The organism is Bacillus thermozeamaize (assembly GCA_002159075.1).
Lineage (GTDB): Bacteria > Bacillota > Bacilli > ZCTH02-B2 > ZCTH02-B2 > Bacillus_BB > Bacillus_BB thermozeamaize.
This window is the reverse complement of sequence record LZRT01000098.1, coordinates 1-57671: the sequence shown is the minus strand read 5'-3', so window position 1 is coordinate 57671 and position 57671 is coordinate 1. Positions and strand designations below refer to the sequence as shown.

69 protein-coding genes and 4 pseudogenes are annotated in these 57671 nt (G+C 52.0%); 70 read left to right on the top strand and 3 right to left on the bottom strand.

Annotated features, from left to right (window positions below; translation table 11 throughout):
* The first annotated feature begins 311 nt into the window (after positions 1-311).
* The gene (locus tag BAA01_09540) at positions 312-503 is read left to right on the top strand and encodes a hypothetical protein (protein OUM85701.1); all 192 of its coding nucleotides are present in this window, start codon (positions 312-314) and stop codon (positions 501-503) included.
* Between the two features lie 21 nt (positions 504-524).
* On the opposite strand, the gene BAA01_09535 is transcribed toward BAA01_09540, so the two are convergent.
* Positions 525-758, bottom strand: a complete 234-nt coding sequence (locus BAA01_09535; protein ID OUM85700.1) for a hypothetical protein — start codon at positions 756-758, stop codon at positions 525-527.
* A gap of 377 nt (positions 759-1135) precedes the next feature.
* Here BAA01_09535 and BAA01_09530 point away from each other — a divergent pair, with 377 nt between their 5' ends.
* Positions 1136-1519 (top strand): hypothetical protein, encoded by a 384-nt coding sequence (locus tag BAA01_09530; protein ID OUM85699.1) that lies wholly within the window; start codon positions 1136-1138, stop codon positions 1517-1519.
* 59 nt (positions 1520-1578) lie between these two features.
* On the opposite strand, the gene BAA01_09525 is transcribed toward BAA01_09530, so the two are convergent.
* Complete coding sequence (locus BAA01_09525) at positions 1579-1866, bottom strand: hypothetical protein (protein ID OUM85698.1); 288 nt, start codon at positions 1864-1866, stop codon at positions 1579-1581.
* Between the two features lie 92 nt (positions 1867-1958).
* Here BAA01_09525 and BAA01_09520 point away from each other — a divergent pair, with 92 nt between their 5' ends.
* From BAA01_09520 to BAA01_09410, 23 genes and pseudogenes are all read left to right on the top strand, one after another.
* Entirely contained in the window at positions 1959-2315 is a 357-nt protein-coding gene (locus tag BAA01_09520) for a hypothetical protein (protein ID OUM85697.1), read from the top strand.
* A complete protein-coding gene (locus BAA01_09515) occupies positions 2312-3961 on the top strand; it encodes a terminase (GenBank protein OUM85696.1) in 1650 nt (549 codons plus the stop codon). Before BAA01_09520 ends, BAA01_09515 begins: the two co-directional genes overlap by 4 nt.
* 37 nt (positions 3962-3998) lie before the next feature.
* Positions 3999-5225 (top strand): phage portal protein, encoded by a 1227-nt coding sequence (locus BAA01_09510; GenBank protein ID OUM85695.1) that lies wholly within the window; start codon positions 3999-4001, stop codon positions 5223-5225.
* A complete protein-coding gene (locus BAA01_09505; GenBank protein ID OUM85694.1) occupies positions 5161-5754 on the top strand; it encodes a primosome assembly protein PriA in 594 nt (197 codons plus the stop codon). Before BAA01_09510 ends, BAA01_09505 begins: the two co-directional genes overlap by 65 nt.
* A 13-nt stretch (positions 5755-5767) precedes the next feature.
* On the top strand, positions 5768-6991 hold the full coding sequence (locus tag BAA01_09500; GenBank protein ID OUM85693.1) for a hypothetical protein: 1224 nt from the start codon (positions 5768-5770) through the stop codon (positions 6989-6991).
* A gap of 13 nt (positions 6992-7004) precedes the next feature.
* The gene (locus BAA01_09495; protein OUM85692.1) at positions 7005-7310 is read left to right on the top strand and encodes a DNA-packaging protein; all 306 of its coding nucleotides are present in this window, start codon (positions 7005-7007) and stop codon (positions 7308-7310) included.
* Positions 7300-7602 (top strand): hypothetical protein, encoded by a 303-nt coding sequence (locus BAA01_09490; protein ID OUM85691.1) that lies wholly within the window; start codon positions 7300-7302, stop codon positions 7600-7602. The genes BAA01_09495 and BAA01_09490 overlap by 11 nt, the downstream gene beginning before the upstream one ends.
* A complete protein-coding gene (locus BAA01_09485; protein OUM85690.1) occupies positions 7595-7975 on the top strand; it encodes a hypothetical protein in 381 nt (126 codons plus the stop codon). Before BAA01_09490 ends, BAA01_09485 begins: the two co-directional genes overlap by 8 nt.
* A 2-nt stretch (positions 7976-7977) precedes the next feature.
* Positions 7978-8298 (top strand): hypothetical protein, encoded by a 321-nt coding sequence (locus BAA01_09480; GenBank protein ID OUM85689.1) that lies wholly within the window; start codon positions 7978-7980, stop codon positions 8296-8298.
* Complete coding sequence (locus tag BAA01_09475) at positions 8298-8894, top strand: phage tail protein (protein ID OUM85688.1); 597 nt, start codon at positions 8298-8300, stop codon at positions 8892-8894. Before BAA01_09480 ends, BAA01_09475 begins: the two co-directional genes overlap by 1 nt.
* Entirely contained in the window at positions 8891-9289 is a 399-nt protein-coding gene (locus BAA01_09470) for a hypothetical protein (GenBank protein ID OUM85687.1), read from the top strand. The genes BAA01_09475 and BAA01_09470 overlap by 4 nt, the downstream gene beginning before the upstream one ends.
* 520 nt (positions 9290-9809) lie before the next feature.
* On the top strand, positions 9810-10118 hold the full coding sequence (locus tag BAA01_09465) for a hypothetical protein (protein OUM85686.1): 309 nt from the start codon (positions 9810-9812) through the stop codon (positions 10116-10118).
* Between the two features lie 197 nt (positions 10119-10315).
* Entirely contained in the window at positions 10316-13261 is a 2946-nt protein-coding gene (locus tag BAA01_09460) for a phage tail tape measure protein (GenBank protein ID OUM85685.1), read from the top strand.
* The gene (locus BAA01_09455; protein ID OUM85684.1) at positions 13258-14115 is read left to right on the top strand and encodes a phage tail protein; all 858 of its coding nucleotides are present in this window, start codon (positions 13258-13260) and stop codon (positions 14113-14115) included. Before BAA01_09460 ends, BAA01_09455 begins: the two co-directional genes overlap by 4 nt.
* A gap of 2 nt (positions 14116-14117) precedes the next feature.
* Positions 14118-15092 (top strand): hypothetical protein, encoded by a 975-nt coding sequence (locus BAA01_09450; protein ID OUM85683.1) that lies wholly within the window; start codon positions 14118-14120, stop codon positions 15090-15092.
* 656 nt (positions 15093-15748) lie between these two features.
* A complete protein-coding gene (locus BAA01_09445; GenBank protein OUM85682.1) occupies positions 15749-15994 on the top strand; it encodes a hypothetical protein in 246 nt (81 codons plus the stop codon).
* Positions 15995-16042: 48 nt separating this feature from the next.
* Positions 16043-16438, top strand: coding sequence for a hypothetical protein (locus BAA01_09440; protein ID OUM85681.1), 396 nt, complete (start codon positions 16043-16045; stop codon positions 16436-16438).
* 100 nt (positions 16439-16538) lie between these two features.
* Positions 16539-17690, top strand: coding sequence for a hypothetical protein (locus BAA01_09435; protein OUM85680.1), 1152 nt, complete (start codon positions 16539-16541; stop codon positions 17688-17690).
* 35 nt (positions 17691-17725) lie between these two features.
* A complete protein-coding gene (locus BAA01_09430; GenBank protein ID OUM85679.1) occupies positions 17726-18022 on the top strand; it encodes a hypothetical protein in 297 nt (98 codons plus the stop codon).
* Positions 18022-18348 carry a hypothetical protein gene (locus BAA01_09425; GenBank protein OUM85678.1) on the top strand — a complete coding sequence of 109 codons (327 nt, stop codon included), beginning with the start codon at positions 18022-18024 and terminating at the stop codon, positions 18346-18348. Before BAA01_09430 ends, BAA01_09425 begins: the two co-directional genes overlap by 1 nt.
* A pseudogene (locus BAA01_09420) lies at positions 18335-18919 on the top strand (N-acetylmuramoyl-L-alanine amidase). Before BAA01_09425 ends, BAA01_09420 begins: the two are co-directional and overlap by 14 nt.
* 463 nt (positions 18920-19382) lie before the next feature.
* On the top strand, positions 19383-19583 hold the full coding sequence (locus tag BAA01_09415; GenBank protein OUM85677.1) for a hypothetical protein: 201 nt from the start codon (positions 19383-19385) through the stop codon (positions 19581-19583).
* A gap of 278 nt (positions 19584-19861) precedes the next feature.
* Positions 19862-20041, top strand: a complete 180-nt coding sequence (locus tag BAA01_09410; protein OUM85676.1) for a hypothetical protein — start codon at positions 19862-19864, stop codon at positions 20039-20041.
* Positions 20042-20088: 47 nt separating this feature from the next.
* Here the strand turns inward: BAA01_09410 and BAA01_09405 are convergent, their stop codons facing one another.
* Positions 20089-20868, bottom strand: coding sequence for a hypothetical protein (locus tag BAA01_09405; protein OUM85675.1), 780 nt, complete (start codon positions 20866-20868; stop codon positions 20089-20091).
* Positions 20869-21047: 179 nt separating this feature from the next.
* Here BAA01_09405 and BAA01_09400 point away from each other — a divergent pair, with 179 nt between their 5' ends.
* From BAA01_09400 to BAA01_09180, 45 genes and pseudogenes are all read left to right on the top strand, one after another.
* Positions 21048-21338, top strand: coding sequence for a hypothetical protein (locus BAA01_09400; GenBank protein ID OUM85674.1), 291 nt, complete (start codon positions 21048-21050; stop codon positions 21336-21338).
* Positions 21322-22161 carry a hypothetical protein gene (locus tag BAA01_09395; GenBank protein OUM85673.1) on the top strand — a complete coding sequence of 280 codons (840 nt, stop codon included), beginning with the start codon at positions 21322-21324 and terminating at the stop codon, positions 22159-22161. The genes BAA01_09400 and BAA01_09395 overlap by 17 nt, the downstream gene beginning before the upstream one ends.
* Before the next feature lie 118 nt (positions 22162-22279).
* Positions 22280-23803, top strand: a complete 1524-nt coding sequence (locus BAA01_09390; protein ID OUM85714.1) for an ATPase — start codon at positions 22280-22282, stop codon at positions 23801-23803.
* Positions 23781-24191 carry a hypothetical protein gene (locus tag BAA01_09385; GenBank protein OUM85672.1) on the top strand — a complete coding sequence of 137 codons (411 nt, stop codon included), beginning with the start codon at positions 23781-23783 and terminating at the stop codon, positions 24189-24191. The genes BAA01_09390 and BAA01_09385 overlap by 23 nt, the downstream gene beginning before the upstream one ends.
* Before the next feature lie 13 nt (positions 24192-24204).
* Complete coding sequence (locus BAA01_09380) at positions 24205-24402, top strand: hypothetical protein (protein OUM85671.1); 198 nt, start codon at positions 24205-24207, stop codon at positions 24400-24402.
* Entirely contained in the window at positions 24402-25313 is a 912-nt protein-coding gene (locus tag BAA01_09375; GenBank protein ID OUM85670.1) for a hypothetical protein, read from the top strand. The genes BAA01_09380 and BAA01_09375 overlap by 1 nt, the downstream gene beginning before the upstream one ends.
* A 6-nt stretch (positions 25314-25319) precedes the next feature.
* Positions 25320-26060 (top strand): MBL fold metallo-hydrolase, encoded by a 741-nt coding sequence (locus BAA01_09370; protein OUM85669.1) that lies wholly within the window; start codon positions 25320-25322, stop codon positions 26058-26060.
* Entirely contained in the window at positions 26061-26714 is a 654-nt protein-coding gene (locus BAA01_09365; protein OUM85668.1) for a hypothetical protein, read from the top strand.
* A gap of 461 nt (positions 26715-27175) precedes the next feature.
* The gene (locus BAA01_09360) at positions 27176-27541 is read left to right on the top strand and encodes a hypothetical protein (protein ID OUM85713.1); all 366 of its coding nucleotides are present in this window, start codon (positions 27176-27178) and stop codon (positions 27539-27541) included.
* Entirely contained in the window at positions 27519-28817 is a 1299-nt protein-coding gene (locus tag BAA01_09355; protein OUM85667.1) for a DNA helicase, read from the top strand. The genes BAA01_09360 and BAA01_09355 overlap by 23 nt, the downstream gene beginning before the upstream one ends.
* Positions 28814-29044, top strand: coding sequence for a hypothetical protein (locus BAA01_09350; protein ID OUM85666.1), 231 nt, complete (start codon positions 28814-28816; stop codon positions 29042-29044). Before BAA01_09355 ends, BAA01_09350 begins: the two co-directional genes overlap by 4 nt.
* A 455-nt stretch (positions 29045-29499) precedes the next feature.
* On the top strand, positions 29500-29724 hold the full coding sequence (locus BAA01_09345; protein OUM85712.1) for a hypothetical protein: 225 nt from the start codon (positions 29500-29502) through the stop codon (positions 29722-29724).
* A gap of 174 nt (positions 29725-29898) precedes the next feature.
* Positions 29899-30306 (top strand): hypothetical protein, encoded by a 408-nt coding sequence (locus BAA01_09340; GenBank protein ID OUM85665.1) that lies wholly within the window; start codon positions 29899-29901, stop codon positions 30304-30306.
* 80 nt (positions 30307-30386) lie between these two features.
* A complete protein-coding gene (locus BAA01_09335; protein OUM85664.1) occupies positions 30387-30935 on the top strand; it encodes a hypothetical protein in 549 nt (182 codons plus the stop codon).
* A 139-nt stretch (positions 30936-31074) separates the two neighbouring features.
* Complete coding sequence (locus BAA01_09330) at positions 31075-31617, top strand: hypothetical protein (GenBank protein ID OUM85663.1); 543 nt, start codon at positions 31075-31077, stop codon at positions 31615-31617.
* A 10-nt stretch (positions 31618-31627) separates the two neighbouring features.
* Positions 31628-31891 carry a hypothetical protein gene (locus tag BAA01_09325; GenBank protein ID OUM85662.1) on the top strand — a complete coding sequence of 88 codons (264 nt, stop codon included), beginning with the start codon at positions 31628-31630 and terminating at the stop codon, positions 31889-31891.
* Positions 31884-32174 carry a hypothetical protein gene (locus BAA01_09320; GenBank protein OUM85661.1) on the top strand — a complete coding sequence of 97 codons (291 nt, stop codon included), beginning with the start codon at positions 31884-31886 and terminating at the stop codon, positions 32172-32174. Before BAA01_09325 ends, BAA01_09320 begins: the two co-directional genes overlap by 8 nt.
* A gap of 38 nt (positions 32175-32212) precedes the next feature.
* The gene (locus BAA01_09315) at positions 32213-32539 is read left to right on the top strand and encodes a hypothetical protein (protein OUM85660.1); all 327 of its coding nucleotides are present in this window, start codon (positions 32213-32215) and stop codon (positions 32537-32539) included.
* Between the two features lie 63 nt (positions 32540-32602).
* The gene (locus BAA01_09310) at positions 32603-33076 is read left to right on the top strand and encodes a transcriptional regulator (protein ID OUM85659.1); all 474 of its coding nucleotides are present in this window, start codon (positions 32603-32605) and stop codon (positions 33074-33076) included.
* Entirely contained in the window at positions 33066-33302 is a 237-nt protein-coding gene (locus tag BAA01_09305) for a hypothetical protein (protein ID OUM85658.1), read from the top strand. The genes BAA01_09310 and BAA01_09305 overlap by 11 nt, the downstream gene beginning before the upstream one ends.
* Entirely contained in the window at positions 33286-34845 is a 1560-nt protein-coding gene (locus BAA01_09300) for a hypothetical protein (GenBank protein OUM85657.1), read from the top strand. Before BAA01_09305 ends, BAA01_09300 begins: the two co-directional genes overlap by 17 nt.
* Positions 34846-35064: 219 nt before the next feature.
* On the top strand, positions 35065-35517 hold the full coding sequence (locus BAA01_09295) for a MarR family transcriptional regulator (GenBank protein OUM85656.1): 453 nt from the start codon (positions 35065-35067) through the stop codon (positions 35515-35517).
* Positions 35518-35607: 90 nt separating this feature from the next.
* Complete coding sequence (locus BAA01_09290) at positions 35608-36414, top strand: glutamate racemase (protein ID OUM85655.1); 807 nt, start codon at positions 35608-35610, stop codon at positions 36412-36414.
* 94 nt (positions 36415-36508) lie between these two features.
* A complete protein-coding gene (locus tag BAA01_09285) occupies positions 36509-37603 on the top strand; it encodes a hypothetical protein (protein OUM85711.1) in 1095 nt (364 codons plus the stop codon).
* A 102-nt stretch (positions 37604-37705) separates the two neighbouring features.
* Positions 37706-38461 (top strand): ribonuclease PH, encoded by a 756-nt coding sequence (locus BAA01_09280; protein OUM85654.1) that lies wholly within the window; start codon positions 37706-37708, stop codon positions 38459-38461.
* Between the two features lie 30 nt (positions 38462-38491).
* Positions 38492-39118, top strand: coding sequence for a non-canonical purine NTP pyrophosphatase, RdgB/HAM1 family (locus BAA01_09275; GenBank protein OUM85653.1), 627 nt, complete (start codon positions 38492-38494; stop codon positions 39116-39118).
* Positions 39119-39204: 86 nt separating this feature from the next.
* Positions 39205-40503, top strand: a complete 1299-nt coding sequence (locus BAA01_09270; GenBank protein OUM85652.1) for a trigger factor — start codon at positions 39205-39207, stop codon at positions 40501-40503.
* A gap of 173 nt (positions 40504-40676) precedes the next feature.
* Complete coding sequence (locus tag BAA01_09265; protein ID OUM85651.1) at positions 40677-41273, top strand: ATP-dependent Clp endopeptidase, proteolytic subunit ClpP; 597 nt, start codon at positions 40677-40679, stop codon at positions 41271-41273.
* A gap of 6 nt (positions 41274-41279) precedes the next feature.
* Positions 41280-42548, top strand: a complete 1269-nt coding sequence (locus tag BAA01_09260; GenBank protein OUM85650.1) for an ATP-dependent protease ATP-binding subunit ClpX — start codon at positions 41280-41282, stop codon at positions 42546-42548.
* Between the two features lie 150 nt (positions 42549-42698).
* Entirely contained in the window at positions 42699-44390 is a 1692-nt protein-coding gene (locus BAA01_09255) for an ATP-dependent protease LonB (GenBank protein ID OUM85649.1), read from the top strand.
* Between the two features lie 73 nt (positions 44391-44463).
* Positions 44464-46785, top strand: a pseudogene (locus tag BAA01_09250) (endopeptidase La).
* Positions 46786-46883: 98 nt separating this feature from the next.
* Complete coding sequence (locus BAA01_09245) at positions 46884-47483, top strand: YihA family ribosome biogenesis GTP-binding protein (protein OUM85648.1); 600 nt, start codon at positions 46884-46886, stop codon at positions 47481-47483.
* 105 nt (positions 47484-47588) lie between these two features.
* On the top strand, positions 47589-48950 hold the full coding sequence (locus BAA01_09240; protein ID OUM85647.1) for a glutamyl-tRNA reductase: 1362 nt from the start codon (positions 47589-47591) through the stop codon (positions 48948-48950).
* 78 nt (positions 48951-49028) lie between these two features.
* On the top strand, positions 49029-49814 hold the full coding sequence (locus BAA01_09235) for a hypothetical protein (GenBank protein OUM85710.1): 786 nt from the start codon (positions 49029-49031) through the stop codon (positions 49812-49814).
* A gap of 24 nt (positions 49815-49838) precedes the next feature.
* Positions 49839-50477, top strand: coding sequence for a hypothetical protein (locus tag BAA01_09230; GenBank protein OUM85709.1), 639 nt, complete (start codon positions 49839-49841; stop codon positions 50475-50477).
* A gap of 30 nt (positions 50478-50507) precedes the next feature.
* Positions 50508-51431, top strand: a complete 924-nt coding sequence (locus BAA01_09225) for a hydroxymethylbilane synthase (GenBank protein ID OUM85646.1) — start codon at positions 50508-50510, stop codon at positions 51429-51431.
* Between the two features lie 39 nt (positions 51432-51470).
* Positions 51471-52298, top strand: a complete 828-nt coding sequence (locus BAA01_09220) for a hypothetical protein (protein ID OUM85645.1) — start codon at positions 51471-51473, stop codon at positions 52296-52298.
* Positions 52295-53293, top strand: a complete 999-nt coding sequence (locus tag BAA01_09215; protein ID OUM85644.1) for a delta-aminolevulinic acid dehydratase — start codon at positions 52295-52297, stop codon at positions 53291-53293. The genes BAA01_09220 and BAA01_09215 overlap by 4 nt, the downstream gene beginning before the upstream one ends.
* A gap of 114 nt (positions 53294-53407) precedes the next feature.
* Positions 53408-53665, top strand: a complete 258-nt coding sequence (locus tag BAA01_09210; protein ID OUM85643.1) for a hypothetical protein — start codon at positions 53408-53410, stop codon at positions 53663-53665.
* Positions 53666-53798: 133 nt separating this feature from the next.
* Positions 53799-54581, top strand: a complete 783-nt coding sequence (locus BAA01_09205) for a spore cortex-lytic enzyme (GenBank protein ID OUM85642.1) — start codon at positions 53799-53801, stop codon at positions 54579-54581.
* Between the two features lie 127 nt (positions 54582-54708).
* Positions 54709-55020 (top strand): annotated as a pseudogene (locus BAA01_09200) (thiol reductase thioredoxin).
* A 93-nt stretch (positions 55021-55113) separates the two neighbouring features.
* Entirely contained in the window at positions 55114-55719 is a 606-nt protein-coding gene (locus BAA01_09195) for a hypothetical protein (protein ID OUM85641.1), read from the top strand.
* A gap of 44 nt (positions 55720-55763) precedes the next feature.
* Positions 55764-55958, top strand: coding sequence for a hypothetical protein (locus tag BAA01_09190; protein OUM85640.1), 195 nt, complete (start codon positions 55764-55766; stop codon positions 55956-55958).
* A gap of 134 nt (positions 55959-56092) precedes the next feature.
* On the top strand, positions 56093-56968 hold the full coding sequence (locus tag BAA01_09185; protein ID OUM85708.1) for a hypothetical protein: 876 nt from the start codon (positions 56093-56095) through the stop codon (positions 56966-56968).
* 183 nt (positions 56969-57151) lie between these two features.
* A pseudogene (locus BAA01_09180) lies at positions 57152-57671 on the top strand (molecular chaperone DnaJ).

The window sequence follows — 57671 nt, the reverse complement described above, 5'->3', positions numbered from 1 at the left end:
TGATGAGAATGTCATGAACATGGTTGCTCAGATTATGGATTTTCAAAATGAAAAATTGAAATTCGGGCAGATGAACGAACAGGATACGGTAGAGTTCTGCATCAAAATGGTGTATGAAATCTTTATCGAAAAGAAACATCACTCGTTCCTGATTTAGGTGAAACAGAAGGCCGTTTGATAATTCTTTGAAAATCTTTTTGCAATGCTTTGATTCAACGTCCATTATCCCGTGTTAATATGGCATCATGGACAAACACGCCACCAGACGGCGCAGGATCCTTTCTGGTGGCTTTTTGTTTGGAGGATGACTTATGAACCATGAATACCTTTTGAAGTACGTGTGCGACGATTGCGACGGGCAATTTATTGTCAACTCGAAGGATGCCGACGAACATCTCATTTGCCCGTTCTGCCAAAGCGAATATGTGTATGTGACGGTTAAATGCGACAGGGAATACGTTCATGATGAGATGGGCTGCCTGTTTCCGATTGCGAGAGCATAAAAAAGAACTGCCAGCAGGCAGTTAACCCAAAAACCGTTTTAATTCTTCTTTTGCAATCTCGATGACTTTTTTCCTGCTGTCTTCTGGTCCGACATTAAAAATCGTCTTACCGTTTACGAGTTTTATGTCTACCAAACGTGAGTCGTCAAAAATTGGCCTTGGCACTTCTTTGGCAGAACCATAAAATTGCCCGTTCTGGTTGTAAATGTGCAATGCATATTTGTGTTCCCCATCCAGCCAAATAGTTTCAGACATGTTTATCACCCCTTTCTAATTGACATTATAAATGATTCGGACAATTCATGTAAGGTGTCCTCTAATCCGAGTACAGTCAAGTGGTGTCCTCTAATTAGAGGACAGTCGAGCGCCAGAGAGCCAAAACCCTTGTGTATCAAGGCTTTCGATGGTGTCCTCTAATTAGTGTACAAACGTTTGTTTGTCCTCTACGTAGGGTACAGAGGTGTCCTCTACGTAGGGTACGGTGCTGTACTCTAATTAGAGGACAAAGAAAAGAAAATATTAAAGAAAAATATAAATAAAGATCTATACTTGCTAACATGACGTTAGCAAGGTGATAAGAGGAAAATTTCTCCTTTTGTCGAATTGAGTAGACGAAAGGAGGAATGGTAAAGATGGAATTTCAAGAACTACTCATAAGTAGCTTAAAAAGGAGATACAAAAATCATGCTGTGCTTCAAGAACAATTTGATTACATGGCAGAAAAATTAAAACGACTGTACAAAGAATTAAAAGAATTTACAAGTTATGGTCTTGATGTTGAATTTGATGAAAATGACTACTCAGCAAAGTTGTCTATAAAGGATTTTTACTTGCAATTTGAATTTTTTAATGATGATGACTCGCCCTGCATTCAAGTGGTATGGGGAAAAGAAGACGACAGTTACTCATTTGATAAGATTGAAGCTCAACGATTGATAGATAAATCTGAAGCAGATAGAGCATTTGATATATACTTACACCGGACTTTTAATGATTTGCTTAAAGAGTTAAATTGAGGGACTTATTGCTCATAGGAGATGATGTTGTGAAACCATGGGCCAAACACTTCTACAAATCAAGGGCGTGGCGGCAATGCCGTGACGCTTTTTTTGTTTCGCGACATGGGCTTTGTGAGCGTTGTGGTGGCCCTGGAAAGATTGTGCATCACAAGGTGTATTTGAATCCTCAGAACATAGATGATCCCGATGTGAGTCTGAACTGGGAAAACCTTGAGCTGCTTTGTCAGGATTGCCACAACCAGGAGCATCATCGCGGCCAATCGACCGTGGAGGGCGTGAGGTTCGACGATGAGGGCAATCTGGTTGCGCTTTAGTGCAGTGAAGCATGCCCCCCTGGTCTGCAAGACCTGGTGGCTGCTGTGGGACCGGGCGCGGGCCTCACATTTTCCCCGGAACGTTTTTCTTGTACGAGGGGGGTTAGATTGGCGGTGAAACCATGGACAAAATCGACAAAGAAAAGTTGAGAAAGAAGGAGCTGGCAAAACTTAACAAGATATTCAAAAACCTGCCGGACGAAAAGAAGAAGTTGGCCGAAGGACTTAAGGCACAGGCCGCCTTCATGGTAGCAACGCTGGCTGAACTGCAGGAGATCATGAACCGAGATGGGCCGGTGGAACTATTTGAACAGGGCAACCAGCGGCTTCTGAGAGAGCACCCGGCGGCAAAGACGTACAACACGATGGTCCGTAACTATACGGCGGTGTGCAAGGCGCTTTTCGACCTGCTGCCGGACGAGGAGAGGAAAGACGCCGCCGATGAGCTCATGGAGTTTGTGAAGGGTGCGAGGAAGTGACCAACTACATCCTGGAGTACTGGAACAAAATCCAGTCCGGTGAGGTGCAGGCGTGCCGGCGGCTTAAGCAGCAGTACCAGAAGCTGGTGGATGAGCTCGAGAATCCGCGGGATCCGTGGGTGTTCGATCTGGAGAAGGCGAACCGGCCTATTGAGTTCATTGAGCGGTTCTGCAAGCACAGCAAGGGAAAATGGATCGGGAAACCGGTCCGGTTGGAGTTGTTTCAAAAGGCGAAGATCCAGGCGGTCTTCGGATTTGTCCACAAGGAAACGGGCCTGCGGCGAGCGCGGGAAGTTTTGACCATCATCGGCCGGAAGAATGGGAAGTCGACCGAAAAGGCGGCGCTCGGGCTCTACATGCTCGTCGGTGACGGCGAAGGCGGTGCCGAGGTTTACTCGATCGCCACGAAGCGGGATCAGGCTCGGATTGTTTTTGCCGATCACGCGGTTCCGATGGTGATGCAGTCCCCGGCGCTTAGCAAGCACATCCGGAAGCGCAAAACGGACCTGTACTTTCCGGTGACATTCAGCAAGTTCGAGCCACTGGCGTCCGACTCCAACAGCCTGGACGGCCTGAACGTCCACTACGCGATTATGGACGAGCTGCACGCGATCAAGGATCGCAACCTGTATGACGTCATCAAGCAAGCGATGACGGCCCGGGAACAGCCGCTGCTCGACATGATTACCACTGCGGGGTTTGTGCGGGAGTGCATTTACGACAGCATCTACGAGTACGCCTGTAACGTGCTGGACGGGATCGTTGAAGATGAGCGGTTCTTAGCGTTTATCTACGAGCTGGATGACCGTTCGGAGTGGACCGACTACCGGATGTGGGAAAAGGCCAATCCTGGCCTGGGCACGATCAAGGATTACAATGAGCTCGCGGCCAATGTGGAGCGGGCGAAGAACGATCCGGATTTCCTACCGACTGTACTTACGAAGGACTTCAACCTCCGGGACACGGTGGCCGGGACGTGGCTCACGTTCGATCAGATCAACAACGAAGAGACGTTCACGATGGACGACATCCGCGACACCTACGCCGTGGGCGGCGCCGACTTGTCCAGCACAACGGACTTAACCTGTACGACGTTGCTCATCATGAAGCCGGACGGGAAGAAGTACGCGGTTCAACAGTATTTCTTGCCAGAGGACTTGCTGAAAATTAGGGTCAAAGAGGATAAAATACCCTACGACAAATGGCACGCCCGCGGCCTGCTGACGCTTTGCCCTGGCAACAAAGTCGATTACAGTATGGTCACGGCATGGTTCCGCCGGATGGTGGATGAGTACGAGATTTACCCGTTATGGATCGGCTACGACCCGTGGAACTCTCAGTATTGGGTGGACGAGATGAAGGCGGCTGGCTTCCAGATGGAGATGGTCCGGCAGGGCGCGCAAACCTTGTCGCAGCCCATGAAGGAGATGGGTGCCGACCTGAGCGCCAAGCGCATCAACTACAACAACAACCCGATCCTCAAGTGGTGCCTGACAAACACCAGCGTAAAGCGTGATGAAAACGATAATATCCGGCCGGTAAAAGGCCAAAACCAGAGACAGCGTATCGACGGCGCTGTCTCTTTGCTTATTGCATACACCGTGCTATTCAACCACATGGACGACTACCGGGCGTTGGCGTGTTGAAAGGGGTGAGAACTTGCAGAGACGTTCACTTTTCGAAATGATTTTCGGCCGCCGGCCGCAGGAGTCGCAAATACAGACCCAGCTTCGGATGTTGAACGGTTACGCGCCGGTGTTTACTTCTTTTTCCGGGGATGCATACGACAGCGACGTGGTTCGGTCCGCGGTTGATGCCATCGCTCGGAACGCCGCGAAGTTGAAAGCGAAGCATGTCCGCCGGGTTGACGGCCGTGTGCAGGAAACCGGGTCGGACATCGAACGCCTGTTGAGCCAGCGGCCGAACCCGTACATGGATGCTTACACGTTTCTGTACAAAGTGGTCACGCAACTCTACCTGCAAAACAATGCGTTTGTGTTCGTGGACGTTGATCGTGTAGCTAGAAAAGTTCGCGGTTTTTACCCCGTAAATGCGGCGACGGTGGATTTCTTGGAGTATCAGGGTGGGGTGTATGTTCAGTTTCATTTCACGGGTGGACAGAAAATAGTGATTCCATATGAGGACGTCATCCATTTACGCCGATTCTTTTACCGTAACGACCTTTACGGCGAACCATCCGATCGAGCTCTCAATCCAACGTTGCAACTGATCAGGACTACGGACGAAGGAATTATGAATGCCATAAAGACATCGGCGTTTATTCGCGGAATCCTGAAGTTCACCAACAACATGTTGAAACCGGAGGACATAAAGAAGCAGCGCGATATGTTCGTTAAAGATTACTTAGATATCACGAACAATGGCGGAGTGGCGGCAACAGACGCCAAAGCTGATTATATACCGCTCAACAACGAACCCAAGATGGTCAACGCGGCTCAAATGAAACTGATTCAGGAGAAGGTGTATAGCTACTTCGGTGTCAATGAGAAGATTATTCGTTCCAACTACACCGAGGACGAATGGAATGCATTCTATGAGTCGACAATCGAGCCGCTTGCAATCCAGATGAGCCTTGAATTCACGTCGAAATTGTTTACGGATGCGGAACGACAGCGAGGAAACGAAATTGTATTTGAAGCCAACCGGCTGCAATACGCCAGCATGACCACGAAACTGAACCTCATGCAGATGGTAGACCGCGGTGCGATGACGCCAAACGAATGGCGTGCAGCGATGAATCTGGCGCCGATCGAAGGCGGAGACGAGCCGATCCGCCGGTTGGACACGGCGCCCGTAAACATTCAAGCCGAAGGGAGTGGAGCTGATGGAGAGAGCCAAGAAGGAACACCGCCTGATGGAGATAAGGGCGGTACCGGATCCACCGAATGATGAGATGATCGTCGAAGGATACGCAATTCGCTTTAACGAGCCTGCTGTCTTTGACATTTTCGGCACGGAATACCGTGAAATCATTGCTCCGACTGCCCTGGACGGGGCGGATATGCGGGATGTGCCGCTTAAGTACAATCATTCCGACCACGTGATGGTCATGGCGCGCACCAGAAACAAGACCCTTGAGCTCATCAAAGATGAGAAGGGTCTTTTTATTCGCGCGAAACTGGCCGACACCACGGCCGGCCGCGATTTGTACACGCTGATCAAGCGTGGTGACATTGACAAGATGTCGTTCGCATTCACTGTCGATTATGACAACGACGGTGATGAATACGACAGGAAAACCCGCACCCGTACTATCAAACGCATCAAGAAAATCTGGGACGTTGCCGCGGTGGATACCCCGGCTTACGATACAACGTCTATCTCAGCCCGCAGTTTTTTTGCCCTGGAGAGGGAAAAGGAGCAGGCCCTGGAGAGGGAAGCGCGGCGCAAAAAACTACTGTTAATGACTTATTTTTAGGAGGTAGACCCGAATGAACAAACACCAATTCCGTCTCAAAATGAATCTGCAAATGTTTGGAATCAGCTTTGAAAAACGATTGCAAGAGATTGAGGCCCGCAAACTGGAAATCCGGGCGCTCTTGGAGAAAGAAGATGCTGAAGTTGACTTGGACAAGCTTGAGCAGGAGCTTCGCGATTTGGACAAAGAAAAACAGGACATTGAACGCCGACAGCAGATTGCAGCTAGCATCCAAAGTGGAGCGGTCGATGCTAACCCGATTACCAAACCACAAGGTGAACAGCGCAACTTCGAAGGCATGGAGCGTGACGCTATTCTGGCGACGCCGGAATATCGTTCCGCCTACCTGAAGCGACTGCTGGGCCGCGATCTGACAGAGGTTGAGCAACGTGTGCTGACTACGGCTGCAAACAGTGCTGGTGCTGCTGTACCGACCACGACGCTTAACAAGATCATCGATAAATTGCGTCAGACGTCAGCTCTCTTTCCGCGCATCACAGTATCGTATGTGCCCGGGAACCTGTCCCTGGTTGTTGCGAATGCGAAGAATGCCGCGGCGTGGAAGGCTGAGGGTACGGATGGCACGCCGGCAGACGACACGGTCGTTAGCGTGAATTTGGCCGGGTACGAGCTGATCAAACTGGTCGAAATCTCGGCCGCCGCACAAGCTATGACAATCGATGCGTTCGAGGCCTATATTGCATCCGAAATCGGCCGACAAATGGCGATTGCGGTTGAAAACGCGATCTTGAACGGTACCGGTTCCGGGCAGCCGACAGGTATCCTGACCGGCATCACGTGGGATGCGAACAATTCCCACGAATGGGCAGCCGGGTCGGCTATCACCTATGATGACCTGGTGGATGGCCTGGCGCTGTTGCCGACAATGTATCATCCGAACGCCGTGTTCGTGATGAACCGCAAAATGCTCTTCGGAGGCGTCCGCAAAATCAAGACTGACGACAAACAACCGATTTTCACCTACAACCCGCAGGACGCGGCCCGGAACTCGATCCTCGGCTATCCGGTCATTGTCGATGACTACATGCCGGACAACACAATCCTGCTCGGCGATTTCAGTTACTACTACTGGAACTTTGCTCAGGCACCGACAATCGAAACAAGCCGGGATGCAGGATTCCGCAGCGGTAAGGTCGTGTACCGAGGCCTGGCCGTGGCCGATGGAAAGCCGGCGCTCGCCGAGGCGTTTGTGAAGATCAGCCAAGCGGCCGGCTAAGGCGGTGGCATGAATGGCGTTGTTGGATGACGTGAAGCTGGCGCTGCGTATCTCCAGCAGCGCCTTTAATTCTGAAATATCGGACCTGATTGCTGCAGCCAAGGCGGATCTGAAACTTTCCGGGGTGGCGGCTGAGAAGGTGGAAGACGAAATGGACCCACTCATCAAGCGTGCTGTCATTACCTACGTCAAGGCCCATTTTGGCTATGACAACCCGGAGGCCGAGAGATTTGCGAAGTCGTATGACCTGCTCAAAGCACATCTGACGCTGTCACAGGAGTACACGCAGGCGCCGGCGGTGAGTGACGGTGCGACATGATCAAGTGATTTACCTGCTATCCGTCACCGTGGAAGAGGATGAAATCGGCAATCAAATCGAAACCATCACGGAGCGGATGGTGTTTGCGAATGAGTTAGCCGTGACGAGCGAAGAGTTTTATAACGCCGCAGCTACCGGGTTGCGGCCGGCAAAGCGGTTCGAGGTCTACTCGTTCGAGTACCAGGGAGAGGACCGACTAAGGCATGACAGTGTTGTATATCGCATCATCCGCGCCGAAACGCGGGGCGAAAAGACCAGGATCACGTGCGAGAAGGTGGTCGCTGATGACTAACGTTTCAATCGATAGGCTGGCCGCTGAGATCACCAAAGCGGTTCAGGAATATACCGAGGACGTGACAGAAGCAATCGAGAGCAAGGTGGACGAGGTGGCCGAAGAAGTGCTGCAGGAAGTGAAGCGAACCGCCCCGAAACGAACCGGGAAGTACCGCAGGGGATTCGTAAAGACAAGTAGGGATGCGCCTGGACGAACCAGGAGAATTGTATGGAACAGGCGCCACTACATGTTGGTCCACCTGCTCGAGTTCGGACACGCGAAGCGCGGCGGCGGCCGGGTGGCGGCTCGGCCACATTTGCGGCCGGCATACGACAAACACGCCTCCAAATTGCCGGACGAAATCAAGCGCATCATCCGGAACGGGGGATGACCATGACGCAAGCAGAGCTGTTCCAGGCGCTCAAAAGCCTCGGTATGCCGGTGGCATATGGCTCATTCAGTTCGGCCGTCAGCCCGCCGTTCATCACTTATCAGTTCGCCTATTCCAGTGACCTCATAGCCGACAACATTAACTACGTCGAGGTGTCGAACTTTCAGATTGAGCTTTACACGAATAAGAAAGACCTTGCAGCCGAGGCGGCGGTCCAAAACAAATTGAAGGAGTTAGGCTTGCCGTATTCAAAGGTCGAGGCGTGGATTGAGGAAGAAAAACTTTATCAAGTGATTTATGAAATCCAGCTCATAGGAGGCTGATGAGGGTGTCTCAAAACAAAGTCACATTCGGTCTTGAAAAAGTCCACATCGCCTTTTTTGACGAAGAAGCCGCGCAGCAGCCGGCGTGGAAAGCGCCGATTCCGATCCCCGGAGCTGTCCGGTGGACGCCGTCGGCCGTGGGGGAATCGAGCACGTTTTACGCGGACAACACCGCCTATTTCACGGTGACCGCGAACAATGGTTACACCGGTGAGCTTGAGCTGGCCAACGTGCCGGACGCCATTCTGGCCGAAATGCTCGGATGGGAGATCGACCAAAACGGCATGATCGTCGAAGTGTCTGACGCGATCCCGAAACCGTTCGCCCTGCTCGGGCAGGTGCTCGGCGACAAGCGCAATCGCCGGTTCGTGTACTACTATTGCACGGCCAGCCGTCCGGCGAAGGAGCGTACCACTAAGGGCGAAAACATCACGCCGGCAACGGACGTGTTGTCGCTGACGATCAGCCCGATTGAGATCGGCGGGAAGATGATAGTCAAAGGGGATTTGGAATTGAGCGACACGAACCAGACGGTATTCAACAGCTTTTTCAACGCTGTGTACGTGCCGACGTTCGGAGGGGGTAGCGGTTCATGAGAGAACTGAAAATTGGAGACCAAACAGTGAGAGTCAGGGCGACACCCCTGGCTCTTTTGTATTATCGACAGGAATTCGGGTCCGATCTATTCGGCGACCTGCTCAAGATGGCGCAGTCGCTGGTCGGCGTGGAGGCGATCGCGGCCGGCGGCGGACAAATTGATCTTTCGCGGATCAACCTCGCCGCCATAGACTCTGTTGGAATCCTCCAGCTCATCTGGGCGATGGCGAAAGCGGACGCATTCGGGCGCCAGTTCCCGTCCTTTCAGGAGTGGGTCGCCTCACTTGAGTCGTTTGACCTCTTTAGCGGCGACACGCTGACCGCCGTGTTCGAAGAGGCCGCGAACGGATTTTTTCGTTCCCGGGCGGCCGGAATCAAGGGGGGAGTTCGTTGACCCGAACCGACGAACGGAAATCGACGTGCTGGCGGTCGGGAAGCGCATCGGTCTTTCATTCGCCGAGATGAACGAGCTGCGGGTGATGGACCTTTTTGATTTGGCGCGCTCCTATATGGGCGCAAAGGAAGACCGGCCACGCATGGCAACGCAGGCAGATATTGATGCGTTTTATGGCAGATAAAAACCCCTGCCTCAATTGGCAGGGGTATCTGCTTGCTTTTTTTGCGCTTTCCAACTGTAGTTGCAATCTTTGCAGCGGAGAACCTTTGGCATGAAAAAACCTAAAGGTGATAAAAGGATAAGCAATATTGCAACAATCCAAAAGGGAGGAAACAAGAAGCCAAGCCAGATCAAGCAACCGCCACCTGCAAACGGGGCCAAAAACCAGACTGCTTTGCCAATTACATCAACCCTTTTAGATTCGCATCGGGGACATGGTTCCCAAGAAGAAGACATAAATACCGCCTCCACGGTTTTTTAGAAAATTGTATCACATTTTTGCGAGGGGTGGATCAGATTGATAAACTTGGTCTGTAACGAGGGTTGTGGCCAGGAATTTATATTGATCAGTTACGGCACGGAAATCGTCAAGGACGACGTTGAGCGGGTTGGCTTTTCGTGCCCGCACTGCGGAAAAGTTTATACGGCATACTATCAGAATTCTGTCACAAAGCAGCTTCAAGAAGAGCTTGCCGCCCTGCAGCGCAAACTGCGCAGGGGCATATCAGCGAAGCAAGCAGATTCTCTTGATAAGCGAATCAGGAAAACGAAAAGGAAACTCGCTGCAGCAATGGATGATTTGCGAAAAGAAGTCGAAGCGGGTTGATCGTGATGGAGAAAGTTAAATGCCCGAACTGCGGGCAGACATTGTTCTTTGCCCGTGTTGCTGACCTCGAAATCAAGTGTCAGCGCTGCAGGAAAATAGTGACCGTGAAAATCCAAGGACAGAGCCAGAGCCGCACGAAGTAGCGAGCCTAGTGCCTGCCTTTTTTCTTTACTTCGGGAAAAAGGCAGGTGAGCAAAATGGCGGAAACAATCAAAGGCATAAACGTCGTCATCGGCGCTGAGACGACCGGGCTTTCTGCCGCTCTGTCGGACGTGAACAAACGGGCGCGAGACATCCAGTCAGAGCTAAAACAGATCGATAAGCTCCTGAAATTGGACCCGACGAACACGGAACTAGTTGCACAGAAGCAGCAGTTGCTTTCGCAGGCGGTGGAGAATACTCGCGAAAAGCTGAACCGGCTGAAATCGGTGCAAGAACAGGTAAACGAGCAGTTTGCCCGCGGCGAAATCAGTGAGGGGCAATACCGGGCATTTCAGCGTGAGGTCGTGAAGACCGAGCAGGAGCTGCGTTCGCTCGAAGGCAGGCTGGCCGAAGTCACCAATGAAGTGCAGGATCAGGGTAAGAAGGTCAGCAAGCTCGGTAAGGACTATCAGGAGGCGTTCGACGAAGCGAAGCGTTCCATGGGCAACGCCTATGAGCAGGCGCAAAAACTCGGGGCTTCTGTCACGGCTGCCGGCGTCGGGATCGCCGCCGGTCTTGGCGTTGCGGTGAAAGGTGCCGCCGACTTCGAGCAGGCGATGGCAAACGCCTATTCCGTCATGGCGCCGGACGAGGTCGCACAGTTCCGCGACGAGCTCAAGCAACTTGCGCTGACCATGGGTGCTGAAACTAAGTACAGCGCGACCGAAGCGGCCCGTGGCATCGAGGAACTGGTTAAAGCCGGTGTAAGCGTCGAGGACATCCTGAAAGGCGGTCTGTCTGGTGCGCTTTCTCTTGCGACAGCTGGAGAATTGGAGCTGGCGGATGCGGCCGAGATTGCAAGTACAGCTTTAAACGCGTTCCGTGCGGATGCAATCTCGGTGCAAGAGGCGGCGGACATTCTCGCCGGAGCCGCGAACGCATCTGCGACGAGTGTCAGCGAGCTCAAATATGGATTATCACAGGTATTGGCTGTCGCATCTGGCGTTGGTCTCTCGTTTAAGGACACGGTCACAGCGTTGGCGTTATTTGCTCAGAACGGCCTAAAGGGCTCGGACGCCGGTACATCGTTGAAAACCATGCTTTTGAACCTGCAGCCGTCAACAAAGAAGGCTGCAGAAACGATGGCCGAGCTTGGTATTATCACCGAGGATGGTACTAACAAGTTTATTGATGCAAACGGACAATTCAAAAGCTTGGCTGAGATTGCCGGTGTATTGCGTGAGTCTTTAAGCGGATTGTCTGACGCCCAGCGTCTGGCTGCACTGGAAACCATGTTTGGTTCCGACGCCATCCGTGCCGCCAACATCCTCTACAAAGAAGGGGCGGAAGGCGTCACCGCGATGGCCGAGGCGATGGGTAAGATCAGTGCCGCCGACGTGGCCGCGCAGAAGATGGACACGTTCAAAGGTGCGCTGGAGGAACTGAGTGGGTCGTTGGAGACGGCGCAGATTTCAATTGGTTCGGCGCTTATTCCGGCGCTTCGCACGCTGACGGGCATCATTCAAACAGTTGTCGATGGATTCAACAGTTTGCCGCCGGGTGTTCAATCGACGATTGCTGTGATTGGCGCATTGGCGGCAACAGTCGGACTGATTGCAGGCCCGCTGCTGTTGCTCATAGGCTTTTTGCCACAGATTGCTGCAGGATTTGCGATGCTTGGCCCTGTCATATCAGCGGTTGGCGCAACTTTTACCGCACTGACAGGACCTGTTGGTTTGATCATAGCCGCTATCGCGGCACTGTCCGCAGCCTCTTTCCTGGTCATCAAGAATTGGGAATCGATCAAAGAATTTTTCGTCGGCTTGTGGGACACCGTTTCGTCCGCCACTTCGGCGGCATGGGAAAGCATTAAGTCCCTTCTTTCATCCGCATGGGAATCAATTACAAGCGCCGCTTCGTCCTCGTTTGAAGCAATTGCAACATTCCTTACGAATGTGTGGAACGGCATCGTTTCGTTTCTTACAGGAGTATGGAATGGCCTTTCGTTGGCAGCACAAGCGGCATTTACGGCAATCGTTGATGTTGTTCGCCCGATCATGGAAGGATTCAAAACGTTCTTTTCCGGCGTTTGGGAAGCGATTAAGAATATATTCGCCGGAGCGCTCTTGCTAATCATTGACTTGGTGACGGGCGACTTTGAGAATTTGTCCAAAGACGCGCAGGCGATCTGGAACAACTTGAAAGAGTCATTCAGAAACATCTGGACTGGCATCCAACAGGTATTTTCTGCGGCCCTTGATTTGATTGCGAAAGCTCTGAGTTTGGCATGGGAAGGCATCAAGGCAGCAGCGGAATCGGCATGGAATGGGATTAAGTCGGCTATTTCAAGTATCGTCACGGCCACAACCAACTGGATCAAAGGTGCCTGGAACAATCTGCTGAATTGGTTCCGGGAGCTTCCCGGGAAGCTATACACCATTGGAACTGATATGTTCAATCGGATGAAGGATGCGGTTACGGCCACAGTTAATGGCGTAAAAGAGGCAATCGTAACAGGAATTACGGTCGCGATTGATTGGTTGAAAGGCTTACCTTCGACGTTGATGGATATTGGGAAAAACATGATCCAAGGGCTTATCGACGGAATTAAGAGCATGATTGGAAGGGTTGGCGACGCAATCAGGAGCATCGCTGACACGATATCGGGAGGACTTCGGGATTTCTTGGGCATTCACTCTCCTTCCCGCGTCTTGATGCAGCTCGGGGAGTACGCCGGCAAAGGGTTTGCACTTGGTATTCAGCGGACAATTGCGGATGTAAAGCGCCAAGCGTCCGAGTTAGCAGCGGCCGCAACTGATGTCCGGGTGGGGACTGTGCCTGCCGGAGGCATGTCGTCTGCCAGTGGCGTCAAGGCGGCGTCCGCCTCGGGTACAATCATCCAACACGTTACGATTCAAGCACCAACGCCGCTATCCCCGGCTGAGACGGCACGCCAGTTGCAACGCGCCAGCCGGCAGCTTGCGATGGAGTGGGGGATATGAGAAGGCTCACATACACGAACGCGAGGGGCGAGAGCATTGTCCTAGGTGATTCGCCGCCCTTCGTGGTCACTAAGTTGGAGGGCACCGGTGGAGTGGATACCGACATCAAGACGCAAAAGTCGCCATACCAGGACGGGGCGACATACCTTGATACGTATTTGGAAATGCGGCAATTAACTCTGGAAGGTTGCATTCTGGCCAGGAGTCGCCAACAACTCTTTGATTTGCGCCGTGAACTGGCGAGGGTGTTCAACCCGAAGTTTGGCCCAGGCAAACTGCTGTATGAATACGATGGTGGCCAAAAGGAGATCCAGGCAGTTGTGGACGGTTCACCTGTATTTCCTGAACGACGTGGTGGCATTATGGCGCAAAATTTCTTGATTACTCTTTTGTGCCCAGATCCATTCTGGCTCGACACTTACTATGTCAGTAAACAGATGTCATATCTCATGGGTGGTATTCAATTCCCACTTCAGCTGCCAACCATTTTCGCCCAAAGAACGCACTACCGGTCCGTAATCAACTCAGGGGATGTGTCCACGCCGGTGACGATTGAATTTTATGGCCCCGCCGTGAATCCAGTAGTGACGAATGAAACGACAGGCGAGTTTATTAAAGTACGGCAGACCCTGGAGGACGGGGACGTACTACACATTGACACTGCATTCGGGAGGAAGCGGGTTGAAATCGAAAAAGCGGACGGCACCAGGTATAATGCTTTTCACTTTATCGACCTTTCCAGTACATTCTTTCAGCTTGAGCCTGGAGATAACGTGCTTTCCTATAGCTCAGACGATGACAGTACGACGGCCAGGGTGATCGTCAAGTACCGAAACCGCTATGTGGGGGTGTGATCATGGCTGAGGCTTATCGCTTTTTCGATAGTTTGCCGGAGGATCCGCGCGAGTACACGGCAGACCAATTCGCAGAGTATTTCCGGCTGTTTCTGACTGACGGCATTTTGAACGGCGGTGAAAATCTCCAGGTGTCCGCGAATGGGACCGATATGCGGACGTTTGTTAAAGCCGGGTATGCTTGGATTCAGGGGTATATGTATAAAAACACGGAAGACTTGTTCATATCCCACTCTACGGCGCATTCTTCTCTGAATCGTATTGACCGGATTGTGATCAGACTTGATAAGACATTGCCAAATCGTTATATTCGTGCGTTCGTAAAAGAAGGGGCTCCTGCTGAGAACCCTGTCCCGCCATCTCTACAGCGGGATGATAACATCTGGGAAATCAGCCTGGCACAAGTGCTGATTGAGGCCGGAAAATCCTTTGTCGAGCCGTCGCAAATCACTGATGAGCGGTTTGATAACTCTGTGTGCGGATTGGTTAATTCACTTATCCAAGTTGACACGGCCACGATGCAGCAGCGTTTCGACAGTTGGCTGGAAAGTGTGCAGGGGGACTGGCAGCAGTGGTTTGAAGAAGCGCAGCAACAGTCGCCGGCGAGTAAAGAGGAAGTGCAGCAGGTGGAGAATAACCTTGCTGCACATTTGGCGGATAATGCGAACCCCCACAATGTCACGGCAGCGCAAATCGGTGCCCCCGTGCTTGGAACATCAAACCAAGCCATCAACAAAATCAAGGCTCTCGATCTCAGGATAGATACGAGGAACACGGTGCTGACTTATGACGGGAACGGACGATTGATGAGGGTCGAGGAAAAAGACGGCGAAACGATTGTGAAGACAACAAACCTGCTCTATGACGCGAACGGGAATCTAACACAAGTGGAGGAAATCGCTGGTGGGACGACTGTAACAACAACGTTGACATATACAAATGGACAGCTTACCTCTGTGAGCAAGGCGGTGAGTTAAGATGGATGTGGTGGGATATGCGTTGGCTGATAGTATAGAACCTATTGCTGATAGTTGGCTATCAAAAGCATTATTCTCACCAGGGCGTTATGGACTTGGTGTGACTGCTTTAGGCGGAAAAATATATGCGATTGGAGGGCGTGGGAGTTCATATGCTTTAGCAAACACTGACATGTATGACCCCATACTCAATACATGGTCAGCGAAAAGAGCTATGACAGCACCAAGATATAGACTTGGTGTGACTTCAGCTAATGGAAAGATATATGCAATTGGTGGGAATGATGACGCTGTTAATGTAGGGGTTACCGAAGAGTATGACCCTATAACTAATACATGGACCACAAAAGCAAGTATGTTAACCGCTAGAAATCAACTAGGTGTAGCGGCTATAAACGGTAAAATATACGCAGTTGGAGGATTCTCACAAAATTACACTTCACTGAATGAGGTATATGATATAGCTACGAATACGTGGTCTACAAAGGCTCCGATGCCATCGGCGTTAGGTAACTTTGGTATCGCTGTTGTAAACGAAAAGCTATATGTGGTTGGAGGAGGAGATAGTGTAGGCATTGGTAATATTACCAGAGAGTATGATCCTGTTTCTAATTCATGGTCTTCAAAAGCATCGCTAAATTATAGAAGGATAAATCTTGCAGTTGCAGAACTTGGCGGTAAAATTTATGCAATCGGAGGATATTACAACGGAAGGCTTGCAACAAATGAGGTATATAATCCTAAAACTAACGAGTGGGTTGTTGTATTGCCCATGCCTACTGCAAGAGAAGAACTTGGAGCGGCATCTGCGTATGGAAAAATATACGCAATTGGAGGATTTTCTACTAGCGGAGATACAAGAGCTAATGAGGAATATACACCAGCATCACTTAAAGGATTAGATACACTAAAAGCATGGTTAGCCGCCAAATAAAAGGAGGATGATACCTATGTTGGATTCCATTCAACTTCTCAAGGAAGCCCGTGAGCTTGGATCAACAAAAACGCTGGCCGATGTGGAGGCCATTTTATCTACCTATGATTATCCGGCTTTGAGAGAACAGGAGCGGACCCGCTTTCGCGTCGAGCTGTGGGACAAGGTAACCCCAATCAATGGCGTGTCACCGGAGTACATTTTGAAGGATGCCCCGGAAGACGGGGAAATCTATCTGGTCTACGTTGACGGGAATCTGGTGTATCTTCAGAAGCACGATCCGGACCAGATCGGTTTTGTCCCGATGACACCCGAAGTCGCTTTGGCGAAGGCCAACGCGCTGGTGGACAGGCTTGTCGAAGAAGCCATTGACGCACGAGTGAAAAACGAGGTACTGAGGCAGCTGCTGTAGCGGCTTTTTTAATTTGCATGAGTGAGTCACAATAGGACGATTTTGTGCAACAAACCAACGCCGAAAAGGGCGTATTTTTTATGCCTGAAGGTGGTGGAACGTGAAACCAATACGCATACTATCCCCCACGCTGAACTTGTTGGCTGAGATCGATGACTATGAATCCTTCATCTTTACCAGGCGCTGGCACGGCGTGGGGGAGTTCGAACTCCACATCAACCGCCACAAGCAGCACACGGACAAGCTCCAGCTAGACAACTTAATCTTGCTCGGATCCGACACGCACAAGGTGGGGATTATCCGGCATCGTGAGATTGGGCTGGACGAGAGCGGTAAAGACGGGGAGAACTGGGTTATTCGGGGATATGAACTCAAAGGAGTGGTTGGTCAACGTCTCACGTTGCCACCAGATCATACCGCATATGATAACAAGTCTGGTGACGTTGAGACGGTGATGAAACACTACGTTGATCGTAACATCGTCAACCCAACTGACCCAAAGCGGAAAATGCCGATGCTCACAATGGCTCCAAACCAGCAGCGTGGCCCACAGGTGTCATGGCAGAGTCGGTTCAAAAACATAGCCGAAGAACTGGAGGCAATCTCCCTGCTTACTGGAGTCGGGTGGAGTGTTGCGGTGGACTACAAAAATTTGGTTTGGGTGTTTGATGTGGCAATAGGGCGTGACGTCACGGCAAGGCAAGCTGTAAACCCGCCGGTGATTTTTTCTCCTGAATACGATTCAGTTAAGAATCTAAGTCTCGTGGACAGCTACATGAACTACAGAAACACTGCTTATGTGGCTGGACAGGGTGAGGGTGTGGACAGGCGTGTCGTGGAAGTTGGGACGGCCGAGGGACTTGACCGCTTTGAATTGTTTGTCGATGCCCGGGATGTAGCTGAAGAGACTGAGGATGACCCGCCACAGCCAAGGCCTGAACAAGAGATTATTGATGACCTTGAGAACCGCGGGCAGCAGTACCTGGCTGATTATGCAGCAGTTTTCACGCTGGAAGGGCAGATTCTGACCAACTCACCTTTTCAGTACGAAAGAGATTGGGACCTCGGAGATGTGGTGACGGTACAGAATCTTGGCTGGGGTGTGACAAGGGATGCCAGGGTTACAGAAGTAAAAGAGATATACGAACCTTCCGGCTTTCAGTTGGAGGTAACATTTGGGCAATCGCCTCCAACGTTGATACGAAAAATCAAGCAAGAGTTAAAACAGATGAGTGCAGAAGTGCGGAGATAACGAAAGGAACACAGCACCCGGTAGGGTGTTTTTTATTGGAGGTGAGCTGTTTGGATTGGGCTGTCATTGTATCAGCCGCAGCTGCCATTTCGGGCATCATCCTTGGCTGGCTTGGACGGGCCCGGACAATTCGCAAGGACGGCGCAGAGGACGGAGAGTTGCGGGCCTCGGTGAACTACATCCGCCAGGGCGTCGATGACCTGCGGGTGGAACTCCGGGCTCAAGGCCAGCGGTATGACTTGCTTGCCGAACGTGTCACTCGGGTTGAGGAAAGTGCGAAGCAAGCACACAGGCGGATTGACCGAATCGAAGCTGAGGGGAGAGGTAATTAATGGACACCGGACAACTTTTCACTTGGGAAGCGCTCGCCACAATGGGGGGCGCTTCTTTGTTGACCTATTTCGTCGTTCAGTATACAAAGAGCCTCATTGACCGGTTTGCGGCCGGCTGGCTGCCGACGGATTTGTATGCAGTGATTGTCGCCAGCATCATCCTAGTGACAGCGCAGCTGGCGCTCGGTGCGAATCCCGCTGACTGGCGCGTGTATGTGCTGGCTGGGGCCAACGGGTTCCTCGTGGCGGCCGCAGCCGGGCAGATGCAGCGAAAGGCGATTGAACCACCTGGAAACGGAAAGAGGGAGGATGATGCAAATGCTTAAGATATACGATGATGCCGGACACGGCGGGGCTGATCCCGGGGCTGTTGGGAATGGAGTAAGAGAAGCAGATGTAGCGTTGGCAGTTTCTCTTAACGTCGCAGACCATTTACGTCGTCATGGATTTGAGGTAAAACTTTCGCGAACAAGCAACGCAGGAAAAAGCCTTCAGGCAAGAACAGACGAGGCAAATAAATGGGGTTCCGATGCGTTTATTTCGATCCATTGTAACGCTTCGGCTTCTCCGGAAGCGAACGGATTTGAAATTTGGCACACCATTCATGAGACAAAATCGAAAGGTGACGAGCTGGCTAAAGCAATCGAAAAATGGATGGACATACTGACACCACTTGCAAATCGTGGTTCAAAGTCAAAGGCCAGTAAGAAGAATCCGCAAGATGACTACTATCATGTCATCAGAGAGACCAGGATGCCAGCCGTCATCGTGGAGATTGGGTTTGTATCCAATCCCAAAGACGCTGCCTATCTCAAATCAGCTTCCGGCCAGGCGGCCATCGCGGAAGCCATCGCTCGTGGGGTGGTGGAATGGGCAGGATTGAAGTGGCAGCCAGCGGGAACATCTCAGAAGCAGGATGACGGCAAAAAGTACCGCCTGCTGACTGGAACATTCGCTGACCGACAGGAAGCGGTGGCCGCGGCCGAGAAGTTGCTGCGGCAATTCAGCTGGACGGTTTACGTCATCGAGTCTGGCGACAAGTACCGACTGAAAACCGGTACGTTTTCTAGTCGGCAGGATGCTGAGGCGGCAGCCGAAAAGCTGCATAAACAGTTTGGATGGCTCGTTTACGTTATTGATGCTTGACAAGCATCTTTGCAAATGTGGAATAGACGGCAACAAAACACTCCGGCCGAGCGCCGGGGATTTTTTTGTTTGGCCAAGACTTTCCACTATCATTTCGAACATCCGTTTGCATATAATAAAATCAAACAAACGTTCGAGGTGGTATCATGATTCGTCAGCTGAGGTGAGGCCCGTGTACAATTCAGGAGGAGAAACATACTGCGGACCCTGGACAGTGCGCTGGAACTTCCACATGGAGCCTTTCGCAAAGGATGGGGAATCCACTGGATTTGGCCGCTTTGTTGGTCTTGTTGATGGTTTAGCTGTGGCTCAGATGTGGTTTGTTCCGGGCGGCGTAAAAATAGAACATGCCCAGGGATATGCTGTGCAGCTCGATATCGAAAGAAAAGAAATAACCATTCTTCAAAAGATGTGAAATTCTATATTGCATGTTTTTTGCTTTTATGATATTTTTGTGTCGGGCGGGAAGAAAGTCCCAGCTAGGTGTACGTGCCGACGACCGGCACGTGATAGATAGTACCTCCCGACATGGGAGCGGTGTGCCGATGATGTCATCATCGGCGATAAATACCATTCTTGTGAATGGGTACGCGGCATTTAGGTGCTGCTATAAAAAAGGTTAAATGGGATAATACGCCTTTGGCGTGTGTGGTTTAAAAAGGCTATCTGGATATTTATCCGGGTGGCCTTTTTGTGTTTTTTTCGGGCGACCTGGGTAAATATCAAAATTTTTCCTTGAATGCAAAAGGGGGAATGGTTAAACTTGGAGATACCGAATATACGTTCGGTTTTTGGGGGCAAAATATGTCGATGCGAACACCGACACATTATCATAGAAAGGAAGAGGCTTTTGAAAAAAGAGGTTTCGGTTGAAAGGCTGGCCGAGCTGCTTGGGATTGATCTGAATGAACTCATTGAAGTTATTCATTCAGCTCGGAAAACTGCCGAAGGGAGCGAAGGAAAGCAATGATAGCCTTCGCTTCCTTTTTTGTCAATGGTTTTCCATCCAGCGTTAATTTAAATCGCTTTAATAATTCATTATCTGAGAGCTCTAACTTTGTCAAAAACTCATGTTCGGTTTCATATTTTGCAGTTTCTTTGCTATCGACATCATGTATTTTCATTCCATGTTTTCTTGCTAATTTTTCCAGATCGTCAGCAAAGTCAAAGACGGTTTTTCCACTAATATAATAATCGTCTAAACTCTCTAAACCTCTTTTGATTGTTCTGTAATTGTAATGCTCGTTAAACTCATGTTTCGCGTATTCTATATCTTCTTCGGTTATGTCTCCCTCATCAGCATTTAAAAAATTCATTTCATACCATTGATCGAATATGTCTGTGGCAGGTCCAAGTGGTAGGTGTCCTGCGAACGTATAGAATATGTCTTTGTGAAATTTTTCCTCAAACCAACCTTCATCATCAGTAAATAATTTCAGTAGCGACAATACTTTTTCCATTGTTTTCTTCTTATTTTGGTAGACATTGATGAGCTCAAGATCTTTTTCACCTAATAGTTCAGATGCAGAGACTCCTAAGGCGTTAGCGATTTTAATCAATGTTTCAGCCGATGGATATTTAACTCTTCCGCTTAGCAAAGATGTGATCGTGGATTGTGGCAGTCTTGCTTCCTTTGCTAACCGATACTTCGTCCACCCTTTCTCCTTCAATAACTCCTCAATTTTTTCAATCACAGACACTTATTTTGTGCCTCCTTAAACGTATTTTTGTTGGCGTTGATTATTATCCCCAGCAAAGGCGTTTCTAGGTTAGAAATACTTTATATCTAGATATCGACATATCAATTCTACGTTGTATATGACGAAATGTCAACATATCGTGAGAAAAACTAAGAAAATAAGAGAAAATATGACAAAATATGGTTATAACGATGTTTGACTATAACGATATGTCGTCGTATTTTTGTCTTGGAGGTGAGAACGTGACAGGGCACAATCTCGGTTTAGTCATCACGAGATTACGGAAAGAGCGTGGTATGACGAGATATCGTCTTGCTAGGGAAAGCGGGGTGTCTTATTCGTACTTGGTTGGTATTGAAGAAGGCAAACACAGTCCGTCGATGAACATCGCCCTAAAAATCGCCGCAGCGTTGGGAGTAACTGTTGCTGAGTTGATTAGAGAGGAGGAGTTGCATGAGCAGAACAACTGAAGTTGCGAATCCCCAAATCTTTAATCACCAACTGTTTGGGGAACTGCCTGTGATGGTGGTTGATGGTGTTGAGTGGTTTGGGGCTTCAGAGGCTGCTATTGCACTTGAATTTTCCAATCCGCATGCAGCCATCAAAAACCACGTAGAAGAAGATGACCTAACGGTCCGTGAGGTCATGGATTCCCTTGGTCGAACCCAAAAAAAGAAATTTGTCAATGAATCTGGCCTTTATTCACTCATTTTCGGCGCTGCCCGCCAGGGTAATAACCCGGAAATCAGAGAGAAAGCCAAGGCGTTCAAGAGATGGGTAACTGCTGAAATCCTTCCGGCCATTCGCAAGCACGGCGCCTACATGACCGAGCAGACAATCGAACGAGCATTGACTGATCCTGACTTTTTGATTCAGTTGGCCACGCAACTGAAAGCAGAAAGAGAAGCCCGAAAGGCACTGGAGGCACAGATCAAGCAAGACAAGCCTTTCACCACTTTCGGGAAGTCGGTTGCTCACTCAAGTGATGCAATAACATTTGGGGAGTTTGCGAAGCTGTTGAACAACAACGGCATCAAAATTGGACGGAACCGGTTGTTCGATTGGATGAGAAAAAATGGCTATCTCATCAAGTCAGGCCGTGAGAAGAACAAGCCAAAACAGCAATATGTGGAGCAAGGCCTTTTTCAGGTAAAAGAAAGCGTGGTACATGCAGTTGATCATGATTTCATCAGAATAACCACACTCATTACGGGCAAAGGACAGCTGTATTTTTTGGAGCAGCTCAAACAAACCTTTGGGGGAGGTGAGAAAGGTGAAGGTGCGAGTAGGTGACTGGCTGGCTACGCCGCCACGTATCAGGATGCTGCTGCTTGAGCTTGCGGCTAAATGCCAGCACAAGAAGTGAAGGTATCTCTAACCTATGGATACCTTTGAGAGAGGGGAGAAAGCGATGCACATAAGCTTCCGCACCTTGAAACTCCACAATTACAAAAGTCACCGCGATCTGGTCGTTGAATTTGGGCCAGTGACCAGAATCAGCGGTGACAACGCAAAAGGTAAATCCAGCATATTAGAGAGCATTTCATGGACATTATACGGCACTTGCCCATATGGCAGCAAGTTGGACCCGTCGCCGATTGGATATGACTACGACGAAGTAAAGGCGGAACTGTTGCTCACGGTTGACGGCAAAGACATTCTGTTGGGACGCGGTTTGGTCAAGGGGAAAGCAAAGTATTGGATCAATGAAGTTCCGGCGAAGGCCACCGAGTATGAAGAAGTAGTCAAGTCAATGTTCGATAAGGATTTATTCCTGGCGCTCTTCAATCCATCCTACTTCTTTTCGCTTCACTGGGAAAAGCAGCGATCCATGTTGTTGCAGTACGTTCCGGCGCCGACCATCCGAGAAGTCGTTGAGCATCTGCCTGCACCACAAGCGGAAGTGCTAACGCCTCTACTGAAAAAATGGTTGCTTTCAGACATTGAAGCCATCCACCGTGATAACAAGAACACGAAGGACAAGCAGTACATTGCTGCCAAATCCCGTACCAAAACGCTGCAGGAGCAGCTGGATGCGGCGACCGGTGCGGCCGGGAACGTAGACGTCATGGCGGCACAGAAAGAAATCGAGCGCCTGGACACTGCAATTGCCGAGGCGAGACAAAAGATTTACGAAGCTGACCAAAACAACCGGCGCATCACGGAGCTGCAAGGAAGAATCCGAGCCCTCCTTGAACAGCGCGACCGCATGAAGGCCCAGTTCCCGACGCTAAAAAACGAACCAATTGAAGATACCTGCCGCGTGTGCGGACAAGCCTTGCAGGGTGAGGCACGGGCCAGGGCCGAGGAGGACAAGAAAAAGCGGATTGAGCAGTTTAAGGCCGAGTTTGACATGGTAGTGCAAGAGCGCAAGCAGCTTGAGGAAGAGTTGGCGGCCATGGAATACATCGACGTGTCTGAGCAGCTGGAAGAAATCCGGCGGCTCGAACAAGAGCGCATGGCCCTTGTCGAAGGCGTCCGGCGTTTTGAAAGTCTGCATGAGCTGGAGCAAAAGCTCGAACAGGCCAAAGCGGACGAACAGGCGACGCTGGAGAGTTTGCGGGAGTCTACGTTCATCTTGGATGCCGTCAAAGCATTCCGAGCGAAAGAAGCGGAGTTGCAGGCCGAAAAGGTTCAAAGCCTCTTCACCGCGCTGTCCATCCGGTTGTACGAGCAGCAGAAGAACGGGGAAATCAAGCCCACTTTTGAGATCGAATACGACGGTCGCCCGTACAGCAAGTTGTCCCTCAGCGAAGGCATCCGGGCTGGTCTGGAGCTGCGGGACGTTCTGAGCGAACAAAGCGGCATCATCGCCCCTTGCTTCATCGACAACGCCGAGAGCATCACGCATTTCCGGCGGCCAAAAGGTCAGCTCATCATCAGCCGTGTGGTGGCCGGGCAGGAATTAAAGATTGAGTTGGGTGACGCCGAATGAAAAACGGCAAGCGGCCGACATGGAGGCAAAAAATCGCAATGCAGTGGGCTGGCCTAAATCCCGCGAATTGGCTGGTGAGCAAGGTTGGACCAGATTACCTGCTGCTGGTCCACCGCCATACCGGAACGACCAGGAAGATACCGAAGGGGGACTGATCGGCATGACCCAAGAATTTTATGCCTACTGCTATCCGGAGCCTGGAGGTTGGCACACACCTCCAGTGACATTACGCAGTCCGGAAGAAGTCTATCGTTACACGCAGCTCCACAAAAAACTGTTTCGAGAAATCCGCGTGACAGATTCCAGCGATCACGTTGTTGTTCAGATAATCGATGGAAAGTACACGTGGCCGGAAGAATGGAAACAGTTGAATGAGATCAACAAGTGAAGGAGGCTCATCAATGCAAACAAAAGAAATTTCCGTCGGTTTCATGTACACGAAAAACTTGGGCAACTACCAGTCGCTCAAAGTTGATGCTGGTGTCGTGATGACGGTCGAGGACGGGGATGACATCGAAGAGGTTTACCAAAAGGCTTGGGAGACAGTGAAAAAGCAAGTGAAGCGAGGACTTGAATCAGCGAATGGGGGGAACTTTTGATGAGCAAGGCATTGGCATCAGTAAACACAGAGGCGGTTGTTGGAGGGTTCACTCAGGCCGAATTGGACACCTTGAAGGCGACCATTGCCCGCGGCACAACCAACGAGCAGTTTGCGCTGTTTGTGCAGACGTGTGTGAACGCCGGTTTGAACCCGTTTCTCAATCATGTGCATTGCATTGTTTACCAGGGCAAGGATGGCCCAACCATGTCAATCCAAGTCGCTGTCGAGGGCATTCTCTACCTTGCCCGGCAATGCGAGGGGTACAAAGGTATCGATGTGCAGTTGGTACACGAAAACGATGACTTCAAGGTTGGGCGCGATGAGCAAGGCAACATCAAAATCAAACAGCACGAATTTGGGTTCCCGCGCGGCAAGGTAATCGGCGGCTATGCGATTGCACGGCGTGAAGGATTTCCAGACGTGGTTGTAGTCATGGAAGTTGACGAGGTTGAACACATGCTCAAAGGCCGCAACGCTCACAAGTGGCGCGAGTGGTTCAATGACATGTTCAAGAAGCATATCGTCAAGCGTGCGGCAAAGCTGCAATTCGGCATCGAGATTGCCGAAGATGAGCACGTTCCGTCCGGTGTGGATGTGGTGCCGGAGTACAAGCTCAGACCGGATGCAATCGACGTGACGCCGCAGGAGCCGATGAAGGCACCGGAGTCGGTCCAGCAGGAGGACAAACCCGACGAGGAAGCCGCCACCAAAGAAAAGTTGACCGCAGAAATCAAAGATAAGTTCAAACGGCTGGGCATCACAACAGCTGCCGGCCGGAAAGAGTTCTTCGAGCAAAACGGCATCTCGTTCAAGGATCCAAAAGACCCGACAATCGCGGAGATGACCGGGTTGATCAAGGTCTTGGACATGCATCTAGCGCAGCAAGCGGACGATGACCTGCTGGAGTGAGCGGCCATGATGGTCAACATCCTTGCCGGCGGATCGGGCGGCAACTGCATCGCCGTCCGGTCCGGCAACATCACAATACTAATCGATGCCGGCATCCCGGCCGCAAAAATCGAGCGGCACCTGCTGGACGCGGGCATTCGGCCGGATGAAATCGCCGGAATCTTCATCACCCACGCACACAAGGATCACGTGAAAGGCCTACCACTTGCGAACAAATACCACATACCGGTGTATGCGGCAGAGGGGGAGTGGAAGGACATTCACGGCGTGGACGAATATTTGCAATGCACTCTTGTACCAAGCAAACCTCATTATGTCCGCAGATTTGTTGTGACGCCTTTTGAAACGCATCATGATGCCTACGAACCGCTTGGATTGGCAATTGAGGTTGACGGCAAAAAGGTTTCCATCTGCCTCGACACCGGACTCGTCGATGACGAGATGCTGGATGCGATGCAGGGCAGTGACATCATCGTGATGGAAGCCAACCACGACCCGGATATGTTGGCGGCCAGCGACTACCCGGACAGCGTCAGGGAGCGCATCCTTTCCGACAGGGGGCATCTGTCGAATCAGCAGGCAGCAGAGGCGTTGTCCAGGCTGGTCCAGGGCCGGGGCGAACGGGTATACCTCACACATTTGTCGCGGAAGAACAACCTGCCGGCACTGGCCAGGATGACGGTTGAACAGGCTCTCAAGCGGAAGGGATTTAAAAACGGTACGCACTACCATCTGGAGGTGGTTTGAGTGGACGTTGTAAGGGTGACCAAGCAAGTCTTCACTTTAACTGAAAAAGGAACCATACACGCTGGGGACGTGTTTTTGGCCGATCGCCGTTTGGGTGGTTGGATGATTATCGATGGGAAGTTTAACGGCTACTTCTTGCATGAACATGAAGCGGAGCTTGTACCCGAATTTGAACAGATGAAGAAGGAAGTAACGGAGTTGAAAAAGCGATATGAACAGGCTGTCCAGGTTCGGGAGCTACTACAAAAGGAAATCGACGAACTCAACCAGGAGCGGAAGGCGCTACTCCTGGCCGTGGATAAGCAGAAGGTTGTGATCCCGGAGGAAGTTGCCGAGGCGATCGAACAGATAAGAATGTCCGGACATGAATGGGAGTTATTTTACAATGACCACATCTATCAAAGAGCCAATGGGTCAAATCGGTATTTTCAAGTCATCGCTGATTACATGCAAAAGATAACGAACGTAAAAACGTACTTTTCCGCACTAATCAACGGATACACAACAAAAGAAGAAGCCCTTGAAGAACAGGTAAGCCACATGCTCCACGAGTGGCTTGAAGCTGAATACGAGGGGGATGAGGAAACAGATCGCCGTGAATTTGCCAAAAGGCTAGTCAGTTTCATGAGGAGAGAGTTGGCACAAAGCGGGTGAGGTGAGTGGCAAACCCTCAATTGGAAGACGGCCACACCAGGATAGCGAACGAAATCCTTGACCATATCATGCAAGCCAGTCTCAACGGCACGCAGTTTCGCCTTGTTTTGGCGATCTGGCGCTACACATACGGATTCCAGCGCAAAGAGCACGAGATGTCGCTCAGCTTCTTGGCACAAGCCATTGGCGCCAGTCGAAGCCAGGTTGACAGGGAGCTGAAAACACTGATTGAGCGAAAAATCATCACCATCGTTGGGACTGGCCAGAAAGGGGGGCGAGTGATTCGGTTCAACAAGAATCATTCCGAGTGGTGTCCTCTAAATAGAGGACAGACCAAAGTGTCCTCTAATCAGAGTACAGAACTGTACTCTAATCCGAGTACTAAGAAAGAAAAAACTAAAGAAAAAAAGAAAAATACTCGGCAACGTAAAACGTATGCCGAGGACAGCACCTACTTTAAGATGGCCAAATACTTCTATGAGAAGGTTTCAGCAGTGGCAGAGGCAGAAGGATTGAAGCATCTCACAATCAAGGCAGACCTTCAAAAATGGGCTGATGAGTTCAGGAAGCTGGTAGAGCTGGATGGATTAAAGGATAAGCATCTGATAAAGGACGTTATGGACTGGGTTACAACGGATGACTTCTGGAAAACAAACATCCTCAGCGCCAAAAAGTTTCGACAGAAGTTCGGGGAACTGGCGCTGAAAATGAAGGTTGCACAAAAGCCAAGGCAACAACGCCAACCTGACCCGCGTGACAAAGAGATTGCATTTCAGAGATGGGTAGCGGAGGGGAATGATCCGGATGCTTTCGATTGGACCAATTGAGGCAACAGTAGACATCACAGCCGAGCAGTCGGTCCTCGGAGCGGTGTTCCTGGAGCCGGAAATATTGGATGAACTCACATTCCTGGAGTCCCGGGATTTCTATAGCCCACGACACCAAAAAATCTTCGAAGTCATGCGCTATCTCCACGAGAGGGGCATGGCGGTGGATGTTGTCACTGTGGCTGAGGAATATCTGAAGTTTGGCCGCATGGATGATATGGGCGGTGTGACATATCTTACCGAACTTGTTCAAGCCTGTCCGACCGCTGCCAATGCTGTGCATCACGCCCGTATCGTTCGCTCCAAGGCCATCCGCCGGCGTGGGGTGGAGACGGCGCAGAAAATCGCAGAGCTGGCGCATGAGGACTTCGAATCGGATGAGGATTACTTTTCGGCGGTTGAGGCGTTGGTCAGCGATATGAGGCCGCAGGAAGTCGGAAAGATGCGCAGTTTCCGGGAGACCAGGGAGCAATACTTCCGGCATCTGACGAAAAAAGCCGAATTCATCCCGACTGGCTTCAAACAGTTTGACGATTGGGCGCACGGGTTGTGGCGTGGTTGGCTCTTTGTATCCGCCGGCCGGCCAAGCGTCGGAAAAACAGCGCTGGTCCTGCAAAGGTTGCTCGGTATCGCAAGGCAAAACGCTGGCGTGGTGCTTTTGTACAGCCAAGAGATGGACGAGAACCAGATAAAGGACCGGATGATTGCGTGTGCCTCAGGCGTCAACTACAGCCGCATCAAAAACAAGAACCTGACCGACAACGAACTGGCCATGATCCGTCACTACTATGACGAGTTTGAAGCATTGCCGATATTCATCCAGGACTCATCAGGTGTGAGCATCGATGAGATTCGAGCAACGGCCAGGTTGTTCAAGCGCCGGTACGGGAAAATCGCCTGCATAGCAGTGGACTACCTACAAATCATGTCCATCCCGCAAAAGCGGGGAGAGACCCGTGCCCAGGCCATCGGCCGCGTGACAAGCGCAGCGAAGCAAATAGCCCGCGACATGGACTGCTGCTTCATGATGCTCAGCCAAATGACGAGGGAATCGGAGCAAAAGAAAAAGCCTCAACTTTCCGATTTGCGCGAATCTGGAGCGATTGAACAGGATGCCGACGTGGTGGAGTTCCTCTGGCACGACCCGAACGACAGTGATCCCAACGGCAAAGTAATCCAGCAGACAATCGCAAAAGGCCGAGATATTGGGGTCAACGAGTTCAGGTTGTTATTTCAGGGCTGGTTGCAACGATTCAAGGAGTTGCCACTGAGATGAGTATGGTGAACGAGCGGAGGATCGAGACAGAGGAGCAGTACCAAAAGTCGCTGCAGTGGCTCGTGGAAAAGGCGCAGCTCATTGAGCACCCGCTTCTGGACGAGCAGTCGCGGGAAAAGCTGCTCAGGCAATACGACTTTGTCGCAAGCAAAGTGATTGAATACCGGCGGAACAGGTCGCCGAAGGAAAAACGCAAGGAGGAAATATCTGATTGGTTGGACGATTAGGAGGGTCTGAAATGCCTGGTTATCCAATTCTCAATAAAGCAAACGAGGCCAAAGCTGTTGGAAATGGGCCGGTGGTCACATACAAACTGTCGGAAGAAGAGCTTGCGAAGTATAGAGGGGAAAATCAAGAAATGCAAAAACCCAAGCCTGCAGAGCAGGAGCAACAAGAGAAGACAAATGGACTCCACAACCGCAAATACAACATTACAAAAGAGTTTTTGGAAGCGGAGATCGCGGCCGGCAAGTCGCAAACACAGATCGAACGTGAACAGGGCATGCGTGAGGGTACGCTTTACTACTACATCAAGAAGTACGGTATCAAGTACGAATCGAAACGCGGGAAAAAAGGATCCGGTAAGCATCGAGAAGCAGAACCGTCAAATACAGTCTCGGAGCAAAAAGCTGAATCGGCATACTCGGTCCAGGAACAAAAGCAGGAGACGGGACCAGACGACATCATCAACCGGCCGGCACATTATGTTGCTGGCGGAATCGAGACGATCGAATTTATCAAAGCAAAGCTGACGCCTGAGCAATTTGAGGGTTATTTGGCCGGCAACGTTCTGAAATATCTCTCACGCTACAGGCACAAGAATGGTCTGGAAGACTTGCGAAAAGCTGGATGGTATTTAACCAGATTGATTGCAGAAATGGGCGGAGATACGAAATGGACAGACTGACTATCCTGCAAGAACTTGCTGAAGCCCGGCGGGAATACTGCCGGCTGCTCGAAGCCGAGAAACACGCAGACCCCGTATATGTGGATGTTGTTGTGCTGCAAATCATGGCCCAGACAAAGCGTCTGGAGGCGCTAAGACGGGAACTGGAGGCCGCCGGATGAGGGAGGGGTGAACATGCCACCTAAGCGAAACATGCCCATCCACCTATCACGCCACGCTATCCGGCGCTGGCGGGAAAGGGTTGGCAACGACAGAGTGGTATCCATCCAGGGTTACATGCGGAGAGCAATCACGTCCGCCATCAAGCGAGGCGTCCTGGTGGACAAGCAGGGGGCTGCCACCATCAACGTGACGCCGGACGGAATAAAGGCGGTGGTGGCGCCGAGTGTAAGAGGCGGATGGGAAGTGTTGACAGTGTGGGTAGAGGAGAAACGGAGGGAAACGAATGAGATGCAAATATCCGCAGTGCAACAGGAATGCAGCGACAACGTGGGCGCAGGTGCCATTGTGCCACATGCACAAGAGTGTTATCGAAGCGGAAACGGCACGCTACTACGCGAACGAGCGGAGCGTGCGGATTAAATACGAAGACCGGACTGAGTATCTGAAAATCGCACACCTGATTCCGTGGTCGCAGGTGAATATAGGGAAGGTGATGCCGAGTGGCAAGGTTCGTTGGGATTGATCCGTCGACCAAAACCGGCTTTGTTGCACTTGACGAACATGGCAACGTCGTTCGAGCAAAGGAGCTGACTGGCGTCGGAGGCAGCGACCCCAAGCGCATGGTGACGCTCATCGACGAGGTGATGCGTCACCTTCAGCCTGAGGACATCATCTGCATCGAAGGTTTCGGATTTGCCAGCCAGCAGGCCATCCAGCTCGGAGGTATCGGGTGGGGCATTCGGATGGCACTCTATCGGCGAGGAATCGCCTATACAGAAGTGAGCCCGTCACAGGTAAAAAAGTTTGCCAGCGGCAAAGGCAATACCAAGAAAGACGAGATGGCCGTACACATTTACAAACGCTGGGGCTTTGAACACAGCAGCGACAACGTCCGGGACGCCTTTGTTCTGGCACAGATTGCGCGGGCAGTGAATAGGAGAAAAACGGCTGTTTATGACGAGTACATGCTACCGACTTATCAACTCGAAGTAATCAACAGCATTGTCAATCCGCCAAAAAAGCTGAAGAGGAAGAAGGTTGCGAAATGAATGCTCAGATGTCTTTATTTGAAGAATCAATACGCATCGAATGCGAGCATTGCGGGGCGGTTTTTATTCTTTACCCAAAGACAGCAGAGAATTTCAAGCAGGTTCACGGGTGCTACAAAAACAGAGAGGTGAATGAAAAGTGAAAACCACGCTGAACGTTTTGTTCAAGAAGATGCAGAAAGACGACAAAAAGGAAGTGCTGCACTTCCAAGTGCAAGGCGATGAGCTACCCCATGCTGAGAAGCTGGTGGAGATGGCTGGAGGCATCGTTCTGTTCGAGATCGACGGAAGCGACGCCGGCGAGATGACCGCAGAGTTCGCAACGTTGCAACGGGACAGCAAAAAGACGGTGCTCAAGTTCAACGTGAAGGGTGACAACCAAGATAAAATCATCAAACTGTATCCTCTTGCCGGCACAAACGTGACGCTGAGCCTTGAGCCGGCGCAAATGAGCATCGAGGACTTTTATGACGAACCGGATGCGGGCCTGCGATACACAGTGAACCAGGACGGGACGGTCGATGTGGACCAGAATCAAGTGACGCTTGACGAGGTAGCAGCAGCCGCCGACAATGTGGCAGACCTGGAAGCGGTGCGGAGAAAGAGGCGCAAGAAAGATGATTCGGGCGCCCTGGATGATGACTTGTTGCCGGATGTTTCCGATGATGATTTGCCGTTTTGAGGTGACCAGCATGGAAGGCATCGGCATCAAAGATTCAAACGGCAGGCCAATCTCAGAAGGTGACACAGTTTCAGTCAAGGTCAAAACATGGTACGGATTCCTGGAGATTTGCCGTGGGCCGATCAGATTCATCACCGACGACCTTAGCAGCTGGGGATGTGGGTATGCTGTGATGAACACGCATCGTGGCCCCACGTTCCTCAGCAGCATATCCAAGTCAAACACGGTGATTGAGGTAGTTGAAGAAATGGAAGGAGTTGAGCAGCGTGGATAAATTCAAGTGTCCATACTGCGGGGGAAGGTTTCTGGCGAGAACAACGATCATTCCTGATGAGGATGAGATTGAAAGAGAATTACGCCGAGAGCTTATCCAGTATTTGCATGGCCAGCAGCCGCACAAGGGTTACATTGAGCGAGTCGATGGAGAGAAGGATGCTTATAGATTTGAGCTGCAGCTTTACGATTCACCCGAAGGTGACACGTGGGTGTCAGGGATTGTTCGCTGGCATCCGCGGGGAGAGTTGCAGATTGAAGAGTTGAAGAGCTGGCAAATGTAAGTGTGCATTTGACCAATGATGTGCAAGGAGGTTTTTGAATGCGTGAATTAAAGTTCCGGGCATGGTCAATCGAAAAACAGTCATGGGTATATTTCAGGATTGACAATGTACCAACATGGGTACATCCGGCAGAGGTTTATCAATACATTGGCCTTAAAGACAAGAACGGGCGGGAAATTTATGAGGGAGACATAGTGACAGGTTGGTTTAATAACCAAAAAATTGTAGGACAGGTATTTTACGGCAGTAATGCTGCATTTTTCATTCAACGAAAAGATTTGTTAGGCATCAGTTTAATTAACGCCGATAGTTGGCTAGAAGTAATTGGTAATGTTTATGAAAATCCAGAGTTACTTAATGCATAATTCGTAGATTTTACGCCACGCCCCGGCGCCGACCGGGGCAATCCTCAACAAGAGGGTGACACGATGCAACAATTCGAGCTGCCGGAGCTGGACAGAAAGAAAACAAAAGAAGCGGTTGAGAACGCGCTGCGGACATACCGGTTGTACAAGTATCTCACCTTTGAGGAACGGGAGCCGGTGATCACGCCCAGGTACGAGCTGGCTGAGGGCGGTCGGAGCAACAGGGTTAGCGACCAAACCGCCGCTGTGGCTATACACAACGTAGACGGCCGGGAAGAGCATGAGCGGCGCCGGCGGTACTGTGAACGCATCGAAAGGGCGGTCAGCCGGCTTCCGAGGATGGAGCGGTTTCTCATCGAGGAACGGTACATGTGCCAGGAGGCTGATTATATCACGGATTACCATGTTTATAACTTCAAGTTTCAGCCGCCAATTTCTCAGCCTACATACGCGAAAATCAGGTGGCGGGCGTTCTACAGGCTTGCACTTAGCCTGAATATCGCAGTTGTAAAGGGTGATGGCGAAGATGCAACATGACCAAGCGATTGGGCATAGGGTTAAACAGGTGATGCTTATGGGGAAAAGAGACAGAAAGCCTTACAAAATCAGACTTGTCCCAACCGATGGCGACCCGGAACAAATCATCAAAGAACTGGTTGAAGAAAAAATACAATCCGTATTGCATAAACGAAATGCATTTTTTTATAATGATTCCAGACGTAACCAAGCAACGGGGGTAATTCGTAATGACAGCAAAAAATAGAGCAGTGGCATATGTCCGGGTATCAACAAAACGGGAATCCCAAAAGGACAGCCCTGAGCATCAGAAAGCCGCGATCGAAGCCTACGCCAGTGAGTTGGGTCTGGACATCATCAACACGTATGAGGACAGGGACACTGCCACATCCATTGTCGCCAGGCCTGAGGTGCAAAAGATGGTTGCAGACGCACAAAAAGGGTTGTTTGACACAATCCTTTTTTCGTCTTTGTCGCGGTTTTCTCGGGATGCTCTCGACTCGATCAGTTTGAAACGGATGCTGGTAAATGCGCTTGGCATCCGGCTCATTTCAATTGAGGACCTTTATGATTCGGCCAAAGACGACAACGAGATGCTTTTCGGCATTGTGTCAATCGTGAACCAGAAGCAAAGCGAGCAAATCGGGATTGCTTCAAGGCGTGGAATACGGCAGTCTGCACTGAAAGGTAACTTCACAGGGAGCCGTGCACCTTATGGATATAAAAAGGTAATTGTAAATGGAAGAAAAACGCTTGAAGTGGTTCCTGAACAAGCCAAAGTGGTGCAGATGATTTTCGACTTGTATGTAAATCAAAAGATGGGAGAAAAGGAAATCGTCAAGTATTTGAACGAGAAGGGCATCCCATCAGCAAAGGGCGGAACATGGGGCGTCACGAGCGTGCAGTACATATTGCAAAATGAGGTATACACAGGCAGAAATGTTTTTTGTAAATACACTGTTGTTAAGGTGTATGATGACATTTCCGATATGCATAATCGTCGGAGGAAGCTGGTTCGCCGTGAAACAAGTGAATGGGAACGGACTGAGTTTAGAACACATGAACCCATAATTGATGATGAGATGTTCGATAAAGCACAGAAAATCCGGTTGATTCGTGGTGGCGGCATGAGAGGTGGTAGGAAAAAGTTTTCCAACGTGTTTGCCAAGATGATTTTCTGCAAGCATTGTGGTTCTGCCATGGTGTCCATGTCTGGGAAAGGTAGTGAGAAATACAGGTATTTGGTTTGTTCTCGTAGACGGCGACATGGTGATGCCGGGTGCCATAACAACAAGTGGGTCCCATACTATCCTTTTCGCGATGATTTGATTGGAATGTTGGTGGACAGGCTTTCGAAGGCGATAGACAGTGAATCGTTGGCTGATGAAGCGGCAAAAAGTGCGACGATTGATGAACGTGATTTTGAGAAAGAGATAAGCCACATCCAGCGAAAGATTCAGGACAACCGCAGGTTGCTTTTCGAGATTAGGCGCCAGAACATGCTTGGCGAAATCGACAACGAACAATATGCCTTTGAGCGTGAGCAATATGAGCATGAGATAGAGAAGCTTGAAAAAAAGCTGGATGAGCTTGAAAAAAAGAAGGCCGATGCCGACGACAAAGAAAGGCTAAAGGCTGAGATAAAAGAGGCAATCGATGAACTGACATCGATTGAAAGCTATGATGACACCGAGAAGACACGAATCATTCTGAGCAAGATGATTGAACGGATAACTGTTGATGTTGATGGTAACATCGACGTATACACGCCGCTTGGGAAGATACTTTAATTTTTCCTTTTTTATGTGCTTGAAAATACATTACGAATGTCATTCAAAAATTGGGAGTAAAAGGTCGTTCTCAAGCGGTGGTTGAGTTGGTTCGGCTTGGAGAGTTAGAGCTGTAATTATGAACCCATTGAACCCCACCCTCAAGATGGGGTTTTCTTATGTTGATTTTCTCTTATCTGTGCTATGATCATCCTAGATCTGCCGTAAAGGGGGAGTCCCATGCACCGGCCAGGGTATCCGCACACGTACGAAATCATTTTGGAAATCGAAGAAAGCTTGCGCAAGATCACCCACCTGATGAAGCAAAAAAACCGGGAGCTTCTGCAGCAGTTTAACATCACCCCGCCGCAGTTTTTGGCATTGCAATGGCTGTATGAGGAGGGCGAATTGACGATCGGCGATCTCAGTTCCAAGATGTTCCTTGCCTGCAGCACGATTACCGATTTGATCGATCGGATGGAACGGCATGATCTGGTGGAGCGGGTGCGAGACACTTCCGATCGCCGCGTTGTGCGGCTCTATTTGCGGCCGAAGGGAAAACAATTGTTTGAAGAAATTGTGGAGGCCAAACGCACGTATTTGAGCCGGATTCTGGCAACTTATTCACCGGAAGAAGTACAGCGGCTGGGACGTTTCCTCAAGCGTCTGTATCAAGATCTGAGTCTCATTTGAGGCAGCAGTTACGAACGGTATGTTGGCTTCTTCTTTTTTGCGCCATGTTGCCAACATGAACAATACGAACGAAAACGAGGCGAGCATTGCATGGAACCTTCGATAGGGATCATGGATTCGGGTGTCGGAGGGTTGACGGTAGCCAAAGAAATCATGAGGCAGCTGCCGAATGAACCCCTGATCTATTTTGGTGATACGGCCCGATGTCCATATGGGCCCAGGACAGCCGAAGAAGTGCGCCGGTTTGCCTGGGAAGTGATCAACTTTCTTCAGGAGTTTCCCCTTAAAATGTTGGTTATCGCCTGCAACACCGTGACAGCCACCATGCTGGAGGAAGTACAGCAACAACTGCCGATTCCGGTTATCGGGGTGATTGCCCCTGGGGTGCGAGCCGCTTTGCAGCAGACACAAACCGGTCGGATCGGTGTGATCGGCACACAGGGAACGATTCGTTCGCAAGCTTATGAACGCCAGCTGCTTCAACAAAATCCTACGCTTCACGTCGTTTCATTGGCATGTCCGGCGTTTGTCCCGCTGGTTGAGCAAGGCAGATACCGCTCTGCCGAGGCGGAGACAGTCGTCAGGGAAGTGCTGGGGCCGCTCGTGTCAGAGCAGCTGGATACCTTGATTCTCGGCTGTACGCATTATCCGTTATTGGCTCCCGTCATTCAACGGGTGATGGGGGAAGAGGTCCGGCTGATCAGTTCAGCGGCTGAAACAGCGAAAGATGTGTATCATTATTTGAAGCGTTATCAACTGTTCCATCCGTCCACCGGCTCGGGGGTGACGAGGCAGATTTTCGTCAGCGGGGATGTCCGTCTGTTCAAGCAGATTGCCGCCGACTGGTTCGGCCGTGAGTTTGATGTGACCAGTATCCATCTCCCGCAGGTGGGATAACCGTTTCCCCTTTCGTCCAATGTTTCATGTATATTTCGCCGCAAGGCTCGTATACATGGAGTAGAAATGGACGAAGGAGGGGAAAGCAGTGCTTGTGAATAGAAAAAGCTTGAGGGTCTGGGCGCTTGTGGCCTTATCGTTCCTGGTGCTTGCAGGCTGCGGGCTTGCCTCAGAGGATGAGCCCGTCAACCTGACGCCGCCGAATACGGTGGAATGGGATGAGGATGTGAAGTTGGATCAACCGGCGGAACAGAAAGATGCCCCTTCGCAGAACGGGACGGATGAGAACAAGAACCAGGCGGCCTCCAATGTGGCGACCACGACCTTGACGTTGTACTTTTTGGATAAAAATGGGTATGTAGTGCCCGTTGCGATGAAGGTGCCCAAAGTGGAGGGCATCGCGCAGCAGGCCCTTCACTTCATGACCAAGGGAGGGCCAGGCGAGGAGTTGCTGCCGGAAGGATTTTCAGCCGTTCTGCCGCCAAACACGGAAGTTTCGGTGCATATCAAGCGGGATGAGAAGCTGGCCAAAGTAGACTTTTCAAAGGAATTCAAAAATGTGCAGTCCGGTCAGGAGAAAAAGGTTTTGGAAGCGGTGACCTACACCCTGACCCAGTTTCCCGACGTGGAAAAGGTGGAGATTACGGTAAACGGGTATCCGCTGACGGAGCTGGGGAATTATCCTGTCACCCAGCCACTGAAACGGGAGACGTTGGGCCTCAACCTGGAACTATCGGATGAGGCCCAACCGGGCCGTACGACGGCTGTGACGCTTTACTTTCAAGGCGTCAACCAGGCCGGGGACAGCTACTTGGTGCCCGTCACCCGGCTGGTACCGATGGTGACTGAGCCGAAGGCAAAAGCGCTGCGAACCTTAAAAGAATTGGTTCGCGGGCCAGAAGAAGATTCAGGGTTGACGCCTTCCCTCATGCAGACACTCAAGGTGCTGGACGTGGACTTGCAAAAAGAGACCGTGATTGCCAACCTGGACGAACACTTTCTGAGTTACCTTTCGCTTACGGAGCCGACAGAATTGTCGCCATCCCTCGAATCGCTGGTCTTGACCCTAACGGAGAATACAGGCGCGAAGCAGGTTCAGGTACTGGTCAACGGGAAGGAAGCGGTGACGGTGAACGGCAAGCCGCTCAACAAGCCCCTCACCCGTCCTGCCTGGGTCAACCCGATTTAGTCTCGCGGTGCGTTGCGGCACCTTTTTCTTTTGTCTAAACATGAACCGGTGAGGGTATGATATAATGAAACCACGTGAACGAGGGGGAGGTTGGAACAGCGAATGAGACAGGACGGTCGGGCGGCTGATCAGTTGCGCCCGGTGAAAATGACCCGGAATATTTTAAAATATCCGGAAGGTTCGGTGTTGATCGAGATTGGACACACGAAAGTGATCTGCACCGCGACCATTGAAGAGCGAGTGCCGCCTTTCATGCGTGGCCAAGGCAAAGGGTGGGTCACGGCAGAGTACGGCATGCTGCCAAGGGCGACCGAGGTGCGAAACCAGCGGGAAGCGACCAAGGGACGCCCGGGAGGAAGAACGATGGAGATTCAAAGGCTGGTCGGACGCGCCCTGCGTTCCGTGGTGGACTTGGAGATGCTGGGCGAGAGGACGATCTGGCTGGACTGTGATGTGATACAAGCCGACGGGGGAACGCGCACCGCATCGATAACCGGAGCTTATCTGGCCATGGTGGATGCGCTGGCTGGCCTTGTCCGGCAGGGAACCATTCCAAGGCTGCCGGTACAGGATTTTTTGGCGGCTGTCAGTGTGGGCGTGGTGGAGGATGAGGTCATGCTGGATTTGGCCTACGATGAAGATTCCCGTGCCACAGTGGACATGAACGTCGTCATGACAGGGGCGGGGAAATATGTCGAGGTGCAGGGAACCGGCGAAGCGGCCCCCTTTACGCAGGAACAGATGGAACTCATGCTGCGTTATGCCACTGGCGGGATCGCCGAGCTCATCCGCATCCAGAAAGAATCGCTCCGGGAATATCTCCCGCTCTTCGAATCCGCGATACAACAAACTCCTTGAGGAAAGAGAGCGTGGGGATGGAGGATCATGATGGGGATGCGGCAGGAGATTCTGATTGCCACGCGAAATCCGGGCAAGATCAAGGAGTTTCAGGCTTTTTTTGCCGAATGGGGATGGCAAGTCAAGGGATTGGATCAATTTCCGGATCTCCCCGAGATTATCGAAGACGGCTTGACATTTGAGGACAATGCCCGGAAAAAAGCGGAAAGCCTGTTTCGATGGACAGGCATGCCGGCGCTGGCGGACGATTCCGGGCTGGAGGTGGATGCGCTCGGCGGCCGTCCTGGCGTATATTCTGCGCGCTTTGCCGGCGAACATGCCAGTGATGCGGAGAACAACCTGAAGCTGCTGCATGCATTGGATGGCGTTCCTCTGGAGCGGCGGACGGCCCGTTTTCGCTGCGTTTTGTTCTTGATGTTCAGCGAAGAGCGAACGATGACAGCCGAAGGCATCTGCGAAGGCGTGATTTTGACCGCGCCGCGCGGGAACGGGGGGTTTGGTTACGATCCGCTGTTTTACCTTCCGGCATATGGCAAGACGATGGCTGAACTGGGTCCAAATGAGAAAAATCAGGTCAGCCACCGTGGACAAGCGCTCAGACAGCTGGCTGCCCAGCTTGCTGAAGAGATCCGGAACAGGAATAAACCGGTTCCTTGAAAAGAAGCAAGATTGTGATATAATGGAGTGGTTATCAACACGTAAAACGGGTACATACAGCAGATGTTTCAGGAGGGAGAGCATAGATGAAAGCGACCTGGGAGAAAATAGATAAGAATGAGGGAGTGTTGACTGTCGAGGTGGAAGAGGAACGGGTGGCGGATGCATTGGACCGGGCCTTCCGCAAGGTGGTCAAGCAAGTGACAGTGCCCGGATTTCGCAAGGGCAAAGTTCCGAGAAAAATCTTTGAGGCCCGCTTCGGGGTGGAAGTGCTTTATGAAGAGGCGATTGATCTGTTGCTTCCCGAAGCCTATAAGCAGGCGGTGGAAGAGACCAAAATCGAACCGGTCGACCGTCCGCATGTCGATGTGGAGCAGTTTGAGCAGGGAAAACCATTTATCTTCAAGGCCACAGTGACCGTCAAGCCGGAAGTGACCCTCGGCAAATACATCGGATTGGAAATCCCGGAAAAGGATTTCTCCGTGAGCGAGGAGGATGTGCAGGCCGAACTGGAACGCCGGCGGGAGCGAGTGGCGGAATTGGTTCCGGTGGAAGAAGGACCGGTCGAAACGGGGGACTTGATTCGCCTTGATTTTGAAGGGTTTGTCGATGGTCAGCCGTTTGAAGGAAACAAGGCGGAAAATTATCCGCTGACCGTGGGTTCCGGGGCGTTGATTCCCGGTTTCGAAGAGCAGCTGGTCGGCATGAAAAATGGGGAAGAAAAAGAGATTCAGGTCACCTTTCCGGAGGATTACCGGGTAGAGGAGCTGAAGGGCAAGGAGGCCACCTTCCGCGTCAAGATCAAGGAGATCAAGAGAAAACGGCTTCCGGAGCTGGACGATGAATTTGCCAAGGATGTCAGTGAATGCGAAACACTGGAAGAACTGAAGGAAGAAATCCGGAAGGCGTTAAGCGAACAAAAGGAAGAGGAAAAAAAGCAATATCTCCAAGATCAGGCCGTCCAGTTGGCGGCTGAAAATGCGGAAGTGGAGATCCCGCAGGCGATGATCGAACATGAAATCGACCACATGATCCACGACTACAGCCAGCAACTGCGGCTGCAAGGGCTCGATCTGGACACCTATTTCAAAATCACCAATACCACGATGGAACAATTGCGCGAGCAATTCCGCGACAGCGCTGAAAAACGGGTGCGGCACAATCTGGTCATTGAGGCGGTGGCCAAACAGGAAAACATTGAAGCCACGGAAGAAGAGATTGGGGAAGAGTTGCAAAAGCTGGCTGATCTCTACCAGCGGCCGGTTGAGGAAGTCAAGCAGCTGCTCGGTGGCGAGGATGGCCTGCAGATGATTGCGCATTCGATCAAGGTTCGCAAGACCATGGACTTCCTGGTTGAAAAAAGCGTGACGACCGCCGTCGCCTAGTGCATCCGGCAGAGCAAGCATATGGGAAATTCGCAGAACACAGCACGGTTTTTTTCCGTGCTTTGTTTATCCATGGAAGGGCAGATTGAAGGGCAGCTGGAAGGAGACGAAAGGTGCAAAATGTTTTACAATAAGGGTAAGAAGTCCGATCCGTATGAGAAGGAGTGAAGCGGATGAATTTGGTGCCGATCGTCATTGAAACCACCAATCGCGGCGAGAGGGCTTACGACATCTATTCCCGGCTGCTGAAAGACCGGATCATTCTTCTTGGCAGCCCGATTACCGATCAGGTCGCCAACACGGTTGTGGCGCAAATGCTTTTCCTGCAGGCAGAGGATCCGGATAAAGACATTTACCTGTACATAAACTCACCAGGTGGTTCCGTGACGGCCGGAATGGCCATTTATGACACGATGCAGTACATCAAGCCGCATGTTTCCACGATCTGTATCGGTTTGGCTGCCAGCATGGGCGCAATCCTGCTTGCGGCTGGAGAAAAGGGGAAACGATTTGCCCTTCCGAACAGCGAGATCATGATTCACCAACCTCTGGGGGGTGTGCAGGGGCAGGCCACAGATATCAAAATCCATGCGGAATGGATCGTCCGAACGAAGAACAAGCTCAACCGCATCCTGGCAGAACGCACGGGGCAACCTTTGGAGCGGGTTGAACGAGACACGGATCGCGACTTTTTCATGAGTTCGGAGGAGGCGTTGGAATACGGATTGGTTGACCAGATCATCACTCGTCCAGATTTTGCAAAGGAGTGAATCCGAGTGTTCAAATTTAATGATGAAAAAGGCCAGTTGAAGTGTTCGTTCTGCGGCAAGACGCAGGAACAGGTGCGCAAGCTGGTTGCTGGTCCGGGAGTCTATATCTGTGATGAGTGTATCGAGTTGTGCACGGAGATCGTCGAAGAAGAGCTGGGCACGGAAGAGGAGTTCAACCTCCAGGAAGTGCCGAAACCGCATGAGATTCGGCAGTTCCTCGATCAATACGTGATTGGTCAGGAAAGAGCCAAAAAGAGCCTTTCGGTAGCCGTGTACAACCACTACAAGCGGATCAACAGCAGTCTCAAAAACGACGATGTGGAGCTGTCCAAGAGCAACATTTTGCTGCTCGGCCCGACTGGAAGCGGCAAGACGTTGCTCGCTCAAACGTTGGCGAGGGTGCTCAACGTGCCCTTTGCCATCGCCGACGCCACCTCGCTGACGGAGGCCGGGTACGTCGGTGAAGATGTGGAGAATATCCTGTTGAAGCTGATCCAGGCGGCCGATTATGACGTCGAAAAGGCCGAGCGCGGCATCATCTACATCGACGAAATTGACAAGATCGCCCGCAAATCTGAGAATCCGTCCATCACACGCGACGTCTCCGGTGAAGGGGTACAGCAGGCCTTGCTGAAGATCCTGGAAGGAACAGTGGCCAGCGTGCCGCCGCAAGGGGGAAGAAAGCACCCGCACCAGGAGTTTATCCAGATTGACACCACCAACATCCTCTTCATCTGTGGCGGCGCTTTTGACGGGATTGAGCAGATCATCAAGCGGCGTGTGGGCAAGAAAGTGATCGGCTTTGGGGCAGAAGTTTCGGGACGGGATCTCAAATCCGGAGAGTACCTGTCCATGGTCCAGCCTGAAGACTTGCTGAAATACGGCCTGATTCCCGAATTTGTCGGGAGGATTCCGGTGATCTCAACGCTTGATCCGCTGGACGAGGAAACCTTGAAGCGCATCTTGACAGAACCGAAAAATGCCCTGGTCAAGCAGTATGCCAAGTTGTTGCAGATGGATGACGTGGAGCTGGAGTTTACCGACGAAGCCTTGACCGCGATTGCCAAAGAAGCCATCCGTCGCAACACGGGCGCCCGAGGTTTACGGGCGATTATCGAAGATCTGTTGCTGGACGCGATGTATGAACTGCCTGCGAGAGACAATGTACGAAAATGCATCATCACCGAAGAGGTGGTGACGCAAAAGCTGAGTCCCAAGCTGATCACGGACAAAGGCGAAGTGATCACCTTCTGGGAGAAAGAGGCCAGCGCCTGATGTGTATCCAACCCTCAGGAAATTCCTGGGGGTTGTCTTCTATGATTAGCCTCATTTCCACCCGGTCATACTAGGATTGACTTGTCTGTTTTGAATTAATGAGACCGTGTGGAAAGGGGAATGGGAACATGCATTGGACTATCTTGATCAGTGGGATCCAGCTTTTTTTTTTCGATCGTCATCGGACTGTACTTCTGGAATTTGCTGCGGAACCAGCAGAACAGCAAGACGGTGGTCCAGAAGGAATCGCACAAGGAAATGGAACAACTGCGGCGTTTACGCGCGATTTCATTGACGGAACCGCTTGCGGAAAAGACGCGCCCTTCCCGCTTTGAGGACATTGTCGGGCAGGAAGACGGGTTGCGCGCGCTGCGCGCTGCGCTGTGCGGAAGCAATCCGCAACACGTGTTGATTTATGGACCTCCCGGAGTCGGAAAAACGGCAGCGGCGAGATTGGTGTTGGAAGAAGCGCGAAAAAATCCGCTTTCCCCTTTTCGCGAAGATGCCAAATTTGTTGAGATGGATGCCACGACGGCCCGTTTTGACGAACGGGGGATTGCCGATCCCCTGATCGGCTCTGTTCACGATCCGATTTACCAGGGTGCCGGATCGCTCGGACAAGCCGGGATCCCGCAACCGAAACCAGGTGCCGTCACAAAGGCTCACGGGGGTATTCTGTTTATCGATGAAATTGGCGAGCTCCACCCGATCCAGATGAACAAACTGCTAAAAGTGCTGGAAGATCGCAAAGTTTTCCTGGAGAGCGCGTATTATAATCCTGAAGACCGGAACATACCGCAATACATTCACGACATTTTTCAAAATGGGCTGCCGGCCGATTTTCGCCTTGTGGGCGCCACCACGCGTTTGCCGGAAGAAATTCCGCCAGCCATCCGTTCACGTTGCGTCGAAATCTTTTTCAAGCCTTTATCGGTGAGCCAAATCGGCAAGATTGCCAGAGATGCCCTGGCCAAAATCGATCTGGAGATTGACGCGGATGCCGTTTCCCTCATCCAGCAATATGCCAAAAACGGCCGTGAGGCGGTCAATCTGGTCCAGATCGCCGCAGGCATTGCCATGACGGAGAGCAAGGACCGTCTGACCAAAGAAGAGGTGGAGTGGGTCATCCACAACAGCCAGCTGTCGCCGCGGCCGGAAAAACGCATTTCACCGCGTCCCCAGATTGGGGTAGTCAACGGCCTGGCAGTGTATGGTCCCAACATGGGCGTCCTGATCGAAATCGAGGCCACAGCAAGGCCTGTCAAGGAAGGGCACGGACAGCTGACGGCTACCGGGATGGTGGAAGAGGAGGAGCTGGCAGGAAACCGGCGTACGCTGCGAAGGAAGAGCATGTCCGTGGGTTCCCTGGAAAATGTCATCACCGTATTAAAACATGTTGCCAATATCGACACGACGGCTTATGATATTCACGTCAATTTTCCGGGAGGAATTCCAATCGACGGCCCTTCTGCCGGAGTAGCCATCGCCACGGCCATTTATTCCGCAGTTCGGCAGATTCCCGTCGACAACCAGGTGGCCATGACAGGAGAAATTGGCATTCATGGCCAAGTCAAGGCGGTTGGCGGCATCGTCGCCAAGGTGCTGGCGGCAAAAGAGGCTGGCGCAACCAAAGTGTTGGTTCCGAAAGACAACTGGCAGTCGATTTTTGCTGAAATGGAAGGAATTAAGGTGATTCCTGTCGAAGAAATTAAAGAAGTATTTTCGCATACGCTGATCGTGGATAACCACTTTGAAGAGTTGGGGATGCCAGTTCCGGCCGGAGAGCTGCTTTCTGCACAGGGATTATTGTACCAGGCAGAAAGTGAGCTGGACATTTGCTGAAAATGACGGGTAAAGGGTTTGAGAGTCAATGGCGATACGAAAATGGATGTCACAGTTGACGGAGGTGCTTGGGATGACCTTGAAAAGCCATGAGGAACGGCTAATCCCACTGCTACCCCTTCGGGGCTTGTTGGTGTTTCCCACGATGGTGCTGCATCTGGATGTCGGTCGGGAGAAATCGATCAAGGCGCTGGAAAAGGCGATGGTCGATGAGAATGAGATCCTCCTTTCCTGCCAGGAAATGATTCAAAAAGAGGAACCGGATCCTGATGATATTTTTCGCGTCGGTACCGTAGCCCGGGTTCGCCAAATGTTGAAGCTGCCCAACGGCACGATTCGCATTTTGGTGGAAGGATTGTATCGCGCCAGGATCAAGCGGTTTGTCCAGACCGATCCTTTCTTTGAAGTGACGTTTGAGGAACTGCCGGAAGAATACGAAGTGGACGCGGAGATCGAAGCCCTGATGCGGGCCGTCCTGGATCATTTTGAGAACTACACCAAACTGTCAAAAAAGATTACTCCGGAGACCTTCGCCTCGGTGATGGACGTGGAGGAGCCGGGGCGCCTGGCTGACGTGATCGCTTCGCACCTGCCGTTGAAGATCCGCGACAAACAAATGATCCTTGAGACGGTGTCTATTAAGGAGCGCCTGACACAGCTTTTGTCCTTGCTGAATAATGAACGGGAAGTGCTGGAACTGGAGCGGCAGATTCAACAACGAGTGAAAAAACAGATAGAACGTTCGCAAAAAGAGTATTATCTGCGCGAACAGATGAAGGCAATCCAGAAGGAATTGGGGGACAAAGAGGGCCGAGCGGCTGAAGTGGAAGAGATTCGGGAACGGATGGAGAAGGCAGGCGAACTGCCGGCCAGAGTGCGGGAGAAAATTGAGAAAGAGTTGGATCGGCTGGAAAAAATGCCGCCCGCTTCGGCAGAGGGAACCGTGATTCGCACTTATTTGGACTGGTTATTGGATCTTCCCTGGACGAAGCGGACCGAAGATGCATTGGACATTCACCATGCGACCAAAGTGCTGGACGAGGCACATTACGGCCTGGAGAAGGCGAAGGAGCGGATCCTGGAGTATCTGGCCGTCCAAAAGCGCGTCAATCATCTGAAAGGGCCGATCCTCTGCCTGGTTGGACCTCCTGGCGTCGGCAAGACCTCGCTGGCTCGTTCAGTCGCTGAGGCCATGGGACGAAAATTTGTTCGCGTATCGCTCGGCGGCGTCCGGGATGAGGCGGAAATCCGCGGCCATCGCCGGACTTACGTCGGCGCCATGCCGGGCCGGATCATACAGGGAATGAAAACGGCAGGAACCGTCAACCCGGTTTTTTTGTTGGACGAAATTGACAAGATGTCATCCGACTTTCGCGGCGACCCCGCGTCGGCCATGCTGGAAGTGCTGGATCCAGAACAGAACAGCCAGTTCAGCGATCATTACATTGAATTGCCTTATGACCTTTCACAGGTGTTGTTTATCGCGACAGCCAACAATGCCTACAACATCCCCCGGCCGCTCTTGGATCGCATGGAAATCATCAGCTTAAGCGGCTACACGGAGGAGGAAAAGATGCAGATTGCCAAGCGCCACTTGCTGCCGAAGCAAATGGAGGCGCACGGATTGGCGGAAGGACAGCTGGTTGTGGATGATCCGGTGATCTTGAAAGTGATCCGGCAATATACGCGGGAAGCAGGCGTGCGGAATCTGGAAAGGCAGCTGGCCACACTGTGCCGGAAAGCGACAAAGCAGCTGGTGACGGATGAAGCGCTGGAAAGAGTGGAAATTCGGGAACATAACTTGAAGGACTATCTGGGTCCCGAGCGGTTCCGCTACGGCCTGGCCGAGGAAAGCGACCTGATCGGGGCGGCCACGGGGCTTGCCTGGACAGAGGCCGGCGGAGACACATTAATCATTGAGGTATCTACATTTCCCGGGAAGGGGCGTCTCATCCTGACCGGAAAACTGGGAGAAGTGATGAAGGAGTCGGCGCAGGCCGCCTTCAGTTACATTCGTTCGCGGGCCCAAGAGCTGAAAGTGGCCCCGGATTTTACGGAAAAACTGGATATCCACATCCACGTTCCGGAAGGAGCCATTCCGAAGGACGGACCCTCTGCCGGCATCACGATGGCAACCGCCTTGATTTCGGCGCTGACCGGCATTCCGGTGTCGAAAGAGGTAGGCATGACCGGGGAAATCACCTTGCGCGGAAGGGTACTGCCCATCGGCGGCCTGAAAGAAAAAGCGCTCGCCGCTCACCGTGCGGGTTTGAAGCGGGTGTTGTTCCCGCGTGAAAATCTCAAGGATATCGAAGAGATTCCGGAAAACATCCGGGAGAAGCTGACCCTGATTCCGGTGGAACACATGGATCAGGTACTGAAGGAAGCGTTCCTGGAAAATCCCCTGAAGCAAAAAGAGGATTGGGCTGACGGCGTGGAGGCGGTACCTGGCGAAGGTGTTGTGGAAGACTCGCTGGACTACGGGGCACGGCTATGAAAGTGAAACAAGCGGAATTTGTCGCCAGTGCCGCCGCGCCAGCCCAATATCCCAAAGACGGCCTGCCAGAGGTAGCCCTGGTAGGCCGTTCCAATGTCGGCAAATCCTCTTTTATCAACCGGATGCTGGGGCGCAAGCGTCTGGCCCATACCAGTTCACGTCCCGGAAAGACGCAAACGCTGAACTTTTACCGGATCAACGGAACATTTTATTTTGTCGATCTTCCCGGCTACGGCTATGCGCAAGTTTCCAAGCAGCAGCAATCTGCCTGGGGAAGGATGATGGATCGCTACTTGCGCGAACGCACAAACCTTCGCCTGATCATCCAGCTTCTGGATATTCGTCACAAGCCGACGCATCTCGATCGGCAAATGTGGGAATATTTACAGGTGACAGGAATGCCCTGTCTCTTGGTGGCCACCAAAGCGGATAAGATTGCCCGCGGCCATTGGCAAAAGCAGCTGCGGCTCATTCGAGAGGAACTGGGGCTGGATGGCGCTTTTCCTGTGATGCCTTTTTCTGCATTGGACGGTACGGGAAAAGAAGCGATCTGGCCGGCCATCACGGCGCATCTGTTTAAGACGCAAAGCCCGTGATGGTGCAGGCCGTGCGGCGTTCACATTTTCTTCATTTTGGCCATTTGCACAAACATGCTATAATGGGTATGAGTGTGCGAACGCGGTAAAAGTGTGGTGAGGCAGATGAACATCGTTGTGATCGGGATCAATTATCGCACCGCACCCGTTGAATTGCGTGAACGGTTGGTTTTTCCTGATAGCTCCCTGAAGGAAGCGCTGGCTGCTTTTCGCGAGACCAAAGGGGTGTTGGAAGGGGTTCTTCTCAGCACGTGCAACCGCACCGAGCTGATCATGGTGGTGGATCACCTGCGGCGGGGCATTGATCATACGCAGCGCTTCCTAGAAGCCTGGTCCGGTGTTTCGCGGGCCGATTTTCAGCAAGCGCTGTACATTCACCAGGATCGGGAAGCTGTGGCTCACCTGTTCCGGGTCGCCTGCGGACTGGATTCGATGATTGTCGGCGAGACCCAGATCCTGGGCCAGCTCAAGGATGCCTTCTTTCTGGCGCGCGAGCAAGGGAATACGGGAAGCCTGCTGAACCGGCTCCTGCAGCGGGTCATTACCTTTGCGAAAAAGGTGCATGCCGAGACCGGGATCAATGACAATGCGGTTTCCACCAGCTATGCAGCGATCGAATTGATGAAGAAAGTGTTTGGCGATCTGAAAGGGAAGCATGCTGCCGTCATCGGTGCCGGAAAGGTTGCCAGCCTGACCTGCCAACATCTGCATGCGGCAAAGCTCGGCCGGATTTCCGTTGTCAACCGGACTTTGGAGAAAGCGGAGGAGCTGGCCCGCCGTTTTGATGGACAGGCTGTTCCCTGGTCGGCTTTGCCGGACGTGCTGCAAGAGGTGGATATCCTCGTCAGTGCCACCGGTGCGCCGGGCTATATCCTCACGCGTGCGCAGGTGGAAAGGATCATGGCGAGGCGTGGCGGCAGACGGCTCCTCTTGATGGACATGGCGGTCCCCAGGGATCTGGATCCGCAGATTCATCATCTTCCGAACGCGTTTTTGTACGACATCGACGATTTGGAAGGGCTAGTGGAGGCCAATCTGGCGGAGCGGATGAAAGAGGCCCGTCTGATTGAGCGGCAGATCGAGAAAGAGGTTGATGAGTTTGAGCATTGGTTGCACACGCTGGGTGTCATCCCGTTGATTTCTGCCTTGCGCGAAAAAGGGTTGCGGATTCATCAGGAGACGATGGAAAGCTTGCAAAACAAGTTGCCTCACCTGTCGGAGCGGGATTGGAAAGTGATCCGTAAGCATATGATGAGCGTAGTCAACCAAATGCTTCGTGATCCGATCCAGCGGATCAAAGAACTGGCGACGGAGCCGCAAGCGCAGGAATCGCAAAATTTGTTTGCGACGATTTTCGCATTGGAAGAAATCCTGCTCGAGCAGGAATTGGAGCAACAGCAGAAAGCGCCGTCAACCGAAGAACAGGCGGAGTCCCACGTCACCTTGCCCCTTCCTTTTCGTCTGTAAACCGTTGTTTCTCATGAGGAAACGGTGAAGTGCTTTTGGAAGGAAGGGGTAGCCGTGGGTCTTTGGGCGTTTGACAGCATGGTTTATCTGTATGCGATAAGCCTTTTTTTTTACTACTTGGCCTTTATCCAAAAGAATCGTTTGTTTCAACGGTTTGGAATGGTCACACTGAGCTTGGTCTGGGGCTTGCAGACGCTTTTTTTTGTCTGGCGCGGCTTCACCCAAGGGGAACTTTCGTTGTTCACCCTTTTTGAAAGCCTGTTGTTTTACTCCTGGTTGTTGGTGGGGTTGTCGCTGGCGATTCATCTCTGGTTTCGCATCGATTTGTTCATTCTTTTGAGCAACCTCATCGGTTTGACGGCTTTTGTGCTGGCTTTTGTCGCCGAGAGAAACGCGACCGGCCTCTCTTTCCCGGAGGAGATGGTTTCCGAATTGCTTGTGATTCACGTCACGCTGGCCATCCTCAGTTATGTGGCTTTCTCTTTTTCATTCATCTTTTCGATGATGTACCTTATTCAATACCGGCTTTTGAAACGCAAGAAGTGGCATCCCCGCTTCCGCCTTCCCAGCCTTGAAAAAGCGGAGCAATTCAGTTATCACTTCAATATCGTCGGTTTTCCGCTCCTCGCCATTTCTTTGCTGCTTGGCCTGATCTGGGCTCACTTGCGCCTTTCATTCAACTATTGGTTTGATCCGAAGATTGTCACTTCTTTTATGATTCTCATCCTGTATGGGCATTTCCTCTTTTTGCGGCACAGGCGGGTGCAGGGAGAGAGGCTGGCGTGGACCAATCTGCTGTCCTTCCTCATGGTATGCACCAACGTGGTGGTCTCCATGCTCTGGAGTTCCTTTCATCGCTGGTAGGTGATTCAGTTGTATTATCCGCTGATGCTCGACGTCCGGGGTCGACTGGCCGTGGTGATAGGCGGCGGCGCAGTGGCCGAACGAAAAGTTGGCACATTGCTGGCGTACGGCGCTCGCGTCCGCCTGATCAGCCCGGAGATTACGCAGCGGCTCATGCAATATGCCCAGGACGGGTTGATTGAGGTACATCAACGAGCTTATCGGCCCGGGGATCTGGATGAAGCCTTTTTAGTCTTTGCGGCCACCAATCAGAGTGAAGTGAACCGCCAGGTATACCATGAAGCGGTTCAACGCGGCCAATTGGTGAATGTCGTGGATCGGCCGGAGTGGAGCCTGTTTCATGTCCCTTCGACGCTCCGGCGGGGGAGGCTGCAGATCAGCATTTCGACGGCGGGTGCTTCACCGGCCATGGCCAGACGGATCCGGAAGCAGCTGGAGAAGCAATTTGACGATTGGTATGCCGGTTACCTGGACTGGCTGGCCGAACTCCGTGGTGAGCTTCAGTGGTTAATCCCTGATTCCGGCAAGCGCCGGATGGCATACCAGATGTTTGCGGAAGAGGAAGCGTGGCTGGAGAAGTACCGCCGTGAGGGGCACGAGAGGACGCTTCAGGAGGCCCGCCAATGGATTGGCGAGTGGCTGAGGGGCAATCATCTGGGGTAATACAGAGGCAATACAAGGGAGGAAATCCGCTTGAAACCCATTCTCATCGGTTCACGCGCGAGTGAATTGGCCTTGCGGCAGACAAGCTGGGTGAAGGAACAACTGCAACAGGTGACGGAACGTCCCGTTGAAATCCAAACTTTTCTCACGAAGGGGGATCGGATTCTGAATGTCACCCTTTCCAAGGTGGGGGGCAAGGGGTTGTTTGTCAAGGAAATTGAGGAAGCGATCCTTCGGGGCGAGGTGGATTTTGCCGTACATAGCCTGAAAGATATGCCGGCCGAGCTGCCAAAGGGCCTGGTGATCGGAGCTGTGAGCCGCCGCGAGGATCCACGGGACTGCTGGATAGCAAAAGAAGGAATCCCTTTCTCAGAGTTGCCTCCCGGGGCCAAGGTCGGGACCAGCAGTTTGCGGCGAATGGCTCAAATCAAGCGCTTGCGGCCCGACGTGCAGGTGGTTCCTTTGCGGGGGAATTTGGGAACGCGCCTGCGGAAAATGATGGAAAGCGATTTGGATGGGATTCTCCTTGCTGCAGCAGGACTGCATCGGTTGGGCTGGCAGGACAAAATAACGGAGTACCTGCCGCCTGAGCAGTTTATTCCGGCAGTCGGACAGGGGGCGTTGGGAATGGAGTGCCGCCTTGAGGACGAATCGGTCCTGTCCCTCCTGGCGACCGTTCATGATCCGGACACATTCCTTTGTGTACAGGCGGAGCGTTCCTTTTTGCACAGGCTGGAAGGCAGTTGCCAGGTACCGATTGGCGCCTACGCCCGCCTGGATGGTGGCCGGATCTGTCTCACCGGTTTTGTCGCCTCACCGGAAGGGGAGCGCTTCTTGCGGGCGTCACGGGAAGGCATGGAGCCGGACGCGTTGGGGAGAGCCTTGGCGGAAGAGTTGCTCGCCGCGGGGGCGGCGGAGATTTTGCAGCGGGTGCGTGAGGAAGGCGGAAGATGAGTGTGGCAATCGTTTCATCGGCGGTGAGGTGGAGTACGGATGCGGCAACAGCGTTCCGGGTTTGAGAAAAAGCCGCTTTTTGGTTACCGTATATTGGTGACGCGAGACCAATCCCAGGCCCGCGCGCTTTCCTCCAGGATCGAGGAATTGGGCGGCGAGGCAGTAGCGTTTCCGGTCATCCGGATCAGGCCAGTGGAAGATGCCGGTCCGTTGGATCAGGCGTTGGATGAACTGGAGCGGTTTGATTGGGCGGTATTTACCAGCACCAATGCCGTGAAATATTTCTTCCACCGTCTGCGGCAGCGCAAGATGGACATCCGGCGGCTGCGGGCACAGATTGCGGCGGTCGGGCCGAAAACCAAGGAGGCTCTGGAAGAAAAGGGATTGCAGGTTCAGGTGTGTCCTGACGTGTTTCATGCAGAGGGGTTGCTGGATGAGCTGCTCAAACAGATACGTCCGGGAATGCGGCTGTTGTTTCCCAAGTCGGAGATTGCCCGTGACGTCTTGCCGCAAAGGCTGGCCCAACATGGCGTCGAAGTGAAGGCGGTCGATGTGTATGCGAATGAGCCGGTCATGGACCGGGCGGATGAGCTGGTGTCTTTGCTAGAGGAAGGGGCAATCGACGTGATCACCTTCACCAGTTCCTCTACCGTGCGCAATTTTTTTCAGATCCTGTCCGGGCATGATGCGCATCGTTTGTTGAAGGATGTCAAAGTGGCCAGCATCGGCCCGCTCACTTCAGCCACATGCAGGGAATTGGGGCTTGAGGTGACGATTGAGGCCCGCCAATCCAGCATTGACGGTTTGGTGGACGCGTTGGTCGAGATGGTTCAGACGCAGAAGCAAAGAGGGGAGGATTCCTTGTGAACGAGAGTACTCTTAACCAGGCGCCTTTTGCCCGCCTGCGGCGCCTTCGCCGGACAGACGGCCTGCGGCGGCTGGTTCGTGAGCATGCGTTGTCTGTCGATGATCTGATTTACCCGCTTTTTGTCACTTATGGACAAGGGGTCAAAGAGCCTGTCCCGTCCATGCCGGGAATTTTCCGCTATTCCGTGGATCGGCTGGGGGAAGAACTGGAGGAGATTTCCCGGCTCCGAATTCCGGCGGTCATGTTGTTTGGCGTGCCAGAGCACAAAGATGACCGGGGCTCCGGCGCATACGATGAGCAGGGAGAGGTTCAGCAGGCGATTCGCCTGATTAAACGGGATTATCCCCATTTGGTGGTGATGGCGGACACCTGTCTGTGCGAGTATACCGATCATGGCCATTGCGGTGTCGTGCACCAGGAACAGATAGAAAACGACCCGTCTCTTGAACTTCTGGCGCGCACCGCGGTCTCTCAGGCGGCGGCGGGTGCCGACGTGATCGCCCCGTCCAACATGATGGACGGGTTTGTCTGGGCGATCCGCCGGGCATTGGACGAGCACGGTTTCAGCCACATCCCGATTCTCTCCTATGCGGTCAAATATGCCTCCGCCTTTTATGGCCCTTTTCGTGATGCGGCTGGTTCGGCGCCGCAATTCGGTGACCGCCGCAGTTACCAGATGGATCCGCCGAACCTCAGGGAGGCCATTCGGGAGGCGGCCGAAGATGTGGCGCAAGGGGCTGACATGTTGATGGTCAAGCCGGGCATGCCTTACCTGGACGTGGTGCGGGTCATCCGGGATACCTTTGATTTGCCTTTGGCTGTCTACAATGTCAGTGGCGAATATGCCATGGTCAAGGCAGCCGCTTTGAACGGCTGGATTGACGAGGAAAGAACGGTGCTGGAATTGTTGACAGGGATGAAGCGGGCCGGGGCCGACATGATTTTGACTTATCATGCCAAAGATGCGGCCCGCTGGCTCTCGGGGAGCGTGTGAGCGATTTTGACTTGAGCAAGTCTGTTTTGATTTAATAGAAAGTGGCCCGGCCTGGTAGTTGAACCAAGAGATAAGAAAGCTGAAGCAGGATATTTGTGGAAAGGGTTTTCGCTGATGAAGACGCGACGTGTCGGACTGATTGTATGGCTTCGCAATCTGCGGGAAGCACGGAACCTGGAACGTCATGGCCATGTGATCTATGTTTCCCGGCGGATGAAATATGCGGTGATGTATGTCAACCAATCCGAGCTCAAAGCGAAGATGAACCAATTGGGAAAACTGCCTTTTGTCCGCAAAGTAGAGCCGTCCTACATGCATGAAGTGTCTGTCGAGTATCAGCACAAAAGCCCATTGGAAGAACAGATCCGATAAGCACGAGCGTTTCGTGAGCCATTCCGGGAACGGAATGGCTCTTTTTTCATAATGAGGATCCTGGTTGGACATACTATGACTGCCTAACCGAATGGGTTGACTTGCAAAAGAACAGGCAAAGGATGGTTGGAAGATGAAAGGTAGAGCAGCATATCTGGGAAAGGTTGTTTGGCTCGGAGTAATTCTGCTGGTCTTGAGTCTTTTTTTGGCGATCTTCTCTCAGGTACAGATTGCAGAGGCGCAAACGGTTGTCAAATTGGGAAGCGTCGGCGGCTATGTTTGGGAATTGCAGGGCCGTCTGCAGTTTTTAGGATTTTATCACGGCAAGATCGATGGCGTTTTTGGCTATCAGACATACTGGGCCGTACGAAACTTTCAGTATCAGTTCGGCATGAAAGTGGATGGCGTGGTCGGGCCCAAGACAAAAGAAAAACTCTGGAAGGCAACCCGCCATTGGCCTGGCGCGACCGGCGGCAAAACGGCCGGACAGGCCGCAGGCGGCAAGAAAACGGCGAAGGCCGCCCCTGCAAACAGGCCCGTGCGTGGCAGCGTGCAGGGATTTTCGCAAAATGATATCAAACTGATGGCCAATGCCGTGTATGGCGAGGCCCGTGGCGAGCCGTACATTGGTCAGGTGGCCGTGGCCGCCGTAATTCTCAACCGGGTGGAAAGTCCGTTGTTTCCCGATACACCGTCGGCTGTCATTTTTGAGCCCGGCGCCTTTACTGCGGTGGCAGACGGGCAAATTTGGCTGACGCCGAACGAAACGGCCAAGAAGGCGGTCCTGGACGCGATCAACGGATGGGATCCGACAGGCGGCGCGCTGTACTATTTCAACCCTGAAACAGCCACCTCGGCGTGGATTTGGAGCCGTCCGCAGATCAAAAAAATCGGCAAGCACATCTTTTGCCTCTAGCCTCAATGCGCCTGCAGGCTGGCCATTTTCTCCAGAAACAGGTACAATAAGAGATACATGGAGGCTCTGATGCAGGCATTGTGTCATGAAAGGCTTGTTTTTCCAGAGAGTTAAAGGAGGTTTTTCCATGCTGCAAAAAATCGCGATGCAAGACTACAGCCAACTGGTGGAGCAAGCGACGAAACCGGTTGTCTTGAAATTTACGGCGAACTGGTGACCGGCTTGCCGGCGACTGGATCCAGTTGTCGAAAAATTGGCGCCGCAGCTTGCCGACCAGGTCGTTTTCTACGAGGTCAATACCGATGAATCCCCTGACCTGGCAGCCAAATTCGGGATTATGAGCATTCCGACGATGGTTTTGCTGAAAAACGGTCAGGAAGTGGAACGCGTGATTGGCGCGTTGCCCGAAGATCGGATTCGTGAATTTGCCACAAAGTGACAAAGCACGCCAAAAGTCTGTGAAGGGTACCGGCTTGCCGGTGCCCTTTTTACGTCAGCAAGCAGGATGTCACTGGACAGAATCAGGGTGAGGATGTATAATTTCTACATTACCTTGCATATTTATGAGTATTCTGGAACGGGAGTGGAGACGTTGCAGATCCGTCGAGCCAAGGTGGGCGATGTTCCGTTTATTGAGAAACTGATTCAACATTATGCCAATGAATATATATTGTTGCCTCGCAGCCGTCTTTCCATCATCGAATCGCTCCCTTGTTTCAAAGTGGTCGAGGGAGACGGGGAGCTTTTGGGATGTGGCGCGTTGCACGTGTTGTGGGAGGATCTGGCGGAGATCCGCTCTCTCGTTATCTCCCCGAAAGCCCAGGGCAAGGGGTTGGGCAAAATGCTGGTCGAGGCCTTTATCCAGGATGCCGAAGCGATGGGGATACGACGGGTGATGGCTTTGACCTATCAACAGCATTTCTTTGAAAAATGCCAGTTTCATGTCGTCGAAAAGTCCACCTTGCCCCAGAAAGTTTGGAAAGATTGCCTCCATTGTCCGAAGCGGCTTTCGTGTGACGAAATCGCCATGCTCCGCGTGTTAGAGTCGGTGCCAAAAACCGAGCCCTTGCTCGAGCCGCTTGCCTTGCCGGAGGGTTTTCTGCCCATTGCGAAAGACTCGGCCATGTCGCGTACATGAATCCGCCTCCATCCGGCCATGCTAACCAATGGAGGTGAGCATTCATGCGGACATTGGCTGTAATTGGAGGAATTGTCGGATTGATGATGGTGCCAGCCATTCGCCGGCGGACGTTGATGCGCCTGTTGAACATCCCGATGGTGAGCAACCTGGCGGTGCGTTCCGTCGTGGGGAACCGTTGGATCAGAAATCAATTGTTCCGTCGGACGCTTACCCCAATGTTGAGGGCCATGCGTTAACACTCGCCTCCGGGCAGCGAAAGCTGCCCTTTTTTTATCGGGCAGGAATCCGATCACATTGCTGCGAACTGTTGATCATATTGGTTATAATTTAGAAAAGACAAAGGGGGGATTGAAGCATGAGATCAGCCCGAATCTTTCGGAAGGTCATCCTGTTGTTGCTTTGTCTGAGTCTGCTGGTTCCCGTGACGACGGCCTGGGCTGATGCGGTGGCAGGTGAACAGGTCGTTACCCTGGGAAAAGATCTGACCAGCGAGCAAAGGCAGCAGATGCTGGATCTTTTCGGGGTAAAAGAAAATGAAGTGACCATCATTGAGGTGACCAACCAAGAAGAAAAAGAGGTTCTGGGAGATTTGCTCAGCCCTGCGGTCATCGGTTCGCGCGCCATCTCATCCGCGCGGATTACCTTGACTGAGCCTGGAAAAGGGTTGCAGGTAGAGACACATAACATTAACTGGGTTTCCAAGTCGATGTATATCAATGCGCTCATTACCGCCGGCGTGGAAGACGCGGACGTGATGGTAGCCGCTCCGTTTCCCGTCTCAGGGACGGCCGGGTTGACAGGAATCATCAAGGCCTTTGAGGCGGCCACAGACAAGAAACTGGACAAGGAACGGGTCAAAGTGGCCAATGAAGAGATGGTCACCCAGGCCGCATTGGGAGAACGCATCGGCGACAAGGAGGCGGCCGCCGAGCTGATGGCCCGCCTGAAAGAGGCGATTGGGAATCAAAAACTCTCGGAAGAACAGTTGCGCGACATCATCATCAATGTTGCGGGCGATCTGAACATACAATTGACAGACAGCGAGATCGAAAGCCTCCTGTCCATCCTGCAAAAATTGCAAAACCTGAACATTGATTGGAACAAAGTAGGACAGCAGTTGCAACAACTGCAGCAACAGTTGGATCAATATCTGGATGCCAATCCCGAAGTGAAAAACTGGTTTATCCGAATCCTGGAGGCGATTCGGGACTTTTTCCAAAATCTGATTGCACAGTTTTCATCGTGATGTCGTTCCTACTGATGATGAAGTCGTTTGACATGCCCTTTCTGTGGCTGTGGAACAGGAAGGGCATGTTGTTTTGTGGGGTGCCGTTTGGTTTGATTGTCAAGGCGAATGGAGTTTGATAAGATATTCATTTGAGGAGTTTGTGCCGACAGTTCAAATGGCTTGCAGAAAACGGGTGGTCGTATGAGCAAACGGGATTACTACGAGGTGCTGGGCGTGGATCGAAATGCCAGCCCGGAAGAGATCAAAAAAGCTTACCGCAAACTTGCCCGTAAGTACCATCCGGATGTCAATAAAGAGCCGGACGCCGAAGAGCGGTTCAAAGAGGTCAAAGAGGCTTACGATGTCCTCAGCGATCCGGAGAAGAGAGCCCGTTACGACCGGTATGGCCATGCCGAGCCGCAGGGTGGCGGCTATGGCGGTTTTGGTGGTTTTGGCGGAGCGGATGCGGGAGGCGGGTTTGGCGGTTTTGAAGATATTTTTGACATGTTTTTTGGCGGGCGCCGCAGCAATCCACAGGCGCCGCGCCGGGGAGCGGACATTGAGTATCCGCTGACGCTGGAATTTAAAGAAGCCGTGTTTGGCGTCGAGAAGACCCTGCAGGTGCCGCGGGAGGAAAGTTGTTCCACCTGTCACGGCACCGGAGCGAAGCCGGGAAGCAAGTTGGAGACTTGTCCGGTTTGCCGTGGAACAGGCCAGGAAG

Coding starts and splice junctions, on each gene's coding strand:
- BAA01_09355 (OUM85667.1), top strand. CDS start 27,519: ATGCTTTCGATTGGACCAATTGAGGCAACAGTAGACATCACAGCCGAG.
- BAA01_09450 (OUM85683.1), top strand. CDS start 14,118: ATGGCTGAGGCTTATCGCTTTTTCGATAGTTTGCCGGAGGATCCGCGC.
- BAA01_09300 (OUM85657.1), top strand. CDS start 33,286: ATGACAGCAAAAAATAGAGCAGTGGCATATGTCCGGGTATCAACAAAA.
- BAA01_09305 (OUM85658.1), top strand. CDS start 33,066: ATGCAACATGACCAAGCGATTGGGCATAGGGTTAAACAGGTGATGCTT.
- BAA01_09380 (OUM85671.1), top strand. CDS start 24,205: ATGCAAACAAAAGAAATTTCCGTCGGTTTCATGTACACGAAAAACTTG.
- BAA01_09470 (OUM85687.1), top strand. CDS start 8,891: ATGAGAGAACTGAAAATTGGAGACCAAACAGTGAGAGTCAGGGCGACA.
- BAA01_09510 (OUM85695.1), top strand. CDS start 3,999: ATGATTTTCGGCCGCCGGCCGCAGGAGTCGCAAATACAGACCCAGCTT.
- BAA01_09480 (OUM85689.1), top strand. CDS start 7,978: ATGACGCAAGCAGAGCTGTTCCAGGCGCTCAAAAGCCTCGGTATGCCG.
- BAA01_09315 (OUM85660.1), top strand. CDS start 32,213: ATGCGTGAATTAAAGTTCCGGGCATGGTCAATCGAAAAACAGTCATGG.
- BAA01_09440 (OUM85681.1), top strand. CDS start 16,043: ATGTTGGATTCCATTCAACTTCTCAAGGAAGCCCGTGAGCTTGGATCA.
- BAA01_09530 (OUM85699.1), top strand. CDS start 1,136: ATGGAATTTCAAGAACTACTCATAAGTAGCTTAAAAAGGAGATACAAA.
- BAA01_09340 (OUM85665.1), top strand. CDS start 29,899: ATGCCACCTAAGCGAAACATGCCCATCCACCTATCACGCCACGCTATC.
- BAA01_09375 (OUM85670.1), top strand. CDS start 24,402: ATGAGCAAGGCATTGGCATCAGTAAACACAGAGGCGGTTGTTGGAGGG.
- BAA01_09245 (OUM85648.1), top strand. CDS start 46,884: ATGAAAGTGAAACAAGCGGAATTTGTCGCCAGTGCCGCCGCGCCAGCC.
- BAA01_09275 (OUM85653.1), top strand. CDS start 38,492: ATGGGGATGCGGCAGGAGATTCTGATTGCCACGCGAAATCCGGGCAAG.
- BAA01_09210 (OUM85643.1), top strand. CDS start 53,408: ATGAAGACGCGACGTGTCGGACTGATTGTATGGCTTCGCAATCTGCGG.
- BAA01_09460 (OUM85685.1), top strand. CDS start 10,316: ATGGCGGAAACAATCAAAGGCATAAACGTCGTCATCGGCGCTGAGACG.
- BAA01_09370 (OUM85669.1), top strand. CDS start 25,320: ATGATGGTCAACATCCTTGCCGGCGGATCGGGCGGCAACTGCATCGCC.
- BAA01_09505 (OUM85694.1), top strand. CDS start 5,161: ATGGAGAGAGCCAAGAAGGAACACCGCCTGATGGAGATAAGGGCGGTA.
- BAA01_09350 (OUM85666.1), top strand. CDS start 28,814: ATGAGTATGGTGAACGAGCGGAGGATCGAGACAGAGGAGCAGTACCAA.
- BAA01_09520 (OUM85697.1), top strand. CDS start 1,959: ATGGACAAAATCGACAAAGAAAAGTTGAGAAAGAAGGAGCTGGCAAAA.
- BAA01_09540 (OUM85701.1), top strand. CDS start 312: ATGAACCATGAATACCTTTTGAAGTACGTGTGCGACGATTGCGACGGG.
- BAA01_09235 (OUM85710.1), top strand. CDS start 49,029: ATGGTTTATCTGTATGCGATAAGCCTTTTTTTTTACTACTTGGCCTTT.
- BAA01_09295 (OUM85656.1), top strand. CDS start 35,065: ATGCACCGGCCAGGGTATCCGCACACGTACGAAATCATTTTGGAAATC.
- BAA01_09325 (OUM85662.1), top strand. CDS start 31,628: ATGGAAGGCATCGGCATCAAAGATTCAAACGGCAGGCCAATCTCAGAA.
- BAA01_09195 (OUM85641.1), top strand. CDS start 55,114: ATGTATAATTTCTACATTACCTTGCATATTTATGAGTATTCTGGAACG.
- BAA01_09535 (OUM85700.1), bottom strand. CDS start 758: ATGTCTGAAACTATTTGGCTGGATGGGGAACACAAATATGCATTGCAC.
- BAA01_09400 (OUM85674.1), top strand. CDS start 21,048: ATGGTTATAACGATGTTTGACTATAACGATATGTCGTCGTATTTTTGT.
- BAA01_09190 (OUM85640.1), top strand. CDS start 55,764: ATGCGGACATTGGCTGTAATTGGAGGAATTGTCGGATTGATGATGGTG.
- BAA01_09500 (OUM85693.1), top strand. CDS start 5,768: ATGAACAAACACCAATTCCGTCTCAAAATGAATCTGCAAATGTTTGGA.
- BAA01_09390 (OUM85714.1), top strand. CDS start 22,280: ATGCACATAAGCTTCCGCACCTTGAAACTCCACAATTACAAAAGTCAC.
- BAA01_09475 (OUM85688.1), top strand. CDS start 8,298: ATGAGGGTGTCTCAAAACAAAGTCACATTCGGTCTTGAAAAAGTCCAC.
- BAA01_09310 (OUM85659.1), top strand. CDS start 32,603: ATGCAACAATTCGAGCTGCCGGAGCTGGACAGAAAGAAAACAAAAGAA.
- BAA01_09240 (OUM85647.1), top strand. CDS start 47,589: ATGAACATCGTTGTGATCGGGATCAATTATCGCACCGCACCCGTTGAA.
- BAA01_09485 (OUM85690.1), top strand. CDS start 7,595: ATGACTAACGTTTCAATCGATAGGCTGGCCGCTGAGATCACCAAAGCG.
- BAA01_09360 (OUM85713.1), top strand. CDS start 27,176: ATGGCCAAATACTTCTATGAGAAGGTTTCAGCAGTGGCAGAGGCAGAA.
- BAA01_09270 (OUM85652.1), top strand. CDS start 39,205: ATGAAAGCGACCTGGGAGAAAATAGATAAGAATGAGGGAGTGTTGACT.
- BAA01_09220 (OUM85645.1), top strand. CDS start 51,471: ATGCGGCAACAGCGTTCCGGGTTTGAGAAAAAGCCGCTTTTTGGTTAC.
- BAA01_09425 (OUM85678.1), top strand. CDS start 18,022: ATGGACACCGGACAACTTTTCACTTGGGAAGCGCTCGCCACAATGGGG.
- BAA01_09395 (OUM85673.1), top strand. CDS start 21,322: ATGAGCAGAACAACTGAAGTTGCGAATCCCCAAATCTTTAATCACCAA.
- BAA01_09455 (OUM85684.1), top strand. CDS start 13,258: ATGAGAAGGCTCACATACACGAACGCGAGGGGCGAGAGCATTGTCCTA.
- BAA01_09495 (OUM85692.1), top strand. CDS start 7,005: ATGGCGTTGTTGGATGACGTGAAGCTGGCGCTGCGTATCTCCAGCAGC.
- BAA01_09280 (OUM85654.1), top strand. CDS start 37,706: ATGAGACAGGACGGTCGGGCGGCTGATCAGTTGCGCCCGGTGAAAATG.
- BAA01_09290 (OUM85655.1), top strand. CDS start 35,608: ATGGAACCTTCGATAGGGATCATGGATTCGGGTGTCGGAGGGTTGACG.
- BAA01_09205 (OUM85642.1), top strand. CDS start 53,799: ATGAAAGGTAGAGCAGCATATCTGGGAAAGGTTGTTTGGCTCGGAGTA.
- BAA01_09230 (OUM85709.1), top strand. CDS start 49,839: ATGCTCGACGTCCGGGGTCGACTGGCCGTGGTGATAGGCGGCGGCGCA.
- BAA01_09265 (OUM85651.1), top strand. CDS start 40,677: ATGAATTTGGTGCCGATCGTCATTGAAACCACCAATCGCGGCGAGAGG.